This window comes from Pseudoalteromonas sp. Z9A4 (assembly GCF_011378845.1).
GTDB classification, from domain to species: domain Bacteria; phylum Pseudomonadota; class Gammaproteobacteria; order Enterobacterales; family Alteromonadaceae; genus Pseudoalteromonas; species Pseudoalteromonas arctica.
Genome location: NZ_WTLA01000006.1, coordinates 114,973 through 170,969 on the forward strand (window position 1 = coordinate 114,973; position 55,997 = coordinate 170,969).

A 55,997-nucleotide genomic window follows, 5' to 3' on the forward strand; every position below is an offset into this window, starting at 1 on the left:
GGGATTTTTACAAAAAAATGGCATTGAAAATGCAATTCGATAGCTTTCGTCCTTTAAATAATGATGGCCTTGCGACTGGTGGTTCAGGTTTTTTAAACCTTACTAACGAAACACTTTCAGCTACTGGTAAAAACATTATTGTATCAACTGTATCGTTAGATATTATTTTTTAAAGGAATAATCCATGAGAATCTTTAAATCAATTTTATTCTTATTAATATTATCGTCTATTATGACGAGTACAAGCAACGCAGCGTTGTCTGTTGTTGTAAATAAAAACAACACTACTGAGCTTTCTGAAGGGCAAGTGAAAAATATTTTCATGGGTAAACTAGGACAGTTTAGTGATGGTTCAGAAGCTGTACCAGTGCTGTTCGAAGCCGGAAAAGGTGCTAGAACTGTATTTGATGACACTGTTTTACAAAGAAACACGTCTCAAGTAGATGCGGTATGGTCAAAACTTATTTTTACAGGACGAAGAACTCCTCCTTTACAAGCTAAAGATGTTGGTGAAGTTTTGAAAGAGATTAGCTCTAATCCAAAGGCTATCGGTTATCTAGAGACAGCTGATGTTACAGATAGCGTAAGAGTAATAGCTACTTTCTAATTTTAAGTTAATTCAATTCAATATAGCAGAACTCTCGTAATACTCATTGCGAGAGTTTTTTATGTTAAAGTAACGTGGGTTTAGGTAGTGAGTAGCCTTTCCTGATTCCTCTTAATTTCAACCTGTGTAACCCCTTCCTAAATAAGAAACAATTAATACACTAAGCGCTGCATTAAATCAGTTGATACCAATCTGCAATAATACTCAACCAATTTGAGTGATTAAATCTGACGCTAACTGCGTTAAAAATCTCTGATATAGAACAAATAAATAACGAAATATTTGTATTGTTATAGACACGATTTTTTACCTCAAAATAGATCACTTAATTAAGCGAATAGGTATAACGAGCACCTTTTTCTCAAGCAAAAATCCTTTCACAACTATCTTCTACCTTTATGATATCTGTGCTCTGTTAATAAGTTCAATTTCTAAGGCTAGATTGCCTACTATTATATTTGAGTCATTATTTCGCCAAAATAAATTTCTCAACAAACTATCAATAGTAGGAAAAGTTATCCTCCATCATTAGTAGAGGTAAGTAAGTATTTAAGTCGCAATATTAAGCGAGAAATTTTGCAAGGTAAAAGAGCTAAATTACTTTTACCGCTTTTAGAGGGAAGTACTTGGACTCTATTGCTTATATAGGACGTTCAAAGCAGAGTAAATGAATTTTAAGTTAGTTAATTGAGCAGCTAAATATCTTTAACTGCTCACTTTTAAATAGATGGTGGTTCTATATCAGTTTTGAAAGATTAAAAAGTAGCAATTACTTTTATTTTATCACTGACTTTAGCGCTATCAATATAGCCAATAGCGTCGTTATTTGCAGCAACAAAATCAATAACAGCTTGGTCAGATGCAAGCTTTTCAGGAGGTGTCCCTTTACCTGTAAATATTAGTTTTGACCAATACGCATTTAACTGACTACTCGATTTTCCGACTACTTTGTCGTTAAATTCATCAGCTACAGACGTACCGTCTTGATCCACTGGATTAACTTTATCGCCATTGCTAAATGACTTACTTTTGCCTAAGTAAATCTTTTTGATTGTATCTGTATCTACAGTATTAATATTGCTTGGATTAATAATCACAGCAATGTCTGCAAATGCATTAATCGAGCACAATGAAAGTGCACTTACTAAAATTAATTTTTTCATCATAAGCTCCAATTAAAAGACAAGGTCTACACCAACAGCTACAACATCCGTCTCTGTGTCAGTTATGTCATCTTCAAAACGACTAAAGTCGATTTTGAAAGCAGCGGAAGGGTGAAAATCATAACGTGCACCAATTGTGTATACGTTACTTTGTGCACGAAGACCTTCAAGAGCACCATTTACAGCCGAGTTTAAGGTTGGTATTGACTCAATGGTATTAAAACGTGATGAGTCATGCTTGTCATCATTATCTTCATATGTAAAATGAACAATTACACTGTCAATACGATAACCAACGGATGCATAATACTGTGACTGTTTTGGTAGTATACTGTCTTCAACCTCAAATTGTGTATATTCGGCATCAAACAAAAAGTTTTCATAATCAATAGAAAAACCAACGCCAACGAAGGTTGTTTTATCTTCATCAGTGATAAGATCATTCGCCGTATCAGTTAAGCCATTATCTGATAATGCACCAGCAAGCCCTAAAAGGCCGCTATCCTCTGATGAGATACTCGTATCCGCAACCATATATGCTACACGAGCACTAAACCAGTCGTAAGATAGGTTCCAGTTTACGCCGCCAAAGTTATTTAATTCAGCCGGTAACTCTGTACCGAATACATCAATATCACCATCGAATGCACCGTAAAAACCTTGAAGCGTAGAATCCCAATCACCTAATTGTGAGCTGTAAACTAAACTAAGACCTTCGTAAGTTGAAAATGGGATACCGTATACTGATTTTGGCGGACGTACCCAACGATATGCATAGCCTACATCTAAAAAGTCAGAATATTTGTAAAATGGAGCACGCATTTTACCCGCGCTAAATTGCAGTTCATCGCTGTATTCATAAGTAACGTATGCCCATTCGAATGTAGCGTCAAAGTCATCCTCTCCACGCGCAATAATTTGAGCCGTAGCTGTTAGCTTTTCATGTAGGTCTGCAGATAATTGTAAAGCGAATTTACTCTCATTTTTAAAAGAGATATCGTCATCATAGCCATATATAGTAGGATTATCATCCGGATCATTTGGATCAGCTATGTGATCTAAGTTGTCCAGACTTTTACCACCGATAATTGATGCAAAACCATTAATTCTTACCTCAGCACTAGCATAGCTAGATGCTAAAACTGCACATACAGCCACTGCTACAGATAGCTTTTTCATATGTTGTTCCTATTTGTTATTTAAATGTTGATTTCATGAAGATTATAGAGTCGATTTCAATAATTATCTAATGGAATTAGCGTATTAATCAAAATAAATTTCAAACATTAGAATGATGTATGTTTACACTTGTAAAATTTTTTGTTTATTAGTGTGTTTTTTGAAATTTTATGCGGCGTTAAATTTGAAAGAGATTCATATAAAATACTACTGAAGAATTTTTAGATGATTATGACTGTATATATCTAGCTTATTTTATTGTTGTTTGTTTTTGTTTACTTATTTGCAATTGGTTTGTAAACACTAAGCGCTTTATTGATAGGCCTTGTGGCTCAGCTTTGGAGGAAAGGAGAGAGGTTGAAGCTGTGTATTTAGCTCGAACGTTTATATGTTCCTCGGCACGCGAATTTTTGCACTCACGCATGGTTACTATTTTATAAACAAATATCAACTGTATTATTTTTATATTTTGCTTAATATCTAGCTGTCTTAGCGAGTTACTCAAGGGAAATGAGACTGATGAAGAAGCTAACTTGGTTTTTATTATGTTGCTTTGCAATGAATGCATACAGTAACGATGAAGTAAGTTTAACTCTGGTAGGTCATATTTCACCAGTGTGCGGCTTTACTACTCAAAATAACAACCTTCAGTTTTCTTCAGATGGCCTTGCGAGTACAAAGCTAGTGATTAATTGCAATTCACCTATGCGAGTATCAATGCAATCTGAAAACGGTGGCCTGCGCCATCAGCAAAGTACTCAAATAAATGCTTATAACCTTAATTGGTCAATAGAGGGCGTTTCACGCGACGTTTCTGCAACGGCACTTGAGCTCAAATCTATGTACAATTTTGATGTTGATGAGATTCTATTTAACAGCGTAGCTAAATTACAACTAAAACTAGATGAGCCTTTAATTTATGCCGGAAGTTACCAGGATGTGCTTCGCATAGAAATGACACCATCGGTTGTATCTGGTGGAGTTTGGTAAAACACTAACTATTAAATATAAACAAATATGTCACATGGATAAGGAATATTAAAATGAAAAAGTTAATCGTGTTATCAGCAATCGCAACTCTAACATCTGGCGCAGCATTTGCTGAAAATCTAAATGTAGGTGGTGCAGTGTCATCGGTTTGTGGGGTGAGCAACATTAACACTACACAATTCTTTCAAACATTATCAAATGGTGCAACTAAGAATGTAGGCTTTGATTTGCAGTGTAATGATGTTGATGGTGCAACAATGTCATTAACGACATCTGAAGGGCACTTGCAAAATGCTGATCATGAAGATCGTGGTGTTGGCTATACAGCAAAATTAACGGCAGGGACATTTGATTTTACGCTTTCAGCTGAGAATGGCCAAAACGATCAGTCTGAGTCGCAAAGTCAGCCTGGTTCGCCAACGCTGGCAGCAGGTGGTGTTGCTGGAAATATTTTACTAACTGTAACACAAGCACCCGTTTATGCAGGTACTTACGCAGATACGCTTATGTTGGCAATTACAGCTAACTAATTAGTATATAAAAGGCAGTAGCTACTGCCTTTTAATTTATTAAGAGGGACTTTATATGCGTTATATATTTCTAATTACAGTATTATTAATTTCATATTCTACAGAAGCTTTCCAAGTTAAACCAATGGTCGCAGAGCTTGAATCATCAGGTAGCCAGTCACAGCAAACCATTCGCATATCAAACCCTTCCGATAGTCCTTTAACTATTGAGATATCTGCTTTCGATTTGTTAATAGATCCCAACGGTGATGAAACATTAAACGCGAACGAAGATGATTTTTTAATTATCCCTATGACTACGATTATTCCGTCCGGAAAAAGTCAATCGGTAATTGTTCGATATATTGGGGAACCAATATTAGAAAATTCGAAAGCGTACCGTGTAGCCATTGATCAGGTATCTGTTGATTTAGAGAAAGCGGGGCAATCAGGCGTTGGTATGTCAGTTAGCTTTAGAACTTTGTTTAATGTGGTGCCTAAAGGTGCTGAGGCAAAATTATTAATTAAAAATAAACACCAAGTAGATACAGAAACATGGAATGTGCTTCTGGAAAATACAGGTAATAAATATATTCGCTTATCGCAGGCACAGTGGCTTATTAAAGGCGATGATCAAGAGCTATTATTAGAAGGGGCTGAATTGAGTAAAGTATTGACTGGAAAAATTTTATTACCAAAATCTAGCCGTGAGGTTTCAATAAAAATCCCAGCAAGATTTAATGCAGCAAGCAGTGAGCTAGAGGTCAATTTTTAATGCTGCGGATATGCAGTTACTTTTTTATATATATAATTGTAATTGCACCTGTTTTTGCTGTAGAAGTAACGCCTATGGTGGTTACTTTCTCTCCTGATAGTCGTTCGAGTAACGCTTCTAGCTTGGTTCATAATCAATTACCAAGAGACATTGCTTTTGATATCCAAATTTACGAAATTGACTTTTCTCAAGGCACGCCTAAATTAATTTCTTTAGATGACTCTCCATTGTGGGTTTTTCCTCCATCGCTATTTTTGCAACCAGGGCAAAGCCAGCAGTTGCAATTTAGATGGTTAGATAAAAAACTTCCTAGTACAGATAAAAGCTATCAAGTTAGTTTGATTGAGCAGCCCATTGCAAACCAGTCTATAAATAAGCATTCACAACTTACGATGCTTTTAAACGTAAATTTAATTGTTCATTTGGATCAACTTAGATTAGTTCCTAAACTGACTATAAAAGAACCTCATGTTGAGGATGGCTTTATTGTCACTGAAGTATTAAATGAAGGAAAAGGGGCAGGACGATTAAGTGATTATGAAATAAAAATCACTAAAAATAAAACCCTGAGCGATCGAATTTTAAAAGATCAATTAAAAGCAAACGGATACGATGTTTTTTTTGCTCCTAATAGCACCAGTGTCATAAAAATTCCTATGCCACAATCTTTACAGGAAGGAAGTTTAAATCATTTACGTTTAGTGCTGGCTCGCTAGTTATGCGAGTTTTATTATGCATATTTTTATTGAGCTTTACTCAATTATGTTATTCAAAAATTAACCCGTCTAAAAGAACCATCGAACTCAGCGTTGAAGCAGAATTGAATAAAAATTCTATTGGTAAATTAACTCTTGCAGTTGACCCAAATGATAATTTATCACTTAAATGGAGTGAAATTAAAGTTTCATTCGAACGACTTTTATTTTCAGAAGATTTTGATTCTTTAGAGTTTAAAGTTAATAAGAATGTTATTGATACAAAAGCATTAGAGTCATTTGGATATAATATTTCATTCGATATGAGTGATTTTAGCTTAGAAATATCAGTACCTCTTACACTGACTCGCCCTCAACAGCTAAGTTTAAAATCTGATTCAAGGAATTTAACAGCATCGGAACCCGCTAAGCTAAGTGGATTTGTTAATGCTTATTCAAGTTATTTTTATCAGCAAGATAAAGGCGAGGACAAAATAGATGAGCTCTTAGCTATTCGCTCTGAAATGGTAGTGAGCTGGGAAGGGTGGGTTTTAGAAAACGAAGTGGAGTATTTATCTGAAGTAACTCCTACTTCATCAAATATTAGGCGCTTAGGTACTCGTATAATACATGACCTACCACTTAGTGGGTTACGTATATCAGTCGGTGATAATTATAGTTCAGGTAGTTATTTTCAATCAACAGCACGGGTACTAGGTTTGTCGCTTTCACATGATTTTTCGCTAGTTTCTGACAGACCTATCAGACCCAGTGCTTCTCGTAGCTTTACCTTAGAGAGTCCATCTTCTGTAGAGGTGTTAGTTGGCGAGCGGATAGTACAAAAACTTAATTTAGCCGCAGGTATATATTCTCTTGATGATATTCCCCTTAATGAAGGAAGCAATAATATTACTTTGAGGATCACTGATATAGCAGGAGTTGTGCGTTTTGTTGATTTTGACGTAACGACAGGTTTAGATCTTTTTGCTCAAGGGCAACTTGAATATGAGTTTCATTTAGGCGTTCCTTCACGCTTAGGTAGTGAGCTAGATTATGATTACGACGAGCCACTAGCCAGCTTTTATCTTGATTATGGCATTACACCTAGCTGGACAGCGGGTGCGGCAGTACAGGGTGATGAGTATTCTCAGCAGGTTGGTTTTAAAAATATTTATGCAGCTAAAATTGGACAGATTGCGTTTGAAAATGCGATAAGTTTCAATGAAAAAACAGGCCATGCTTATCGCATTGTTTATAGTAACTATAGAAATCATAGTGATAATAACACTGACATTACGGTGGGTTATGAATACTCATCAAGATATTTTACAGGCCTTGGTTATCGGCCTGATTCTCAATCTAGTTCTCGCTTAAGGGAGCATTATATTCAGGCTAATTATAGTTTTTTTTGGGGCGATAATACGCAAACATCTTTTTTTACAAGCTTATCAAGGTCATATGATGAAGCTCAATTTGATAAATCAATTGGGGTTAGTCTTTCTGGTGAGATCGATAATAGCCAATGGAGATATAGTTTAGGTGGGCAGTGGGAGGGTCTCGCTGAAGAAAGTCAATGGGATGTAAGGTTGTCTGTCACTTATAAGTTTTCTAATACTCGACGGGCTAAATTATCTCATCAATCTAGGCGTGACAAAACACGTTTAGAATTCTCTCAAGATAGTAATCAGCGCTATGTAGGAGCTTTGAACATAAGAGCTGGGCTTGAAAAAAATGATCAAAATGAAGCTGTTTTTGATTTAAATACTCAATATAACGCGAATCGTTTTGTTATGAACTTTGATCATGGGAGTTTTTACGAGCAATTTAATGAGGACTCAGCTTACCATCAGAGCCGATTAAGTTTGGCATCAAGTATAGCATTTGCAGATAAGAGTTGGGCTGTTGGGAAACCCATATACGATAGCTTCGCTTTAGTAAAACCTCACTCTAGCCTTAAAGGAAAAAAAGTTATATTGGGGCAATATGAAGATGAATATAGGGCAGATAATGAAGACTTCGAGACTATTTTATTGAACGATATAAGTTCATACGCCTCAACCAACGTTGCAGTCGATATTGATAACTTAGCGCCAGGGTATGATATAGGTTCTGGTATTATTACTCTTTATTCACCTTATCGAACGGGTCATGCAATTACAATAGGGACTGCCGCTAACATATCAGTCATTGCAACGCTGTACGACCAACAAAAAAAGCCACTATCTTTACAGGTTGGAACGGCTATTTGTTTAGATAATAGTAGTAAGAAAGAGCATACATTTTTTACGAATAAAAAAGGACGATTTGCATTAACAGGTTTAACCGCCTGTAATTATGAAATTACACTTAAGAATGCAGAAAAGTCACATTTTACGATTGAAGTATCTGAAGGTGAACAATTACAGCGCAAAGGAGCTATTTATGTACAATAAAAAAGTAAGTTTATTATTGGGTGGTTTAGCACTATTTATTTTTACGCCTTTAATTCATGCGCAATGTGCTGCTAGGTTCGATAAGGTTGAACATATTTATGATGATTTTGAAAGCTACCATGCCTTACAGCAAGTAGACTCTAAGAAAGAGCTACGTATAAGCGTTATTAATGATGAGAGTTGTCAATTACAGCTCTTGATTACAAGTGAGAACCAAGCTCAGTTAAAAGGGCAATTTCAAAGTGTTCCGTACCAAATGCAAAGTATACAGAGTCAGTTAGTTAGCACATCAACTTTAAAGTTGAGCTTTACTAATTCTTCGACGATATTGTCATTACTAATACCATCAGGAACGCCGATTAAAGCTGGTGTCTATACAGATAGACTCCAAATGAAATTATACGATCAGGGGAGCAAGTTGTTAGATGAACGAGAATATAGCATTCAAGAAAATATTATACCTAGAACAAGTCTTTCTGTACTTGGGTATAATACATTTTCAAATACTATTAATTTGGGAGAGCTAATACCGGGTAAGGAATACACTATGTTACCTAGTTTACAAGTTGTTACTAATTCAGATATTCAATTATCTGTAAGTTCAGATAATAATGGTAAATTAATACACAGTCTCTATAGAGATAAATATGCAATTAATTACAGTCTAGATCTGGCAGGAAGTTGGCTTGAACTAAATAACGTATCACAACATAAATTCTCATATTCAGGGCAAACCGTTTACTTATTACCTTTAAAAATTCAGCTAAATGATTTTGAAAGGCAAGCTGCCGGTGAATATTCTGACATAATAAGGTTTCAAATAAGCCCACTTAACTATTAATTCTATTTAAGTTTTTTTGACACCAAAGTAATGCTTGTTGCTTATTTTTCACAGCAATTTTTTGGTAAACCTTGTGTAGGTGAACGCGAACAGTAGCTTCACTTATAAATAAAGTGTCGGCAATTGCACTTGAATGTAAGCCAGAAAATAATAAGTTTAATACTTTCATTTCTTTGCAGGTTAAGTTGTTTGATTGCAGCGTAGTTTGTTGTTCACTCGCTAGCATTTGCCTCATCCAATCATCGGTTACTGCACGAGGGAACCATAACTTTCCTTGTTCAATGGCTTCTAATCCTTGTTGAAGTAGTACTTCGTCAGTGCCTTCGTAAAACAATCCTTTTAAATTTGGCCACTCTTTTAATGCTAGTACATCGCAGTCTTTTGGGACATCAAAAATTACCAGTCCTTGGTGACCATTTTTTAGCATGAATTGATTAATAAGTTCATAATTGGTAATGACGTTTAAAGCTTGATAATTAACAAGTAAAACGTTGAAGTCAGCTGCAACACAAAAAAGTGAAGTGTAATTTGGATTTGTGAAGCATTTGAGGCTTTTATCAGCTGTGTTTTCAATATTCATAATATTCTATCCATAGACTACATTTTAGTACTATATTCTTATTTTTAGTTAATTTCAATGATAGGAGAATGTGTTGTAGCTCTTTTTTTATACACTAAAGTACATGTGTAAAGTACGTTTTATGTGCTTTTTAAAATTGTATTTATGCGGTTTTTTGTTTTAAAACAGCTTTTTAGTGAGGTTGATATTAATGTTCTTTATTTATGATAATCCACCTAAAGCTAACAATGTCTAAATTGCTTTTATTCTTTATACATTTATTCAAATAATTTATACATTTCTTCACAATTCTGTCATATAATACCCATCCAGAGGAAAGATGCATTACGCATCTTTTTTTATGCCTGAAATTTATACTCTTAAGTATAAATGCATAACTAAATCACACGGTATCCTTTGGAGAATATTTTGAAATTACGTAACCTCTCACAGCTAAGTCTAGCAATTTTTGCTGCACTCACTACCTCTGTAAACGCCGAAGAAACTAAAAAAACAGCTAAACAAGACGCATTTGAAAAGATAGAAGTCACAGCTCGTAAACGTACAGAGAGCCTGTTTGAATCTCCAACCGCTATCACTTCAATTGGCGCTAACCTAATTGATAAAGCCAATATGAGTAACCTAGAAGATATTGGTAAATATGTTCCAAATTTAAATATTACCCGCTATGGCGTGGGCAATTCTGCGCATGCGTCTGTATTTATCCGCGGTATAGGTTTGCAAGATCACATAATAACTACCGATCCGGGTGTGGGTGTGTATCTTGATGGTGTGTACTTAGGTCGTCAAATGGGTTCTAACTTATCATTACCTAATGTTGAGCGTGTTGAAGTGCTTCGTGGCCCACAAGGTACTTTATATGGCCGTAATACATTAGGTGGCGCTGTAAATGTAATTACAAAGCAACCTGGTGATGAAGGTATTGTTACTACTACAGCTAAGCTGGGGAGTCGTGGACGTATTGCTGGCGATGTTTATTTTAATAACTCACTGACAGATGATGTAAGTATGTCTGCAAGTGCATCTTACAAAACACGTGATGGTGTGGGCGAAGCTGTTAATTTAGCAAACCCAGAAAAAGAAATTGGTGAAGAAGAGGAGTTTAGCGGCCGTGTTGCACTTAAATGGCAAGCAAATACCGACTTAGCATTCATTTTTTCTTTAGATGGGGTTGATAACGAGTCAGGCCAATCGCCTTATACAATTGAATTGACAGACCCACTAGACTCAAATGATGTTAATAATGGCGACTTCCCATTATTGACTCAAGATTTAATTCCATCAGACCCTGATGATTTAGGCACAACTGTTGCGGGTATTGAATCTACCTCTTACTCAGGTTGGGGCACATCGTTTTCAGCCGATTGGGCAATTAACGATACTTATACCACTAAGTTTATCTCAAGCTACCGTACATCTGAGTATGAAGGTGGCCTAGATGATGATGCATCACCTTTAAACTTGTCTGAGTTTCCAGAGGAGGGCGGTGCTGATCAGTACTCATTTGAAGTTCAGCTAAATGCAACATTCGATAATATGGACTTTGTATCTGGTCTTTACTTTTTTAATGAAGATGGCTTTACACGTTCAGGCCCGTTCGTATTTAGCCCATTTAATACACCTAATGGCTTGTTGAATGATGGTGTAACAGAATCATTTGGCGGTTACGGCGAATTTGAAATTAACCAAGAAACTAATTCGTATGCAGCATATATTAATGCTAGCTACGATTTAACTGACGATTTAACGGTAGGTGGTGGCCTTCGTTATTCAAAAGATGAAAAAGATGCAAATGCTATATTCCCATCATTTCCAACTCGTAAATATGTAAGTGCAGATTTTGATGCGGTTACGTGGGATGTAAATGCATCTTATCAGCTTAGCAATAATATGAATGTTTATGGCCAGATTCAAAAAGGCTATCAAACAGGTGGTTTTCCACCGCGTCCATTTGGTGGACCAGATCAATTTGTATCGTTTGACGAAACAAAAGCGATTAACTACGAAATGGGCTTAAAAGGCCAAGTACACGAAAATGTATCTATGATGCTTGCGGTATTTGTGACTGATTACACCGATTTAGCATTGCCGTTTTCAGATCCAACAGCGGGTGGTGGCTTTGTAACAATTGTAGAAAATGCAGGTCAATCTAAAGCGCAAGGTATTGAGCTTGAAACAACCGTTGCTATTACTGATGACTTTACTATTCGTAGTGCAGTTGGTTATTTAGATTCTGAAATAACAGAAGTGGCTGAGGGCGTACAAGGCATAGGTAAAGGCGATTCACCAGCACTGACGCCACGCTGGACTGTCATGGTTGCACCTTCTTACTTTATGGATTTAGAGAGTGGCGCAACACTTGCGTTTAATGCTAATTATTCGTATCGCAGTGAAATGCAAGGTCAATCAGTTTACAACCAAAGTGAGACCATTGATTCTCGTGAACTAGTTGGTTTTAATATTTCGTACACTAATCCATATGGCGATATGGAAGTTACACTGTATGGTGAAAACGTTCTAAACGAAGTTTACGATGTTGGTCGCCTACAACAATCAGGTTTTGTTGGTGTAATGCGCAGTAATGACCGCAGTGAATTTGGTTTGAAATTCAAAAAAGATTTTGAGCTATAAACTAAAATCAACTAAATAAAATTCAATGTAATTGAAGTTTATTTTTCATAACAAAGGCCGAATCATGCTGTGATTCGGCCTTTATATATTCAATAGTAAAATTATTATCCACATAATTTAAATCCCTAATTTAAATTGCTGATTTAAAACAATCAACATAACCATTTTTAAGTATTTGTATCAGCTAAAATACGCCTTTTTAGTTTGTGTAAAGGCTTGGTTGTTCGTTACAATGGCGCCACTTAATTGCCAAACGGACTCAGTGATGAAAATTCTTGCCGATCAAAATATGCCTTTAGTTGAGCAGTACTTTGCAGACTTTGGTGAGGTCGAGCGTTTTGATGGTCGTAAATTAACGCCTGAACAATTAATAAATGTAGATGTACTCCTTACTCGTTCAGTGACTAATGTTAATCATGAACTATTGGCACAAGCTAACAAGCTGAGCTTTGTGGGGACTGCCACAATTGGCATTGACCATATTGATACGCAATTACTGCATGATAGAAATATTGCTTTTACCAGTGCTCCTGGTTGTAATGCCGTTGCTGTAGCTGAATATGTAATTAGTAGTTTATTTGCATTAAGCCAAGAAAATGCGCGCCCATTGTGTGGTCAAACAATTGGTATTGTAGGAATGGGTAACATTGGCACGTGTTTGTCGCAAAAATTAAAAGCATTAAATGTCGACGTACTGTTATGCGATCCAATTAAGCACGAACAGGGCTTACTACAAGAGCATGTAGCGCTTGATGAGTTATTAGCGCAATCAGATGTTGTTACTTTTCATGTTCCACTTATTAAAAGTGGCGAGCACAAAACGCTGCACATGATGAATAAAGAGCGATTACAAGCACTTAAGCCAGGACTCACGCTAATTAATGCAAGCCGAGGCGACGTAATTGATAATCAAGCATTGCTTGAGGTAATGGAAGCTGGGGCTGATTTAGATATAGTACTTGATGTATGGGAAAAAGAGCCCAATATTCTAACTGAATTACTAGAGCATGTGCGTTATGCCAGTGTGCATATCGCAGGGCATACACTTGAGGGGAAAGCACGAGGTACACAAATGTTGTATCAAAAATTGTGTGACCTAAAAGGTGTAGAGGTGAGTAAATCGTTGGATGATTTTTTACCAATACCTGCTATTACAAATGCAACTGTTACGCAAAGCCTAAGCGAGCAAGATATTGCCCGTTTGGTGCATTTAATTTATGACGTACGCCGCGATGACGGAATTTTACTTCGTCATTTAGAAGGTGAGGGCTTTGATAGTTTACGTAAAAACTATCCGGTAAGGCGAGAATTTAGCACCTTATTCCTACAAGGTGATAGCCCACAACTAGCAGCACTTAGCCAACTTGGCTTTAGCATAGCTAAATAATTATTTAACTAACGATGTTGTTTTAATGTCGTTTATAGAGGAAGAAATATGTCGCAAAAATATAACGTTGCCGTACTTGGCGCTACTGGTTTAGTAGGCCGTCAAATCATTGAAACGCTAGCAGATCGTAAGTTTCCTGTAGATCAGCTTTTTTTACTTGCGAGCAGCCGCAGCGCAGGTGAAGACATAAAGTTTCGTGGTGAGACCATTGAAGTACTTGACGTTGAAGGCTTTGATTTTAGCCAAGCGCATATAGGTTTGTTTTCTGCTGGTGGTAGTGTATCTGAAAAATATGCTCCTATTGCTGCTGATGCCGGCTGTATTGTAATCGATAATACATCGCACTTTAGAAATGATTTTGAAATCCCACTAGTGGTTCCAGAAGTTAATGCTTCAAGCCTAGCTGATTTTAGGAATCGTAATATTATTGCTAACCCTAACTGTTCAACTATTCAGATGATGCTAGCACTTAAACCAATTTATGATGCTTACGGAATAGACCGTATCAACGTATCTACTTACCAAGCTGTATCGGGCGCAGGTAAAGAAGCGGTTGATGAACTTGCAAAGCAGACAGCTAATTTGATGAATGCACGCCCTATGGATAATAAAGTATTTCCAAAGCAAATTGCATTTAACGTTATTCCTCAAATTGATAGCTTTGAAGATAATGGCTATACACGCGAAGAAATGAAAATGGTAAACGAAACTCATAAAATTTTAGGTGATACCACCATTGCAGTAAATCCTACATGTGTACGTGTCCCCGTATTTTTTGGTCATTCAGAATCAATTAATATTGAAACGCGCATGCCTTATGACTTTGAACACGTCAAGCAACTTTTAAAAGATGCGCCTGGTGTTGAGCTAATTGATGATGAAGGTGATTACCCTACCGCAGTGTCTGATGCAAGTGGTAACGATACTGTATATATAGGGCGTTTACGTGCTGACATTTCTCATCCACATGGGTTAAATATGTGGGTTGTAAGTGATAATACTCGTAAAGGTGCTGCAACCAACAGCATTCAAATTGCAGAAGAGCTCATTGCTAACTACATGTAATAGTTAATAGCGCTGAACACATTTTAGAAGCGGTAAACATTATTTGTTTGCCGCTTTTTGTTTATAGAGCTTGTCAATTTTTTGCCGTTTAATTTTAAAAGTATAAAAACTGATTGATAACACTCAATAAATTAATATTAGTAAAGATGTTTTAAGGCATTTATTTTCAAGGTGTTGCGATGGATATTAAGCCTTAACTGGTTTATAGTTTATAATTGGAATAGAGCTTGCAATAAAAACAGATTGTAATAATAAATGCGAGTCAGTCATTTGGCTGATAGCAGCAATAATAAACACTATTTACGCACTTAAGTTTTGGGTGCATTGTTAATATTTAAATACTAAAGGATCAGCATGCGCGGTTTAGTTACACTTATTATATTAGCGTCTGCATTGATAGTAACGCCAGTTTACTCTCAAGACAGTACCCAATTAAAGGGACCTAAAGGCGTTGACTATGGTGCGCAAGGGCGATCTATTGGGCCAATTAAACCAACTGATACACTTTGGCGTATAGCGGCTAAAGTGCGCCCAGATAACTCCGTTAGCATTTATCAAGTTATGCAGGCTTTGTATAACAAAAATCCCGGCTCATTCTTAGAACAAAACATTAACCATATTCAAAATGGTGCCTATTTAAAAATCCCTACCCTAGCCGAAATAAAAGGTGTAAATACGCAGCTAGCAAAGCAACGTTCTGAGCAAGATGATGCATTATGGGAAAAGAAAAAAAATGGCACGCTTGCGCAAAGCGAAATTACCTCAGCACAAACAAAAGTAACTCAAGCACGTAAAGTCGACGTAGATGATGCTAAAAAAGAGATACAGAAAGAATTAAATGAAATAAAAGCAGAGCAAGGTACTAAGCTGGTTGAGTTACAACAACAATTTAAAAATTCTGTAAGTAGTGTTGAAGAAATTTTAGTCGAAAATAATAATCTTAAAAAACAATTATCAGGAATTTCAAAAGATCTCGAAAACTTACGTTTACAGTTAGGACAAGATAGTGAAATTCAAAATCAGTTAAAAGAACTCATTGCTAAACAAAACGAGATTATTGCTCAGCAAAAAAAACAAGAGATAATACCAAAAGAGTCGTTTGATTTAAGCTCATTATTTTCAAATCCCATAGCGCTAGGTTTATTAATGTTTATTCCTGGACTACTGATTATTTTCGCAATTATTATGTTTTTACGCAAACGAGCAAGTAATCAAGAAAAGCCTCAAAACGATGATGAATTTTCGCCGCAAACCCCAACTTACACTGGAGATGACGATTTAGATTCAAGCTTAAATGATGATCCAATTGTGCCCGATCCCTTAGATGACTTGAGTGTTCAACTTGATGATAGTCTCGAAAATGATATTTTGCCTGATGATGATTTAAACGATGATTTTTCTGATGGTGAAAATTTACTCGATCAGGATGAGCTTGAAAGCCTGCTAAGTGATGACATTGTTTTTGATGATGAAAATTCCGATGACAATGATGAGCTCGATATTTTTATGCAGCAAGGGTTTGATCAACCTTCAGATGAAAACGCTGAAGATATAGATTTAGATTTATCTGATGACTCAATAAACAATGATGAAATTCTAACTAATGACGATTTAGATAGCTTGTTTGATGAAGACGATAGTCTACCTGAGTTTGATGCACCGCAAACAAGCGAAGCTTTAGAGGATGATAGCTTAGAGTCTCATGATGAAATGGCGGCTTTAAGTGAGGAGCTTGCAGATGATGATAATTTTGATATAGATGAATTATTAGATCAAACATCAACAGAATTAGATACCTCAAATAACACTTCAGCTGGACTTGATACAAGCGACGACTTTGATTTAGACGATATAGATAGCTTAATTGATGAAGCAAATGACCTAAAAAGTGATGTGGTAGATAACTCAATTGATGCAGAGTTACTCGACAAAGATGAACTTCTAGAAGAAAGCGACGATTTTGATTTAGATGACATAGATAGCTTAATTGATGAAGCAGCGGTTGACACTGCAGATGATTCATTAGCTGAGGAAAGCGACGACTTTGATTTAGACGACATAGATAGCTTAATTGATGAGGCAGCGGTTGATACTGCAGATGATTCATTAGTTGAGGAAAGTGACGACTTTGATTTAGACGACATAGATAGCTTAATTGATGAAGCAGCGGTTGATACTGCAGATGATTCATTAGTTGAGGAAAGCGACGACTTTGATTTAGACGACATAGATAGCTTAATTGATGAGGCAGCAGTTGATACTGCAAATGATTCATTAGTTGAGGAAAGTGATGACTTTGATTTAGACGACATAGATAACCTAATTGATGAGGCAGCAGTTGATACTGCAAATGATTCATTAGTTGAGGAAAGTAACGACTTTGATTTAGACGACATAGATAGCTTAATTGGTGAGGCAGCGGTTGATACTGCAAGTGACTCTTTAGTTGAGGAAAGTGACGACTTTAATTTAGACGCCATAGATAACCTAATTGATGATGAATTAAAAATTTCAGATGTAAGAGATTCAGAAATTGATAATGCATTGGCAGACTCAGTTGAGGATTTGGCAGATGCTCAAGGAGAATTAAATGTTGATGATATTGAGTCGCTTGCTTCATCATTAAATGAAGAGCCAGAGCTTGAAGAAGAGCCTGAACTTGCAGAAGAGCCAGAGCTTGAAAAAGAGCCAGAGCTTGAAAAAGAGCCAGAGCTTGAAGAAGAGCCGGAGCTTGAAGAAGAGCCGGAGCTTGAAGAAGAGCCTGAACTTGCAGAAGAGCCAGAGCTTGAAGAAGAGCCTGAACTTGAAGAAGAGCCAGAGCTTGAAAAAGAGCCAGAGCTTGAAGAAGAGCCAGAGCTTGAAGAAGAGCCAGAGCTTGAAGAAGAGCCAGAGCTTGAAGAAGAGCCAGAGCTTGAAGAAGAGCCAGAGCTTTACGATGAGCCAGAGCTTGCAGAAGAGCCTAAGCTTGAAGAAGAACCAGAACTTGCACAAGAGCCAGAGCTTGAAGAAGAGCCAGAACTTATAGACGTAACGGTTGATGATTTTTCAGACACATCAGAGTCGCTTCTTGATCCTGAAGATGCACTTGAAGAATATACAGATGATACTTTAAAGAGCGTTGATGAGCTTTTAAATGAGCTACAGCAAACTACAGATGATGACTATTTAGAAACACCTGATTGGTCTTTAGACGAGCTTGATGATGATCTTGAAGAAATAGAAGTAGACCTTGGTGACGATCCGCTAGCGGGCGACGATGATTCAGATCTTACTGAAATTGAAGAGCAGCTTGATAGCGAGCTTGTAACGCCAAGTGAAGAGTTGGATGAATATCCTGAACTCGAATTAGACGACGCTCAACCATTATTAGAAAGTGAGCCCTCGTTTGAGTCGCAAGAACCCAAAGAAGAAGCATTAGATGATGAAAATGCAGTAGCACTTAGTCAAACAGAGAAAGATCTCGCAAATGCGCTTATGGCAGATGGTGATTTAGATAGTTTAGAAGATGATTTTGATGATGAACTATTAATTGATAATGACTTCTCTGAATTAGAAACTGAGATTGAAGATGAGTCGCTTGATGATGATTTACTTAAAAAAATTAATGATGAGGTTGATTCTGTTGAACCACCAAGTATTGAAGATAACATCAAACCTCTTAACCTTGATGAAGTTCAAGAAACATTAGAAAGTGAGTTGCCATTTACCCCTGAAGAATTACAAGGGGATGATTTAGATGGTGAGGCACCGGGAGTCGCTTCCAGCCAGGCTGAACAAGATTTAGCAAACGCACTTATGGCAGATACTGATTTAGATAGTTTAGAAGATGATTTTGATGATGAGATTTTAATTGAAAATGATTTTTCTGAATTAGATGCTGAATTTGACGAAGATAGTTTAGAGCAAGCGCTAACTGATGAGTTATCAGACGAATCGCAAGAGCAAACAAATGCAGAGCGCGAAGCACAGTTAACAAGCTTAGATGAAGTGGGTGGCACTGATATTAGCTCTGACGACGAACTTGATGAAGAGTTTATGTCGAATTTGACGCAAACTGATTTTGATTCATTACTTAGTGAGTTAGCAGAGCCTGAAGAGTTAAGTGTTGATGACAGCAGTGAATTTGATGTTGACTTTGACAGCTTGCTAAAAGAAGACTTAGAGACAGATGATTCATTAACTACAAAAGAGTCACTTGTTGAAAGTAGTGATGTTGAGCAACTTGATAATGATGAATTTGTAGATATTGATTCATTATTAGAAGAAAGTGACGACGCTGAACTTGAACACGAACCTTACACCGACGTTAATATGGATGTCGGTTTGAGTGAGTTTGATGCATTACTTGCAGGTGATAACCCAACGGATGTTGATGCTGAAAGTGGTGGCTACTCAGCTAAACTTGATTTAGCGCGTGCTTATATTGAAATTGATGATTTTGATTCTGCGCTTAAAGTCATTGAGGATGTTATTAACAAAGGTCCTGAAGAAGTTCAAGAGGAAGCACTTAGCTTAAAAGCTAAACTAAAATAATTAAAATGTTTATAAGAACCCGTATCTAGCTTAGCTAAATACGGGTTTTTTTATGTGTATTGGTTTGATTACGACAGGTCTCCTTTTATTGCATCGTTAGATAGCATAAAATGCCTCGTTCATTAGCACAGTAGGTAAAACGGTAATTATGCGAGTAGCACTTGGAGTTGAATACAACGGCGCACGTTATAGTGGTTGGCAGCGTCAATCACATGTAAATAGCGTACAGCAAGAAGTAGAAAGAGCGTTGTCGCGTATTTGTAATCATCCTGTTGAAGTTATATGTGCAGGGCGTACAGATGCTGGTGTGCACGGTACAGGCCAAGTAATACACTTTGAAACGCAAGCCGATCGCGATATGGTCGCATTTACACTAGGTATGAATACTTTAATGCCTAAAGATATTGCTATTCGCTTTGCCCAACCGGTTGCTGATGACTTTCATGCCCGTTTTAGTGCTACAGCTCGTCGTTATCGCTATGTTATTTATAACTCCCCCCTACGAGGTGCGGTATTAAACGAGGGTGTTACGCATTTTCATCATCATCTTGATGAAACAAAGATGCAAGAGGCGTGTCAGTACTTAATAGGTAAACACGATTTCACCTCTTTTAGAGCGATACATTGCCAAGCGAATACACCGACAAGAACAATTCATCATCTGTCGGTACAGCGCCAAGGTACTTACGTTATTATTGATATTAAAGCGAATGCATTTTTACATCACATGGTACGTAATATCACAGGCAGCTTAATGGATGTTGGTTTACATAAACAACAACCTATATGGATAAAAGAGTTACTTGATTGTAAAGAACGCGCAAAGGCCAGTGCTACCGCTAAGGCTGCTGGTTTGTATTTAGTGGATGTTGACTACCCTGAGCAATTTAATATTCCTCAAACACCTTTAGGCCCTTTATTTTTGCCTGATATAGATGTGGTATAAGTACTTTTTATGAGCACTTTTAACTACTAAGACCAGTTTTTTATACCGCGTTAGTGTAATTCATGTTTTAATTGAAAAAATTTGTCTGCTAATTGCTATTAGCAGGCTCGCGACACAGAACAGTATTAAGAGAGTTGCAAATGAGTTGGCTAGAAAAAATCTTACCTAAAACGACAAAATCATCAGGTCGTAAAGAAATCCCAGAAGGTGTTTGGGCTAAGTGTACATCGTGTGATTCAATTTTATATAAAGCTGAATTAGAAAAGTCATTAAACGTATGTCCTAAGTGTGACCATCACATGCGTGTTAGTGGCCGTAAGCGCCTAGAGCACTTTTTAGATGAAGGTGATCGTCAAGAGCTTGGTACACAACATGAGCCTAAAGACATTCTTAAGTTTAAAGATTCTAAAAAGTACTCTGACCGTATCAGTGCAGCCCAAAAAGCAAGTGGTGAAAAAGATGCACTTGTAGCTATGAAAGGCCGATTAAAAGGTATTCCAGTGGCAGCGGTAGCATTTGAGTTCTCATTTATGGGTGGTTCAATGGCTTCTGTTGTTGGCGCTCGCTTTGTTGATGCTGTTGATCAATGTTTAGAGCATAACATGCCGCTTATTTGTTTTTCTGCATCAGGCGGAGCACGTATGCAAGAAGCGCTTATGTCGCTTATGCAAATGGCTAAAACAAGTGCTGCACTTGCAAAAATGACGGAAAAAGGTCTTCCATTTATTTCAGTAATGACCGACCCGACAATGGGTGGTGTATCTGCATCACTTGCTATGCTGGGGGATATTAACGTTGCTGAACCTAAAGCGTTAATTGGTTTTGCAGGTCCTCGTGTTATTGAGCAGACTGTTCGCGAAACATTACCTGAAGGTTTTCAGCGTAGTGAATTTTTGCTAGAACATGGTGCAATTGACATGATTATTGACCGCCGTGAAATGCGCGATACCCTTGCACGCATTTTAGCTAAATTTATGAACTTGCCTTCTACGGAACAAGAGCATAGAGTAGCGTAAATTTCAGCTTTACTGATTACACGCTATGACAAAAACAATTCCTAGCCAATCATCAAGCCTTGATGATTGGCTTTTTTATTTAGAAAGTGTTCACCCAGCTAACATTGCAATGGGCTTAGAACGAGTTGCTAATGTTGCCAACAATATTGGCCTTTTAAACACTCCAAGTAAAATTATTCTTATTGCCGGTACAAACGGTAAGGGCACCACTGCACGTTGTTTAGAGTCGCTACTACTAGCGCAAGGTTTTAGCGTGGGTACTTACGCATCACCTCATTTAATTCGTTATAACGAGCGTGTACGAGTTAATGGCGAAGAACTGGCAGACCAATTTCATATAGATGCTTTTCACCAGCTTGAGCAAGGCCGTAAAGGCACTCCTCTGACTTATTTTGAATATGGAACTTTGGGTGCGTTGGCAATTTTTAAACGCTGTAAGGTCGATTATGTATTACTAGAGGTTGGTCTAGGCGGGCGCTTTGATGCTACAAATATAGTAACTCCCTTTGCAAGTGTGATCACCACTATCGATTTAGATCATAAAGAGTACCTAGGTGATACGCGAGAGTTAGTGGCTTATGACAAAGCCGGTATTTTTCGTGAAAACACGCCTGCTATTATAGGGGATTTAAATATTCCTCACACAATGACTGATTATGGCAAAGAAATTAATGCCAATATGACGTTGTCGGGCAGTGACTTTATTTTCAAAGAAAATGCTGAGAGCTTTAATTGGCAATATAAAGAACATAATCTTGAAATAGATAAGCCAGCAATACCGTGTCAAAATGCAGCAACGGCGTTAACTGCGCTAAGTGTTTTAAGCTTATTACCTAGTGAGCAAGTCATACGAAGTTGCCTCGCTAACTTAGTGGTAGAAGGGCGGTTTCAGCAGTTAAGCGCTGAGCCTTTAGTCTTTACCGATGTAGCACATAACCCTGAGTCGGCGCGTTATTTAGCCAATAAGTTATCAAGCTTTAAAGATAAAGGCTTTAAAATTCATGCATTAGCCGCTATGCTTGCTGATAAAGATAAAGTGGGTGTACTTAAAGAAGTATGTCACTTGGTCGATGAGTGGTCATTAGCGAGCTTAAGTGGTCCGCGAGGCGACACTGCAAGCAATTTACAAAATGCGCTGCAGGGTATATCTCATCATCATAATACTATCAATAGCTATGATAGTGTGGCACAGGCACTGAGTGTAATTTTACCAAAACAACAAAGTGATACTATGTTGATTGTATTTGGTTCATTTTTTACAGTGGCCGGCGCTATTAATTACTTTAAAAAATAGAGAGGATGTCGGTGAACTCAAGTTTTATTAATCGCTTAGTCGGAACAAGTATAGTAGTGATCGCAGCAATTGTGTTTATCCCTAATATACTCGATGGCGAAAAAGTGCATTATAAAGAAGGCTTTAAAGCGATTCCTGATCGCCCTGAGTTCAAAACAATCGATCTTCAAGAGTCAATTGATGAAAACATGGCTAATGCTGAGCCACTAAAGCAAGATGAAATTGAAGACATTCAAGCTGACGATGAAGCTTTTGAGCAGCAAAGCGCGATGGATGAGAGTGACTACGCTGTAGAGGAGAAAGTTGTTGAAGCGACTATTAAACCCAAAGCTAAACCAAAACCTATTGCGCCCCGTAAAAGTGATGAAAACCTAACAAGTATGGCTTACGTTATTCAATTAGGTAGTTTTTCACATGCTGCAAATGTAAAAGCATTACAGGCTAAATTAAAAGTTAAAGGGTTTAAAACGTTTACTAAACCGATTAAAACCCCAAATGGGACGTTAACTAAGGTGTTTGTTGGTCCTTCGCTTGATAAAAATGAATTACAAAAGCAGCTTCCTCAGCTGAAAGTGCTTACTAAATTAAATGGTAAAGTTACGCAATACACAGTAACGAAATAATTATAAAAAGGCTTGTATCACAAGCCTTTCTTTATTTATTTATATTTGTTTTTATCATTATCTTTATCTCACAATACCCATTCTATAATGTTAATTTTTTGTATTAACTACAACCCAGTAATCTCCCGTTTAAACTTGCATACTAACGATGTTTGGGTATAGAATGCGCCCCAAATTAGCGACTAATTGGTTCTTATGATCTGGGTTGATTACGCCATTATTGGCATCATTGCATTGTCTACCATCATCGGTTTAATACGCGGCTTTGTAAAAGAAGCAATGTCATTAGCGGTATGGGCTGGCGCCTTTATCATCTCTAGCTTATTTTACCAATATTTAGCTTCCTTCCTAACAACCATTTCTGAACCCCTTTTAAGAAATGCTGCGGCCATAGCCATATTATTCTTTGCGACGCTACTGTTAGGCGGTTTACTAAACTATATTTTAGGTGAGCTTGTACATCGTACTGGTTTATCGGGTACCGACCGTGTTTTTGGCATAGTGTTTGGTGCTCTACGAGGCGTGTTGGTCGTGAGCGCGTTACTCTTCTTTCTTGATGCTTTTACTGGTGCACCCAATACGCACTGGTGGGGCAATTCTATTTTGATTCCAGAATTTGGCTTTGTAGTTGAATGGTTCTTTTCGTACCTAGAAAACAACTCGAGCTTTTTAAATTCAGTAAACCGTTAATCGGCGAGGATAAATTACATGTGTGGTATCGTTGGAATAGTCGGAACATCCCCTGTGAATCAGGCGATTTATGATGGCTTAACTGTTTTGCAGCACCGTGGTCAAGATGCCGCGGGTATCATTACCATTGAGAATAATACGTTTAGCTTACGCAAAGCAAATGGCTTAGTGAAAGATGCCTTTCACACTCGTCATATGAAACGACTACAAGGTACAATTGGTCTTGGCCATGTGCGCTATCCTACAGCAGGATCTTCAAGCTCATCTGAAGCACAGCCTTTTTATGTTAACTCACCGTTTGGTATAGCACTTGCCCATAATGGCAACCTTACTAATGCAGAAGCTTTAAAAGAGCAGTTATTCTCAGAAGCACGTCGTCACGTTAATACAACGTCAGACTCTGAAATTTTACTTAATGTCATGGCACATGAATTAAGCAAATCTGATAAGTTGCATTTAGACCCTGAAGATATTTTTACTGCGGTAACCGAAGTAAACAATAAAGTAAGCGGTGGTTATGCAACTATTGCTATGATTATCGGCCACGGCATTGTTGCTTTTCGCGACCCTAATGGTATTCGCCCACTTGTATTTGGTAAACGCGAAACCGAAAAAGGTACTGAGTACATGTTTGCCTCAGAAAGCGTTGCGTTGAAACCGGACGGTTTTGAGTTTGTACGTGATGTAGCCCCTGGTGAAGCTATATATGTTACAGAAGAAGGTGAATTCCATTCACTTAGTTGTGCTGATAAGGCATCTTACTCGCCGTGTATTTTTGAATTTGTTTATTTTGCTCGACCTGACTCAACAATAGACCGTATGTCTGTGTACGCAACACGCGTAAACATGGGGACTAAACTAGGCGAAAAAATTGCACGTGAATGGGCTGACAAAGATATTGATGTAGTTATCCCAATCCCAGAAACTTCATGTGATGTAGCACTGGAAATCGCACGTGTACTTGATTTACCGTATCGCCAAGGTTTTGTTAAAAACCGTTATATTGGTCGTACATTTATCATGCCAGGCCAAGAGATGCGTAAAAAATCAGTGCGCCAAAAGCTAAACGCAATTGATCGCGAGTTTAAAGGTAAAAACGTATTATTGGTTGATGACTCAATTGTTCGTGGTACAACATCAGCACAAATTGTTGAAATGGCCCGAGAGTCTGGTGCTAAAAACGTTTACTTTGCATCAGCGGCACCTGAAATACGCTTCCCTAATGTGTACGGTATTGATATGCCTTCAGCAGCTGAGCTTATTGCTCACGGACGTGAAGTTGAAGATATTAATGCAAGTATTGGTTCTGACGGTTTAATCTTTCAATCGTTAAAAGATTTAATTGCTGCGGTTAGCCAAGAAAACCCTGAAATTACTAAGTTTGAAACTTCAGTATTTGATGGCCAATATATTACTGGCGATATTGATCAAAACTATTTAAATCGTATTGATAAGCTACGTAACGATTCTGCAAAAAGCACCCGCGAAAGTGCGATGTCTTCAGGTTTAGAGATACACAACCAAGACGAAAATGAAGCTGATTAATAGTTAGTTAATAAAAAGTCGTTACACAAAAAAAGGGAGCTAATTAGCTCCTTTTTTGCGAAGGAAAGAAAGGGAACATTTCTATCAAACACGACTCATTATTAGGTAAACTTTATTAAGTAAACATTGGGCTAACAATCCCATTTGTCCAAAGCATAGCTGTTATAGCTAAAATAATAACCAGTAATATTAATCCACACGTTACTACCGAGCTGGCGTAAATAAAGCCACGCTCTTCTGGGATATGCATAAGTATTGGTACGCCGGTATATAGTAAATAGACCGAGTAAGCCAGTGCAATAATTCCAATACACACTACAAACCAAAGTACAGGCCAAAAAGCGGCGAGTGCCGACATAAACACTGGTGTTGCAGTATATGCTGCAAGTTCAAGTGTTTGTGTAAATGTAGGTTTAGACCCAAATGTAACCGCCATCCAATGGGCTAAATATGCCAATGCAAAAACACCCGCTATTAAAGCAAAATACATTGCACCTGCAATTAGCAGTGCACTATCGTGCGTTAAAAATACGGGATTGCCTGCACCTATACTCCATCCTAAATAAACAGATGAGTAGTAGCCCATTATTGAAGGAAATAAAGCAATCAGTAAAATATGCGACAAACTATAGGTTAAACTTTCATGGCGATTATCTATTGTTTGCCATTCTTCAAGTGGGTGAGCATAAATGCCCCAGAGGTGATTTAGTATCATAGTACTTACTCCATAAAAGGAACGTATTATTGTTTTGATTGGTTTATTTTTATACAGTCTATGTACAGTTATGGTTCACTTATTTTGCAAAGTCAAGTTAACTCGCTATTAACATTTAGACGCAAAACAGGGCTTTGATTTATCCCAAGCAAAATTTCGTGTTAAAATAACGGTCTATCAAATTTATTTAGTAATGAGCAGTCAACGTGCCACATAGCCAACTTTTAGAGCCGATTAATAACTTTTTATTGTGTACCACCCCAGAGCAATGGGTGGAGCAAGCAATTAAAAAAGAAAACTTATCAGTCATTTTAATAGATCACTTAATTTGTGAATTAAAAGCAGCTCAAAGTGCGATGTTTTTAATACGTAAATACGCGGTAGATAAAGAGGGTAGTGATGCATTACTCGAGTGGCTAAAGCCATTTGAAACGCTTATTTACAAACGAGAAGGGAATTGGCGCGATCTGGCTGCTAAAAATAAGCTCACTAAATCAATAATTCCTAAATCGAGTTCTCCATACGGGCAAGGTCTAATCGATAAAATGGTTTTGCTGATAAAAGAAGAGCTGCATCATTTTTATCAAGTGCTCGAAATTATGGACGAGTACGGTGTTGAGTATCAAAGTATTACACCATGTCGTTACGCAAAAGGCATGCTCCGTCATGTTAAAACGTTCGAGCCCGATGCATTAGTCGATAAGCTAATAGTAGGCGCTTATATTGAGGCGCGTTCGTGTGAGCGTTTTGCAAAGCTTGCACCGCATGTTGACAAACGTTTAGGTGATTTTTATATTTCGTTGTTACGTTCAGAAGCGCGTCATTACCAAGATTATTTAACTTTAGCGCAAGAAATTGCTGATTTTGATATTACCGAACGCGTAAACTTTTTTGGTGAAAAAGAAAAAGAGCTAATTTCGACAACCGATACTGATTTTAAATTTCACAGCGGTGTTCCAATAGCGCAAAGCTAATTTTCTTTTAAAAAATTAATATATTTTGTTATTTTCTGATTGCTGAAATTATGTTTTTTCATAATTTTAGCAATGCGTCCATTTTTAGTTATTATATCAATTCCTCTATCAAATTTTTGTAAGTATTCTTTGGCTCTATAATTTGATTTAGAGACAACTAAATATAGTTTATGAGAAGCAAGATCTGGCGATAAGTACTCAATATTATTATCATCTGAATCTTCGGTTTTAGTGTGTTCAAGCCAATAATTTCCAACCTCTTTAGTACCCGCGACTAAATCAATACGCCCTTGTTGTAGTAAATATAAGCTTGTAGGAAGGCTTTTAGTGGACGTTATTGCCAGCTCAGTATTTCTAGCAAACTCTTGGCTTACAACGGCATTGTCTTCTATACCAATACTATAAGGTGTTAATGATTGAACTGTACCATCGAAATTAATAACACTCTCTTTTCGTTTGAAAACTCCTGAGTGAGCCACTGCAAGTGGACGAGAGTAGTAAAAAATTTCATTTCTTTTTAATGAATAAAAAGCACCTAAAATAGCGGTTTTTCTGTTTTTTTCTAATAGCTTTAAAGCGCGGTCCCAGGTCGTAAACTCGGCTTCGCTATTAATACCTTGCGTTTTAAGAGCTGATTCGGCTATTTCATATAGCCAGCCATTACTAGGTAGGTTTTCGCTAAAATAGGGAGGGTAGTTTTCTGTAACAATTTGCCATGTTTGCTTGCTAAATACTTGTGTAGGAATGGCAATTACTACGATGAAAATTAACAGCTTAATCATTCAACCTCTCACTATTATTCATATATATAGATAAATAATAGTCAGAATTTTAAATTATGCGAAAGGCGTGCTAATTAATTCTTGTGATTGAGGGGTAACGACTAAATAAGAGCCTTGGGTATACCAGTCACCTAGCACTGTGCGAGTAAGTGTTTGTTCATTAACTTTATACGTATGAACATTAGGGCGGTGAGTATGACCATGAATCATATTCGTAACATTATGTTTGGCAAAGGTGGCAAGTACTGCCTCATCGACAACGTCTAAAATTTCGATAGGTTTATCAGCTTGGCTTAACTTACTTTTTTCGCGGGCATTACGCGCTATTTTTTTACGATACCAAAGCGGCATTGCAAGCATCAATTTTGGCCACCACCAACCACGGCTCTTTCTACGAAAATTTTGATATTCAGTGTCTTGAGTGCACATTTCGTCGCCATGTAAAATAACGGTAGGCGTGCCATATAAATCAATGACTGTTTGTTCATCGAGTAATGTCATTGCGGCCATGTCGGCATATTGCTTGCGCATAATGAAATCACGATTGCCATGTATAAAATAAACAGGTGTGCCATCATCATTAACGGCGTTTAAATGTTTTGCTACATCGGCACTCAGTGCAGTAATGTAGTCATCTCCAACCCATACTTCAAAAAAATCACCCAAAATATAAAGTGCATCTACATCTTTATTTAATATATGTGTATTTAAAAAGTCAAAAAATGCAGCGCTAATGTCGGGGCGGTTTTCGCTTAGGTGTAAATCTGCAATAAAGTAAGTTTGGCGAGTCATAGGTCAGTCTATTCTAGTTTTAAAAAAACGGGCATATACTAATAGTATACACCCGCTTATATACTCACATAATATGAGTAAACGTTACTAGTTAACAGTAACGCTTTCGATAATCACATCTTCAAGAGGTACGTCTTGGTGAAAACCAGTACTACCTGTTGCAACTGCTTTAATCTTATTTACTACGTCCATGCCTTCTACTACTTCAGCAAAAACACAATAACCCCAACCTTGCGATGTTTCGCTGCTGTGGTTTAAAAAGTCGTTGTTGTTCACGTTAATGAAAAACTGTGCTGTAGCTGAATGAGGATCAGGTGTACGTGCCATAGCTAAAGTGCCTACTTTATTAGACAGGCCATTATTAGCTTCATTCTGAATTGGGTCGTTTACTTCTTTTTGTTCCATACCTGGAACAAAACCACCGCCTTGAACCATAAAACCATCGATTACACGATGAAAGATAGTGCCGTTGAAAAAATCAGCATTTGCATACTCTAAAAAGTTTTTAACTGTGTTTGGAGCTTCTTGCTCAAACATTTTAATGGTGATGTCACCAAAATTAGTGTGTAGAACAACCATGTGTTTTCCTATATCCGGTTTAAATATTGGCGCTATTTTATCGTAGTTGGCTAAGATTAACAAAGTAGATGTTTGGTTTGTTATAAAGCGCTAGAGCAGGGGCTTTTCAAGTGGTAACATAACTGTTCAAGTAAATAGTCAAGGACTCAAAGTAAATGGTAAATATATACAACACACTCACGCGACAAAAAGAGCAATTTAAACCTATGGTCGAAGGAAAAATCGACATGTACGTGTGTGGTATCACCATTTATGATTACTGCCATATTGGACACGCTCGTACTTTTGTAGGTTTTGACGTTATTGTGCGCTACTTACGCCATATTGGTTACGATTTGAAATATGTACGTAACATTACAGATATCGACGATAAAATAATTAAACGTGCGAACGAAAATGGTGAGTCAATAAACGACTTAACTGTGCGCATGACTAAAGCGATGCATGAAGATTTTGATAGCCTAAATATGCTACGCCCAGATATTGAACCAACAGTTACAAGCCATATGGATGAAATTATCGTTATGGTTAAGCGTTTGATTGAAAAGGGCCATGCCTATGTTGCAGCCGACGGCGATGTTTTGTTTGATGTATCAACGTTTGAGCAATACGGTGCGCTTTCTCAGCAAGATTTGACTATGTTGCAATCAGGCTCTCGCGTTGAGGTGGCGCAAGATAAAGACGATCCACTTGATTTTGTGTTATGGAAAAAAGCAAAAGCAGGTGAACCATCATGGTCATCACCGTGGGGTGAAGGGCGTCCGGGTTGGCATATTGAATGTTCGGCAATGAGCTCAAAGCACTTAGGTGAGCATTTTGATATTCACGGTGGGGGGTCTGATTTACAGTTTCCACATCATGAAAACGAAATTGCCCAATCGTGCTGTGCAAATAACGGCAAGTATGTAAATACATGGATACATACTGGCATGGTTCAAGTAAACAAAGAAAAAATGTCTAAGTCGTTAGATAACTTCTTTACAGTGCGTGAAGTTTTAAAAGCATACGATCCTGAATCTGTTCGTTACTTTTTAATTTCAGGTCATTACCGCAGCCAACTAAATTACTCACAAGAAAATTTAGACCAAGCGCGTTCATCACTTGAGCGCATTTATACAGCGCTTCGTGATGTCGAACCGGTAGAGTGCGATTTAGAAGGTAATGAGTTTGTTGCTAAATTTAGAAAAGCAATGAATGACGACTTTAATACACCAGAAGCACTACCTGTGTTGTTCGAACTTGCTAAAGAGTTAAACCGCGTAAAAGAAAGTGACGCAGTTCAAGCTGGGCAACTTGCGTTTATATTACGCAGTATTGGTAACGTTTTAGGTGTTGCTCAACAAGCACCGGAAGCCTTTTTACAAGGCGGGCAAGATGACGACGAAGTTGCGACAATTGAAGCATTAATTGTAAAACGTAATGAAGCACGTGCGAGTAAAAACTGGGCTGCTGCTGATGAAGCACGTGATGCGCTTAATGCGTTAGGTGTAATACTTGAAGATTCAGCCGGTAAAACAACGTGGCGTAAAGCGTAAGCGTTTAAAGTAATTCACGTTCAACTAAAAAAGGGTTGCCAAATGGCAACCCTTTTTTGATTTTTTAACAGCTTAGCTGTGATATTTCTCACACGCTTCAAGTGTGTTTTCAATTAAGCTCGCGACCGTCATCGGGCCAACGCCACCTGGTACAGGTGTAATAAAATGCGCTTTTTGTTCAGCCACACTGTATTGAACATCACCAACTAATTTACCCGTGTCTAAACGGTTAATGCCTACATCGATGACTATAGCGCCTTCTTTTATCCAATCTCCAGGTATAAATTCAGGTTTACCTACAGCCACAACTAATAAGTCAGCGCGGCGAACATGCGTTTCTAAGTCTTGAGTAAACTTATGGCATACTGTGGTAGTACAACCCGCTAATAAAAGCTCTAGCGACATTGGACGACCAACAATATTCGACGCGCCAACGACAACTGCATGCATCCCTTTATAACGTACACCCGTTGAATCAAGTAATGTAATAATACCTTTAGGGGTACATGGGCGAAGGGCAGGCATACGCTGTGCTAATCGACCAATGTTATATGGATGAAATCCATCAACATCTTTATGTGGGGTAATGCGTTCTAAAATCTTTTCAGCATCAAGACCTTTTGGCAGTGGTAACTGCACTAAAATTCCATCAACTTCGGCATCATTATTTAGCTCGTCAATTAAATCTAAAAGAGTTTGCTCTTGCGTGTCTGCTGGTAAATCAAATGATTTGGAGATAAAACCTACTTCTTCACAGGCTTTACGTTTTGAACCAACATAAACTTGGCTTGCTGGATCAAGTCCAACAAGTACTACTGCAAGTCCTGGTGCACGTAAACCATTTGCTACACGTTCACTTACGCGTTCTGCTACAGCGCTACGTACTTGTTTTGCGATTGCCTTACCATCAATGATGTTTGCCGTCATGGGTGACCTTTAATTGGGATTAATTAACTAGATACCGATACTCTAAAAACGAATGCATAATAAAATAGGGGTAAAAATGCTAATAAAGAAAACATACTCTTTATTTAACTCGTTTTATAATGTGCCTACTATTTTCGCAGAAAAGCATAGCAGCGCCAAGTTGCTTTTAATGTATATAACATTTGAGTTATTAAATAGTTTAAATTTCAGCCTACTATTGTAATATTTAACCATTGTGCACTAAAAATGAGCACTTGATTGGTTTTATTAAAAAAACGTTTGACCTAACCCCGTCAAATCACTATTATGCACCCCGTTGTCAACGAGGTCACTCGCTAACAATAATAAGTTTCGGCGATTAGCGCAGTTTGGTAGCGCACTTGGTTTGGGTCCAAGGGGTCGCAGGTTCAAATCCTGCATCGCCGACCATTTTTTATAATTTATTATAATCGAATAGCTTATTGGTAAACTATGAAGTTTTCGATGCGCCCATAGCTCAGCTGGATAGAGCAACGCCCTTCTAAGGCGTGGGTCGAAGGTTCGAATCCTTCTGGGTGCACCATTTGAAAACATGTAAATATAGCGGTGATTGTAGCTCAGTTGGTAGAGCCCCGGATTGTGATTCCGGTTGTCGTGGGTTCGAGCCCCATCAGTCACCCCATTTACAACGAATATCGGCGATTAGCGCAGTTTGGTAGCGCACTTGGTTTGGGTCCAAGGGGTCGCAGGTTCAAATCCTGCATCGCCGACCATTTTCTTAAAATGGTCTTAAACTCTCAGTTTAAGTGTTCAGTATGAAAAAAGAAGTTAACTCTTCAATGTCGGCGATTAGCGCAGTTTGGTAGCGCACTTGGTTTGGGTCCAAGGGGTCGCAGGTTCAAATCCTGCATCGCCGACCATTTTCTTATCTAATAATAATAAGAAGTAAATTCCTCTAAGTTATAAATCTGTATACGTTAGCCTATAATTCTATTAAATAATTTCTACTTTAATTCATTCAATGCCTAGTTAGCCTGTTTTTTATTCAGTTAGTCTCTATAGTCCCTTATCTAGTCCAAATAATTGCCCCCTATACTCGACTATCATAAATATTAGGTTATAATGCCGCGTCTATTGTTTAACATAGTGCCCGAAGGGCAAAGCAGCAATGGTATCTCATGGTAGCGACGGATGCTTTTAAGTGTGAAAAACCGCTTAAACTTTATCAAGACTCATGCAGATCACTTTGTTTGTAAAGGAAGGCGAACAGTCGCCAAAATTGAATATTGAGGTAAATCATGCAAGTTTCTGTTGAGACGACCCAAGGCCTTGAGCGCCGTATAACTATCACCGTTCCTTCAGAGAACGTTGAGACCGAAGTAAAAAAACGCCTACAACAACTGTCAAAAACACAGCGTATAGATGGTTTCCGTGCTGGTAAAGTTCCAGTATCTGTAATTAACAAGCGTTTTGGCCCTGCAGTTCGTCAAGAAGTTGCTGGCGAAGTAATGCAACGTAATTACATTGAAGCAATCGTTTCTGAAAAAATCAATCCAGCTGGCGCGCCTACATTCGCACCTAAATCACTTGAAGCAGGTAAAGATTTAGAATTCTCAGCAACGTTTGAAGTTTACCCTGAAGTTGAAGTTCAAGGTTTAGATAAAATTACTGTTGAGAAACCAGCGGTAACAGTGACTGACGAAGATTTAGCTAACATGCTAGAAACACTTCGTAAGCAACACGCAGCGTGGGCTGATGTTGATGCAGCTGCCGGCGAAAACGACCGTGTAACAGTTGATTTCGTGGGTACTATCGACGGTGAAGTATTTGAAGGCGGCAAAGCTGAAGACTTCCCATTAGAACTTGGCCAAGGTCGTATGATCCCAGGTTTTGAAGATAACATCGTAGGTAAAAAAGCAGGCGAAGAAGTAGTTGCTGATGTAACTTTCCCTGATGATTACCACGCTGAAAACTTAAAAGGTAAAGCGGCTCAATTCACTATCACAGTGAAAAAAGTTGAAGCGCAAGAATTACCAGAATTAAGCGAAGAGTTTGCAACTAAATTCGGTGTTACCGAAGGCGGCGTAGACGCGCTTAAAGAAGAAGTTAAAAAGAACATGACACGTGAGCTAGACCAAGCGGTTAAAGCAAGCGTTAAAGACCAAGCAATCAAAGGTCTTTTAGCTAACAACGAAATCGAAGTGCCTAAAGCACTTGTTGATCAAGAAGTTGATGCTCTACGTCAGCAAGCAGCTCAACGTTTTGGCGGCGACGCTCAAAACATGCCAGAGCTTCCAGCTGAATTGTTCCACGAGCAAGCTGTAACACGTGTTAAAACTGGCCTTCTATTAGGTGAAGTGATTAAAGCTAACGAGATTAAAGTTGATGACGCTAAAGTTGAAGCATTAATCGCAACGGTAGCTTCTGCATACGAAGATCCAACTGAAGTAGTAGAATACTACAAAGGTAATGATCAACTTATGCAGCAAATGCGTAATGTAGCAATGGAAGAGCAAGCTGTTGAAGCTATTTTAGCTAAAGCAGTTGTTACTGATGTTGAAAAAGCATTTGATGACATCATGAATCCACAGCAAGGTGCTTAATAAGTCATTGACTTAAGCTCTCGCTAACGATTAAATGGCTCGTGCTACTCTGTTTATACAGCGTGCCCGGGCCATTTTAGTTTTTGGCTCTAAATTTGCGAAAAACGATAACTATGCTTCCTTATAATAAGGATAAGTATAAGCGCATAAGGAATTAAATAAGTATGAATACTGGTATTACAGATCCCCTAAATGCATTGGTCCCAATGGTTGTTGAACAAACACCGAAAGGCGAGCGCTCGTATGATATTTATTCGAGATTATTAAAAGAGCGTATTATCTTTTTAACAGGTCAAGTTGAAGACAACATGGCAAATCTGATTTTAGCGCAAATGCTATTTTTAGAATCAGAAAATCCTGATAAAGATATCTTTTTATACATCAACTCACCAGGTGGTTCAGTAACTGCGGGTATGGCTATTTACGACACAATGAACTTCATCAAACCAGATGTAAGTACAATATGTGTAGGTCAAGCTGCAAGCATGGGTGCTTTTTTACTTACTGCTGGCGCTAAAGGTAAGCGTTTTTGCCTACCAAACTCACGTGTGATGATTCACCAACCATTAGGTGGTTTCCAAGGTCAAGCATCTGACTTTGAAATACATGCTAAAGAAATTCTGTCTATTAAAGCTAAGCTTAACCGCTTAATGGCTGAGCATACTGGCCAACCATTAGATATTATCTCTAAAGACACAGATCGTGATAACTTTATGAGTGCCACGCAAGCTGTAGATTACGGCTTGGTAGACTCTGTGTTTACAAATCGCGATAAAAAGTAAGCGCTTGGCGAGCAGGATTGCCTGTTTGCCACTTTGAGTTACTATGCGAAAACCAATAAATTTTGGTATAGTTAAAGCGTATTGAAATAGCCGCCAACAGTTTTGGTGGCCAACGTAATAAAATGAGGTAGCTGAATGTCTGACACTCCTACAGACGGCGACAAAAGTAATAAATTGTTATACTGCTCTTTTTGTGGCAAAAGCCAACATGAAGTGCGTAAATTAATTGCAGGCCCTTCAGTATACGTTTGTGATGAATGTGTAGAGTTGTGTAACGATATTATCAGGGAAGAGATCAAAGACATTGCTCCTAAGCATGATACGTCTGACAAACTACCTGTACCAAAAGAAATTCGTAAACACTTAGACGATTATGTTATTGGTCAAGATCATGCTAAAAAAGTATTGTCTGTTGCCGTTTATAACCATTATAAACGCCTACGTAACCAATCGACTAAGCAAGACATTGAATTAAGTAAAAGTAATATTTTGCTTATCGGCCCAACAGGTAGTGGTAAAACATTACTTGCAGAAACATTAGCGCGTCTACTTGATGTGCCGTTTACTATGGCCGATGCCACTACATTAACCGAAGCAGGTTATGTAGGTGAAGATGTTGAAAACATCATTCAAAAGCTTTTACAAAAATGCGATTACGATGTTGAAAAAGCGCAACGTGGCATTGTTTACATTGATGAAATTGACAAGATTTCTCGTAAATCAGATAACCCGTCAATTACACGTGATGTATCGGGTGAGGGCGTTCAACAGGCGCTACTTAAACTGATTGAAGGCACCGTTGCTTCTGTTCCACCGCAAGGTGGTCGTAAACATCCACAACAAGAGTTTTTACAAGTAGATACGTCTAAAATCTTGTTTATTTGTGGTGGTGCATTTTCAGGCCTAGATAAAGTAATTGAGCAACGTAGCCATAAAAATACCGGTATCGGTTTTGGCGTTAGCGTAAAAGAATCTGCGGCGAGTCGTTCTTTAAGTGAAACTTTTAAAGACGTAGAACCAGAAGATTTAGTTAAATACGGCTTAATTCCTGAGTTTATAGGTCGTTTGCCAGTAGTTGCTACGTTAACAGAACTTGACGAAGCTGCTCTTGTGCAAATATTGAGTGAACCTAAAAACGCGATTACTAAACAGTTCTCAGTATTGTTTGGTATGGAAGACGTTGAACTTGAGTTTCGCGATGATGCCTTAGCTGCAATTGCCCACAAAGCAATGGAGCGTAAAACAGGTGCACGTGGTCTTCGTTCAATCGTTGAAGGTGTGTTACTTGATACTATGTACGAACTTCCTTCAATGGATGACGTAAGCAAAGTGGTTATTGATGAAACCGTTATTAAAGGTGAGTCAGACCCAATCTTGATTTATGAAAATAATAAACAAGATAAAGCTGCATCAGAATAGTTTTTAAGCTATTTGAATGAAAAAAGGAGCCTTAGGCTCCTTTTTTTATAATTAATTTAATCGAGTATGGGAAAATTGTTGAACTTTAATTAGGTTATCCCCATATACTTGAGTAATCTTTAAAATAAATGAAGTGCGAAGAGAAACTATAATGACGCTTGAGAGAACCGACCGAGTCGAAATCCCAGTCCTTGCACTGCGCGATGTTGTGGTATACCCGCACATGGTGATCCCGCTTTTTGTTGGCCGTGAAAAATCAATAAAATGCCTAGAAGCGGCAATGGACAAAGACAAACAAATTTTCTTGGTTGCACAAAAAGATGCAACTGTAGATGAACCAGAGCAAGATGATATTTATCGTATCGGTACTATTGCCACTGTACTTCAGTTATTAAAATTACCAGACGGTACAGTTAAAGTTTTAGTTGAAGGTACACAGCGCGCACAAATTGAAGAATTTGTAGATAACGATGACTTTTTTGTTGCTAATGCTCAATTTATTGAATCTGATTCGGTAGACGAGAAAGAACAAGATATTTTTATTCGTAGCGCAATTAGCCAGTTTGAAGGCTATGTAAAGCTAAACAAAAAAATTCCACCTGAAGTACTAACTTCAGTTTCAGGTATTGATGAGCCAGCACGCCTTGCTGATACAATGGCAGCCCATATGCCGCTTAAAGTACCTGAAAAGCAAAAGGTGCTAGAAATTTCAAGCGTTACAGAACGTCTTGAATATTTAATGGCATTAATGGAAGGCGAAATAGACTTACTGCAAGTTGAGAAGAAAATTCGTACTCGCGTTAAAAAGCAGATGGAAAAGTCTCAGCGCGAGTATTACCTCAATGAGCAAATGAAAGCTATTCAAAAAGAGCTGGGTGAGCTTGACGATGTACCTGATGAATTTGAAGCACTTAAAAAACGCATCGAAGAATCGGGTATGCCAAGCGAGGCACAAGACAAAGCAACGACAGAGCTTAATAAGCTTAAGATGATGTCGCCAATGTCTGCAGAAGCGACTGTAGTGCGTTCATACATTGACACATTAATTAATGTGCCATGGAAAAAACGCTCTAAAGTGAAAAAAGACTTAGCGGGCGCGCAAAAAATTCTTGATAGCGATCACCACGGCTTAGATAAAGTAAAAGAACGCATTATTGAGTACCTCGCGGTACAACAGCGTACTAATAAGCTTAAAGGACCAATTTTATGTTTAGTTGGGCCTCCAGGTGTTGGTAAAACATCACTTGGTCAATCTATTGCACGTTCAACTGGTCGTAAGTATGTGCGTATGGCGCTTGGCGGCGTACGTGATGAAGCTGAGATCCGTGGTCATCGTCGTACATACATTGGTTCAATGCCAGGTAAGCTAATTCAAAACATGACAAAAGTGGGCGTTAAAAATCCATTATTTTTGTTAGATGAAATCGATAAAATGTCATCAGACATGCGTGGCGACCCAGCATCAGCACTATTAGAAGTGCTTGATCCTGAGCAAAACAGCCACTTTGCCGATCATTACCTTGAAGTAGATTACGATTTATCTGATGTTATGTTTGTAGCAACATCAAACAGCTTTAACATTCCTGGCCCATTATTGGACCGTATGGAAGTTATTCGTTTATCGGGTTACACCGAAGATGAAAAGCTAAACATTGCAAAAGAGCACTTAATTACTAAACAAGTAAAACGTAACGGCTTAAAAGAGTCTGAAATAGTTATCGAAGATAGTGCAATTATTGGCATTATTCGTTACTACACACGTGAAGCGGGCGTACGTAACCTAGAGCGCGAAATTTCAAAACTATGCCGTAAAGCAGTTAAAAATATCTTACTTGAAAAAGACACTAAAACAGTGACTATCAATCAAGATAACCTAGAAGACTTTTTAGGTGTGCAACGCTTTGATTATGGTAAAGCTGAAGATGGCGATCGTATTGGTCAAGTTACAGGTTTAGCATGGACAGAAGTTGGCGGTGATTTGCTAACAATCGAATGTGCGGCTGTACCAGGTAAAGGTAAACTTACTTATACCGGTTCACTGGGTGATGTAATGCAAGAGTCGATTCAAGCGGCAATGACGGTAGTACGTAATCGCGCAGATACATTTCGTATTAATAGCGATTTTTACGAAAAACGTGATATTCACGTTCACGTACCAGAGGGCGCAACACCGAAAGATGGTCCTAGCGCGGGCGCAGCAATGGTAACCGGTCTTGTATCTAGCTTAACGGGTAACCCTGTACGAGCAGATGTTGCAATGACCGGTGAAATTACGCTACGTGGTGAAGTACTTCCTATTGGTGGCTTAAAAGAGAAATTATTGGCGGCGCATCGTGGTGGAATTAAAACAGTAATCATTCCAAAAATTAACGAACGTGACTTAAAAGAGATTCCAGAGAATGTGCTGGCAGGTCTTGATATTCACCCAGTTACTTGGATTGACGAGGTGTTAAAGCTTGCTTTAGTGCATCCTGTTGAGAGTTTTTCGGTCGAAACACCTAAAAACCAAGAAAAAAGCTAAAAAAAGTGCTTTTTAGGGCTTTTCAAATCTAAACGGTATGATAAGTTAAGCACTGGTTTTCAAGCCTAGCCCTTATGGGGCGTAGGCTTAAGAAAAATATAATCATGTGAGCATTAAATGTTTGCTCTACAATTTTCAAAAAAGTGATGTTAGTTTAAAAAACCATCGCTCTTGATAATAACAATGAAAGAGGATGATATTGTGAATAAATCTCAATTAATCGATCAAATCGCAGCTGATGCTGACATTTCTAAAGCGGCTGCAGGTCGTGCACTAGATTCATTCATCGAATCTGTATCTGGCGCGCTAAAAGAAGGCGACTCAGTTGCACTTGTTGGTTTTGGTACTTTCTCAGTACGTGACCGTGCTGCACGTTCAGGCCGTAACCCGCAAACTGGTGAAACAATCCAAATTGCTGCTGCAACTATTCCAGCTTTTAAAGCCGGTAAAGCGCTTAAAGACGCAGTAAACTAATCACTGTTTTAAACACATTAGTTATGGCGAGTGTAAAGTTACTGATTCACCACAACAGATGAATTAAGTAACTTTACCGCCAGTTACTTCAAGTGAAAAAGCGTATCTGGTAAGATACGCTTTTTTTACATGTGACAAGGTAAAATACCTTGATCAAAAAGAGATAAACAAATGCTTGAGAAAATCAGAGAAGGTTCGCAAGGACCTGTAGCCAAAATAATTTTAGGCGCGGTGATTTTATCTTTTGCCTTAGCAGGGATCGGTAGTTACTTAGGTCAAACCACAGAACAACCCGTTGCTGAAGTAAATGGAATTAAAATTAGTCAAACCGATTTTAACCGTGCTTACCAAAATGAACGTAGCCGTTTAGAGCAACAATTTGGTGAATATTTTACACAAATTGTCGCTGATCCAAATTACATGGCGCAAATTCGCCAAGGTGTAGTTGACCGCTTAGTACAACAAGAATTGCAATCACAGCTAGCGGCTGATTTAGGCCTTCGCGTAAGCGACGAAAGTGTACGTAAAACAATTTTAGAACTACCGTACTTTCAAATTGGTGAAAAGTTTAATAATGATCGTTACTTACAAGTAATTCGTCAAATGAACTTTCAACCAGATGCTTTTCGTGAATACTTACGTAAAGATATGACACGTAGTCAGGTAGTATCTGCTGTTGCAGGTACAGACTTTGCCCTAGAGAGCGAGCTTAAAAGCGCAATTGCTCTGCAGCAGCAAACTCGTAGTATTGACTACTTAGTCATTAATAAAGAAGCGCTTGCCGCGGACGTAGAAGTATCAGAGCAAGAAGTGTCTGATTACTATGAGCTAAACGCATCACAATTTTTATCTCCAGAGCTTATTTCAGTAAGTTATATTGAGCTTAAAGCAGCAGATATTAATGTTGAATCGGTAACCGAGGATGACGTTAAAGCGTATTACGAGCAAAACAAATCGCAGTACATAGAACCTGAAAAACGTCGCGTATCACATATCTTAATTGATAACAGTGAAGACGATGATGCAGCAAAAGAAAAAGCCAATGCACTTCATGCACAACTAGAGCAAGGTGCAGACTTTGCTGAGTTAGCAGAATCATCATCTGACGATATCGTTAGTGGCGAAATGGGCGGCGACCTTGAATGGATTGAACGTGACGTAATGGACCCTGCATTTGAAGACGCGACTTTCGCACTGCAAAACAAAGGTGACATTTCTGAGGTTGTTGCTTCTGAGTTTGGTTATCACATAATTAAACTTACAGACATTCAACCACAACAAGTTAAAGCGTATGACGATGTTAAAGCTGACTTACGTGCTGAATTAGAACAAGCTGAAAAAGTAGATGCGTTTTACGAAAAGCAAACAGAAATGGGCGCACTTGCATTTGAAATTTCAGACCGCTTAGACGACGCTGCAGAAGCTGCTGAAGTGGAAGTTAAATCTACACCTCTTTTAGCACTTAATGCTCTACCAGAGCCTTTAAACAGCCCTGCAGTTGTAACAGCACTAACATCAGTTGATTTACTTGAAGATAAAGTAAACTCTGAAGTTATTGAGCTTGGTGAGGAGCATGCAATTATTGTTCGTATTAACGAGCACAAACCTGCTGCTACTAAAGCGCTGGATGAAGTAAGCGAGCAAATTAAAGCGCGTTTAGTTAATGAAAAATCATCTGAGCTTGCTAAAGAAAAAGCGCGTAGCTTATTTGCAGAAGTACAAGCAGGTAAGAGCTTAAACGATTTAGCAAACGAGCAAAGCTTGACGGTTCGTCAAGAAGCGCAGTTAACACGTCAAAGCTACACTGTTTCACCTGCTATTGTGACTCAAGCATTTAAAATGGCTCACCCAGCAGGTTCTGCGGTAGTTGAGCTTGTTAATTTAAATAATGGTGATGCAGCAATTGTTGCGCTTAAGTCGGTAACAGATGCACAAGTTGCAGCTAATATTGACCCACAAGCAAAACAAAGCATTACTATGGCGCAAGCTAATAAAAACTACATGGTATTTATTGAAGCGCTTAAAGCAAATGCTGAACTTAACTTACCAACGGCTACACAAACTGTTGAATAATTAATTTTAGCTCATAAAGAAAGGCGCTTTTAAAGCGCCTTTTTTATTGTCTTAAATAAAGTTGGTACATTACCAATTCGCTTAATTAAGTATTATTGCGGATTGGTATTAATTACCTCTGGCAATAAACTCAATTCGATTGCCGCTAGGCTCTCTTATCATCATATGTTGGGTTGGACCTTTACCTAAGTTTTCTGGTGCAAACTCTATAATAATATTATTTTGCATTTTTAAGTGTGTATGTAGCTCGCTTAACTTTTTGATACTTTCTACACTGAGTGCTAGATGGTGTAAGCCCACATTTTCTGCCCGATTAAACTCCACACGTTTTTCATCATTTTTTACGCGCCATAATGTAATGGTTATTTTATTGTTTGATAAAAAATAAGCGGGGTAGGTTGGATCACTTCCTAGCGTTTTAAAACCAAGTACATCAGTAAAAAACACTTTAGATGAGTCTAAATTAGAAACTGTTAAACCGAGGTGATCAACGCCGCCTACCCAGCTTTTAACTTCTTGTGATGTATTTGAAATAGCTGAAGCAGATAGTAGCAGTAGGGGAGAAAGACTAAGTAGTAACGTTTTTTTAAGCATAAGATTTCTTGTTAATTAAATGTAGTTAACAACAAGACCCACCTAAATGCGGTTACCTTACAAAAAAGGTATAAATTTATAAGCTGCTTTTAGCAGCTCAGTAATCGCTGCGTTACTTTTGATTGGGGGTTTTGAAAAACATCTTCAGTAGGGCCGTATTCAACTACTTCGCCTTTATCGAGTACAACCACATAATCACTGATGTGGCGCACTAGACTTAAATGATGGGTGATCATCACATACGTAAGGCCTGTGTCGCGCTGCAGCTTAAGTAATAAATTCACTATTTGCGCGCGTATAGAAGGGTCTAAAGACGAAACGGCTTCATCAAGCACAATCACCTTAGGATCTAAAATTAATGCACGAGAAAACGCAACACGCTGTAGTTGCCCCACACTAAACATATGCGGGTAGTAGTATTTATGATCGATTAACAAACCCACCTTTGAAAGCGTTGCATCGATCTTTTCAGTCCGTTCACTAGCATCAAGCTCAGTATTATATTGCAGGCAATCATCAAGCATTTCGCCAATGGTTAACCCCGGGTTGAGCGATGCAGCTGAATCTTGAAAAATCATACGAATATGGCGACATTGATTATCGCGTACGCCATTATCTTCGATAATATTATTCTCGAGCAAAATTTGCCCGCTATCAGCAGTATCAGCTCCTGAAAGTAGTTTTGCTAATGTACTTTTACCTGCACCTGTTTCACCAATTATGGCAATACTTTCGCCTTTACCGACACAAAACGAAATATTTTTAAGTACTTCAAACTTTTTACGTGAAAAAAGCCCAGCTCGCACATTGAATGTTTTTGATAGTGCTTGTACTTTTAGTAGCGGCTGCATTATTTCATGTCCTTAATTAACGGAAAATGGCACGCATAACTATGACCATGATGCTTAGTAAGGGTGGGAGTTACCACGCAGGCTTTTTGTGCTTGCGGACAACGCGGCCCGAGGCGGCAGCCAATAGGCAAGTGTTGCAGGGTAGGGATAGTCCCTTTAAGTGCATAAAAAGGTTCTTTATGCGCTAAACCTTGTTCGTAGTCTGGCAAGCTTTTTAGTAATGCTTGCGTGTATGGATGGCGAGGCTGTTTAAATATTTCATGGGTTGGGCCTGCTTCAACCATTTGCCCGCAATATAAAACATGAATGCCATGCGACCAATGTGCAATCTCTTCAAGTTCATGAGAGATCATCAAAATAGACATGTTTTTAAGTTGGTTTAAGCTTTTTAGTAATCTAAATACTTGTGCGCGAGTTGTACTATCAAGCGCTGTAGTTGGCTCATCAGCTATTAATAATTTAGGGGTGCGGGCAATGGCCATCGCAATCATTACTTTTTGACATACGCCTTCTGAGAGCTCATGAGGGTAACTACTTAGTACCGCTTCGTGGTTTTTAATACCCACCTTATGAATAAGCGCTTTTACTCTGTCTTTTCTCTCGCGGTTGCGTTTTAGAAAGAAACCTTTAGTTGCGACCTTTGGGAGTGTTTCGGCAATTTGGTCAAATATTTTAGCGGTTGGGTCAAGGCACCGACTTGGGTCTTGATAAATCATCGCTATATCTTGGCTTACTATTTTACGGCGTTTCTCTGGGCTTAAACGCATTAGGTCTACGCCGCGCCAATGAATACGATCGGCAGTAATGTCCCAGCGTTCGTTCAATACACCAATAATCGCTTTTGCTATTAGGCTTTTACCAGAGCCAGACTCGCCCACAAGCGCATGTACTTCGCCTTCTTTTAAGCTAAAGCTCACTCTGTCTACGGCTCTAATTACAGTTTCAGAGGTACGTAGTTCAATTGTTAAGTTACGAACATCGAGTAATTGCATTTAATCAGCCTTACGTGCTTTTAGCACTTGTCGCAGGCCATCGCCTACTAAATTAGTAGATAACACGGCTAAAAATAACAGTACACCAGGTAGCGCTACAGTCCACGGCGCTAAATAAATAAGGCCTAGGTTTTCGGCTAATATTGCGCCCCATTCGGTCGTTGGTGGCTGAGCCCCTAATTTTAAAAATCCCAGTGCTGAAATATCTAATATAGCGGTAGAAAGCGCCATCGTGAATATAACCACAATATGCTCATAAATATTAGGGAAAATACCGCGCGATATAATATGCCAATTAGACGCACCATCGAGTCTAAACGCAGTAATGTAATCTTTACTTAATTCATCAACAATCAGGTTACGCACTGAGTGAATAAACTGCGGCAGTAACGCTAAAATAATTGCCCATACGGTATTCATTAAACCCGGGCCGAGTATGGCGATTATTATTATTGCCAATAACAAAGAAGGGATAGAAAGCGTTATATCAAGCAAGTGATTTAAAAAGCTTGAACGCAGCCCTTTACTAATCCCTGCAAAAGTACCCACTAATACACCAAAAATAGTCGTGATCAGGGCAGCTACGACAGAAAGACCAAATGTATACGTAGCACCATTCATTAAGCGCGAGAGTACATCACGGCCTAAATCATCGGTACCTAAAAGAAAGCGTACATCGCCCATTTCTCGCCACGATGGCGGAATAAGTAGTGCATCACTGTGTTGTTGGTTTACACCATACGGGGCTAAAAAAGGAGCGGTGGCGGCTAATAGTGCAAACGCCATAAATATCCATAAACCAACCAAAGCAGGGTGGTTATTTTTAAACTTTCGCCAAAATCGCGCTAATGGCGATTTATTCGACTCTTCAGAAAATAAATTAAACTTTGCCATGGGCCTGATTCCGCGAGAGTGGATCGAATAAAGTGTAAGTAAGCTCAGCTGTAATAGAGGCTAAAATAACAAATAAAGATACTGCCATTAATCCGCCTTGAATTGCAGGAAAGTCACGCTGATAGATACTATCGATTAACCACCGGCCAATACCCGGCCACGAAAAAATGACTTCGGTAATCATCGCAAGCGTTATTAGCGTACTAAATTGCAAACCAATTTGCTTAATTACCGGCAGTAATGCATTACGCAGTGCATGGTGCATGATAAGTTGACGGCGGTTAAGGCCTTTTGCCCTAGCTGTTTTAATAAAGTTTTGATCCATAACCTTAAGCATAGACTCGCGAGTAAAGCGCACTAATACAGTGGTTGGATACATGGCCAGAACAATAGTAGGAAGTGTTAAATGGCGCAGCGCATCAACGAAAGCCATTCCTTTATATGGAAAGCCAGCCAGTGCAATATCAATTAAAATAAAACCAGTACTGGCGGGTATTTCGTAAAGCAGCCCCATTCTTCCTGACATAGGAAACCAGCCAAGCTTTAATGAAAAAACCATTATTAATAACAATGCGAGCCAAAATACAGGCATTGAATAACCCACCATAGTGGTAGAGTTTATAAGCTTGTCGGGCCAACGTTTATGATAGCCAGAGCCTAAAATGCCAGTCGGTACACCAATAACAACCGATACAATTAATGCGTATACGCTTAGCTCTAAAGTAGCCGGTAGCAAATCAACAATATGGCTAAACACACTATTACCAGAGGCAAACGAAAGCCCCCAATCACCCTGAAATATTCGCCCTAAAAAGGCAATGTATTGCATAAAGTAATTGCTGTTATATAAATATTTGTCTTCAAGCTCACTATGCTGTGCAAAGTTACTACTTGGTATGCCGCTTAAATTACTTAGCGGATCACCGGGAAATAAATACGCCAGTGAAAACGTAAATACGCTGAGCATCAGTATCATAAAAAAGAACAAACCAAGACGACGTAAAATATAATCTAAGATCATTATTTCTTCCTCGCATTGGCAAGCGAAATAGCGCCAAATGGGCCAAGTGTTATGCCTTCCACGTCGGCGCTACTCGCTTGAAAGCGCAGGCCATGAGCAATCGGTAATAGCGGCAGCTCTTGAATAATTAAGCTTTGTGCGTCTTCGTAGTATTTTTTACGTTTGTTTAAATCAGTGGTGTCTAGTGCTTGAGTAAGCAATAAGTCAAATTGGGGATTACACCAGTTTGCTGGGTTTTTACCACTAAAAGTAGCGGTACAACTCAGCAGTGGGCTAAAAAAGTTATCAGGATCGGGTGTATCTGCGGCCCAACCAAGTAATACACTGTCGTGCCTATGCTCGCCGATACGTTGAATAAACGTGTTCCATTCATATTCTACAATGCTTACATTAACGCCTACTTTGCGTAAATCACTTTGCATAAGCTCAGCCATTTTTCGCGCGTTAGGGTTATAAATACGACTCACAGGCATAGCCCATATCGTCATATCAAAGCCATCAGGTAAGCCAGCTTCAATTAGTAACTTTTTAGCAAGTTCTGGGTCAAACGTAGGTATATCTTCTTGTGGCTCAAATGCCCAAGAGGTTGGCGGCAAAATAGATTGTGCGCGAGTACCATTACCGTAATAAACCGCCTGCATTATTTTATCTACATCTATTGCATGCGCAAGTGCTTGGCGTACGCGCAAGTCGTCAAACGGGGCACGTTCTGTATTAAACGCCCAATAACCTATATTTAAGTTCGTTTCTTTTTCAACTTTTATATCATCACGTTGCGCTAAAATACTCAATTGCGCACTACTAGGATGAGCCGTTACATCGCACTCTTTAGTCAACATTTTTGCTATACGCGTAGTGCCGTTAGGGGTTATGTCGTAAACCAATTGTTCAAGTGCAACGTCGTGCTTCCAATAAAGTGGATTACGGTAAAAGCGTACAAGGTGATCTCGGCGGTATTCTTTATAAATATATGGGCCGGTGCCAATAGGGTACTGATCAAATAAGTTTTCTTCGTTTTTTTTCTTAAGTTCCATGGCGTATTCTTCTGAAAGCACCACGGCAAAGTCGGTCGCCATATTAGCTAAAAAGCTGCTTTCAGGATTAAACAGTTCAAAACGCACTTGGTAATCAGACACACGCACAATTTTACGAATAAGTTGATCAATTCCCACACTTTGAAAATACGGGTAATTAGCATCGCCCACAAAGTGATATGGATTGTATACATCGAATAGTCGGCTAAAGGTGAATATAACGTCGTCGGCGTTAAAATCCCGCGATGGGGTAAAATAAGAAGTTGTATGAAACTTTACATCTTTACGCAAGGTAAAGGTAACAGATTTACCATCTTTACTAATTTTCCAATCGGTTGCTAACTCACTTTGAAATTCTGCCGTAACAGGGTCAATGCTAATTAAACGGTCGTATAATTGGTTAGCAATTATATCAATAGTTGAACCGGTGGTCGTGACTTGCGGATTAAACGACACAGGGTTAGCTTCAGCGCAATAAACTAAGCCTTGGTTTTTTTCTTCTATGACTTCTTCTTTGCTATCAAGGCAACCAACTAAAGTGGTGGCAAGCAAAACAAGTAATAATTTATGCACCCGCATAACCTCTGACTATTGTTGATCCAACAAGTTGTATTTTTTAAGATAACCACGTAATTGATGATACGTTAAACCAAGTACTTCTGCAGTTTTCTTTTGATTAAATTGGCTATGTTCGAGCGCTTTATTAATCATGTTTATTTCAAAGTCGTTAGAACGCTCTTTTAAGCTGCACGGAAATTGAATATCAACGGATGAATCATTGCTTGTTTGAGTAATCGGCGGCGCAACAACAATAGGCTCGGCATTAACAGTTTGAGCCGCTATAGATGCTTTAATGCGCGCTTTTGGTCTAAATGGGCTATCGAATGGGTCTAAAATAATCTGGTGAACGGGGATATGTTCACTACCGTGGCGATATAAACTGCGTTCAACCACATTTTTAAGTTCACGAATATTACCAGGCCAATCATAACTAAGCAGTGTTTCTGTTGCGCTTCGGGTAAAACCGCTAAACAGTTCCCACTCTAAATCGCGTGCCATATTCATCGCAAACTGCTCAGCAAGAAGCATAATATCGTCTTGACGCTCGCGCAGTGGTGGCAGGGTAATTACATCAAAGGCAAGGCGATCGAGTAAGTCACTTCTAAATTCACCTTGCTCAGCTAAATAAGGAAGATCTTCGTTTGTAGCACACACTAAGCGTGTATCTACTTTTACAGTTTGTTTGCCGCCAACACGTTCAAACTCACCGTATTCTATAACGCGCAGTAGTTTTTCTTGTACCATAGCTGAGGTATTAGCTAATTCATCTAAAAACAGTGTGCCGCTGTTAGCGCGCTCAAAACGACCTTCGTGGCGTTTGCTTGCTCCCGTAAAAGCACCGCTTTCGTGGCCAAACAATTCACTTTCGAGTAAGTTTTCGTTAAGCGCTGCACAGTTGAGTTTTACGTAGTTTTGATCCCAACGCTTTGATAGAAAGTGTAAGCGTGCTGCTATTAGCTCTTTACCTGTGCCGCGTTCACCAATAATAAGTACCGGTTTATCTAAATTAGCCAGTTGCGATACCTGATCTAATACAGACAGAAAGCTATCTGATTGGCCGAGTAAATTATCCTGTTGGCGATATTGGCTCATATTTCCTAACTCTTGGTCATTTTTACTAACAGTTAGTGTATTTCATAATTAGGGATAACTAAAGAAATTTGTATATTTAGTTTAACGTAATGAAAATAAAGTGTATTTTAACTTTTAAAAAGTTGGCAAGCATATTGATACTAGTTATAGCAGACTAACTAAGTTTTAATTACAGAGGTAAATGTTATGGGAATTTTTTCACGTTTTGCAGATATTGTTAATTCTAATATCAACGCCATTTTAGATAAAGCAGAAGACCCAGAAAAAATGGTTCGTCTGATTATTCAAGAAATGGAAGATACGCTTGTTGAAGTACGTTCTACATCAGCTAAAACATTGGCTGAGAAAAAAGAAATAGTACGCCGCTTAGATACGCTTAAAGCACAGGTAAGCGATTGGCAAGATAAAGCCGAACTGGCTTTAAGTAAAGACCGCGACGATTTAGCGCGTTCAGCCTTACTTGAAAAGCAAAAGTCGGCAGATGCAGTTGCTTCAGTCGCTAGTGAACTTGAACATGTAGAGTCTCATATCGAGAAATTACAGCAAGAAGTAACGACGCTACAAGAAAAGCTAGCAGATGCGAAATCTCGTCAAAAGGCAATTATACTTCGCCAACGTTCGGCTGAGTCGCGCCTTGAAGTGAAAAAGACACTTGATAGCTCAAAAGTAGAAGACGCACTTAACCGCTTTGAACGTTACGAAACTAAAATTGATGGACTAGAATCTCAAATTGAGTCTTACGATTTAGGTAAAAAGACGTTAGCGGACGAAATTGCTAATCTACAAAAAAATGAAAAGATAGATGATGAGCTAGCCGAACTTAAAAAGAAGCTAGCTGATAAATAATTACATATAAAAATATATGGGGCCCATGTGCCCCACTGCTAAAAACGGATTGTCAGGAGAGGATTATGTTTGATCCAGAGATATTAGTTGCACCATTTATCTTGTTTATGATTTTTGTTGCTCCGCTGTGGCTAATTTTGCACTACCGTAGCAAAAAACAAGTAAGCCAAGGTTTAAGTGAACACGAACATCGCCAGTTACTTGAGCTTGCACATAAAGCCGAAAAAATGGCAGACAGGGTTGAAACACTTGAAGCATTGCTTGATCAAGAGTCACCACAATGGAGACGCAAAGTATGAGTGCCAAACGCGAATTATTAAGAGACCCACAACGCGGTAAAATAGCCGGAGTGTGTGCGGGATTAAGTGACTACTTTAATATGGAGTTATGGTTAGTTCGCATTATATTTGTTAGTGCGGTACTGCTAACGGGTGGCCCATTATTTGTGGTAGCGTATATTGCAGCCTGGTTCATTTTAGATAAAAAAGAGCCCGCAACAGCGCAAACTAAAAGCTCAACTAAGCATGACGATCCGCTAGAAGTAAAATTTAAAGTATGGCAAAAAGGCGAGCCGCCGCGCCGCGCATTGCAAGACTTAAAAGAGCGTTTAACGCGTGTAGATACTCGCCTTCAAGATATGGAGCGCCATGTAACTTCAAGCGAGTTTACGGTGAGCCGTGAAATTAACAAACTTTAAAGGATTTAATAGCACCTTATTTGCAGCGTGATAAATTACGGCAAATTAGGTGCAAGACACTTTATGAGCCAATCATTTGCAAAAAAGACCTTTAAAAGCATTAAAGGCAAAGCACAAAAAGCCCTTCATCGCAGTTTAGACCAACACGTAAAGCTTGCCGTAACTGGCCTAAGTGGTAGTGGTAAAACAGCCTTTATTACCGCGCTTGTTAAACACTTAACAACCCAAGCGGACGATAAAAACTTACCTTTTTTTGATGTAATGCGCGAGCACCGCCATGTGGCCACTAAAGTTGTGCCGCAAGAGGCGTTAAAAGTTCCTACGTTTAATTATACGCGCGCGCTAAATTCATTATTACCAAGCGATGGGATGCCTACATGGCCTGCATCAACCGAGCGTATTAATACTCTGCGCTTAGCAATAAAGTATCAAAGTAATGCAGGGCTGCGCGGCCACTTTTCCCCGCAATCAACGCTTTATTTAGATATTATTGACTACCCGGGTGAATGGCTCCTTGATTTACCTATGCTTGAGCAAAGCTATGCTCAATGGTGCGAGCAGCAATATCCGTTATTAACTCAGCCTTCGCGCGTAAACACATCAAGTGATTTTTTAATGGCCGTTGAGCAACTTGACTTAAACGCTCCCGTTGATGAAAACGCACTTGCCCATATTGCTCAGCTTTATCAAAACATGTTAGTCGGGCTTAAAAAAGACACCAAACTTGCCATGTTGCAACCTGGGCGCATGCTTATGCCTGGCGACTTACAAGGCGCGCCATTGTTATTGTTTTTTCCGGTATCGGGTAAAGTAAATAGTGACGATGTTGTTGCGGGTTCTAATTTAGCGCATTTAATTAAGCGCTTTAACGCTTATATAAAAGAAGTTGTAAAACCATTTTATAATGAGCATTTTAGACACTTCGATCGCCAAATTGTACTTGTAGATGTACTTAGTGCGCTAAACGAAGGGCACGAAACACTCCAAGAGCAAAGCAGTGTAATAAACCAATTACTCGCACACTTTAACTATGGCGAGTCGGGCTTTTTTAAACGTTTATTTAAGCCCAACATAGACAAAATATTATTTGCAGCTAATAAGTCAGATCATATAAGTTCTAAGCACCATAAAGATTTAGCACTGCTACTTGATTCGCTCGTGCATGAGCAAAGTAATCATTTAAAGTTTGATGGTGTGCAAATAGAAACCATGGCAATGTCGTCAATTACAGCAACGCAACCGCGCCAAATTGCCGACAAAGGCCAAACGCTTGACTGTATTTACGGTAAACCATTACACGAGCCTGATTGGCTTACGTATTTACCGCCGCAACCTCCCACGCGGATGCTTAATAAAAATGAGTGGCCAGCACAGGGATTTGAGTTTTTATCGTTCTCTCCAATGCCGAGCCCCGATAAACAACTAAAACATATTCGATTAGATCATGTCATGCAGTACCTGCTAGGAGACAAATTAACATGAGTGAGTCAAACCAACCATTTCAAGCAGGGCGTCGTATAGATACGCAAAGCATAGAGCAAAACGAACCCGTTTTAGCACCTGCAAAAATTATTCAGCACGGACAAAGTGATTACGAAGAACTTGAAGATGAAGCACTAGAGCCAGAAATAGATCTAGAACCTGTATACAAAAAGTCAAAGTGGCAAACGCTCAAAGGTGTTTTTGCTATTAGTTTTATAGTGCTGGTGCTTTTAGAGTTTGCATACTCGTTATTATTTGCTTTCGAGCAATCAATTATTTTAGGCAGTGTTTATTTAACCGCGGTTGTAAGTGGCGTACTGCTAATAGGGCGCTTATTGTGGCGAGAGTACCGAATGCTGCGCAGTTTAAAGCGTAACCAATTGCACCGAGTTGAAGCCGACAGACTTTTAAACAGCGAGCAAGTAGGCGGTGCATTACCTTGGCTTGAAAAGCTTAATAAACACCAGGAGCTTGATAACTTTGAAACCTTCAAAAACCAAGTGGCGACGCATCACAGCGACAAAGAAATAATGACGCTGTACGCCAATAGTTTATTAATAACCCAAGACACCAAAGCTAAAAAGCTTATAAATCGGTTTGCGACTGAATCCGCACTGCTAGTTGCCCTAAGCCCACTTGCGCTGGTGGATATGATGGCTGTGCTTTGGCGCGGTACTAAGTTAATTGAACAAATTGGTAAAATTTATGGCATTGGTTTTGGCTACGCGAGCCGTATAAAGCTGTACCGTATGCTGATAAAACAAGTAATGTTTGTAGGCAGTGCTGAGCTTGTATCTGACCTTGCTGCAACTGCACTGAGTGCTGAGCTTTTAGGTAAGCTTTCGGGGCGGGCAGCGCAAGGGGTCAGCGCCGGTATTTTTACAGCGCGTATTGGTTACAAAGCAATGGAGCTTAGTCGCCCATTACCACGGCTTGAAAACAAACGCAGCTTACTAAAAGGCACTGTGCAAAGCATCGCAGGTAAAATTATGAGCCGTAAAAAAGCGGAACCAACACAATAAAATACGAGGGCGTGTTGATCTTTGATGGTTGAATTTGCAGCAGTGTGTTTGGTATTTAGGCAAGGCAGAGCCTATGTAGTGTGGTTATTCCCCATAAATGGGTGATAACGTAGCATTAATGCCAAACAGGCGCTGCCCAAAGGTTCTTCCTAGGGGCTATTTACTCTTTGTTGCCTATATGGATGTAGGTAAGGGGCGTGAGCAGGACGCGGAAGCTTTGCTCGGTTTTTACTTAGCCCACTAGGTTACAAACCTCGCGCCGCGATTTAATCGCCCCTAGATTGAACAAATTTCAATCCGCAAAGGTCAACACGCCCTGGTGGCAATATTTGTGTACAAACGTGCGCTGCACGGTTTTTACACAAATAGCCATCTGAGCATCCGGCATGCTTGCTGTTTGTAAGCGCATACGTTTTGATTGTTGAATCGCAAAAACATAATAATCAAAAAATGAGCCTACAATGAGCAAGCATCATATAAACACCCAGTGTATTCACGGACCACAAAAAGCAAACGACCCGCACGGCGCACTCACTTCTCCTTTGTATCAAACCTCTACCTTTCATTTTGAAAATGCCGCACAAGGTGCTGCGCGTTTTGCAGGCGACGAACCTGGCTATATTTATACGCGTTTAGGAAACCCCACAACCACAGAGCTTGAGCAAAAAGTTGCTCAACTAGAGAGTTGTGAAGCAGCTGCTGCAACCGCAACAGGTATGGGGGCCGTATCTGCCTCAGTACTGAGCTTTTTATCGCAGGGAGATCATCTTGTTGCCTCAAGTGCTTTGTATGGTTGTACCTTTGCGTTTTTCTCGCATATGTTGCCGCGCTGGGGAATCGAAGTCACTTTTGTTGATATGACCAACGAGGACGAACTACGCGCTGCTATCAAACCTAATTCAAAAATGATATTTGTAGAAACGCCAATTAATCCCACTATGGCGGTTATTGATTTAGCACTTATTGGCGCAGTTGCTAAAGAGCACAATTTAATTAGTGTGGTCGACAACACCTTTTTAACGCCGTTACTACAATCACCCAAGAAATACGGTATCGACATTATAATGCACAGTGCGACCAAGTATTTAAATGGTCACGGAGACGTGGTCGCCGGTATTGTATGTGGATCGCTTGAGCACATAACACACATTAAAATGACCGTACTAAAAGATATTGGTGCAACCATAAGCCCGCACGATGCATGGCTAATTAATCGAGGCCTAAAAACACTCGCTATTAGAATAGAGCGCCATTGTCAAAGCGCACAAACAATAGCCGAATATCTAGAAGCGCACCCACAAGTAAGCACCGTATATTACCCGGGGCTTAAATCGCACCCAGGTTATAAGTTCATTGGTAACCAAATGAAAGCCGCTGGTGGTGTTATTGCGTTTGAAATAAAAGGTACGCTACAAGATGGCGCACAATTTATTGATAGTATGAAACTTTGTACACTTGCAGTAAGCCTTGGCGACGCTGAAACACTGATTCAGCATCCTGCATCTATGACTCACTCGCCTTATACGCCAGAGGAGCGAGCTGCCGCTGGAATAAGTGATGGGCTGATCAGGCTCTCGGTTGGGCTTGAAGATGTTAACGACATTATTAGTGATTTAGACCAAGCTTTTACTAAAATCGGTTAGGTGTATTTAATTGTGTACACATTAAAATAAGCTGCAGGCCTTTATTTAAAGGTCTGTATTTTTAATGTTCCACAGGTGTAATTTTAACTTTACGATTAAGGTGATCGCGCCAAATACTGATGTTAGCCTGTCTATTAAACTTTTCTTCACTTTTGCATAGTATGGAGTCATTCGATATTCAATAGGTTTGAGTATCACACTGACACCGATTTAGGGCTCACACCCAAGAAGGTACTTATGGCTAAAGCAAGTAAATACACATCCAAAACACCAGACGAAAATGGTGTTATACACTGGAGTGATGAAGAAAATAAAATTTGGTCTGAGCTTGTAGCGCGCCAACTTGCATGCATTGAAGGCAAAGCCTGCGATGAGTACATGCAAGGGTTAAAAAAGATTAACCTGCCGCACGATCGTATTCCGCAGTTAAGCGAACTAAATGAAGTGTTACTAGCCACTACCGGTTGGCAAGTTGCACCAGTACCTGCGCTTATCGACTTTGATGAGTTTTTTAGATTACTGGCAAACAAGCAGTTTCCGGTAGCTACATTTATTCGTAGCCGCGAAGAATTTGACTACCTACAAGAGCCAGATATTTTTCATGAAATATTTGGCCATTGTGCCATGCTAACTAATCCTGACTTTGCTGAGTTTACGCACAAGTACGGGCAATTAGGTTACGCAGCGCAGAAAAAGGACCGTGTATACCTTGCGCGTATATACTGGTTTACGGTTGAATTTGGTTTAATGCAAACCGAAGACGGCCTGCGTATTTACGGCGGTGGTATTTTATCAAGTCCAGGTGAAACTCAGTACGTATACTCAAACACGCCAGAAATCAGCCCGATGAATGTGCTTGATGTACTGCGTACTCCGTACCGTATTGATATTATGCAACCACAGTATTACACCATAAATTCGATTCATGATCTGTTTGATATATCGCAAATGGATATTATGACTTTGGTTGAGCGAGCTAAAGAGCTTGGTTTGCACGACCCAAAATTTCCACCAAAAGAAAAATTAGCCAGTTAAACATTAATGCTAAAAAAGCTAAAAGTAAGGATTTAGAATGTCTTCATTAAGTGCACAAAAATGCGAAGCCTGTCATGTAGATGCGCCAAAAGTATCTGACGAAGAGTTAGCACAATTAATTACTAAAATCCCAGACTGGGTACCAGAAGTACGCGACGGCATTATGCAGCTTGAGCGTGTTTATAAATTTAAAAACTTTAAACAGGCTATCGCATTTACTAACAAAGTAGGCGATATGGCAGAAGACGAAGGCCATCACCCAGGTTTATTAACCGAGTGGGGCAAAGTAACGGTTACATGGTGGAGCCATTCAATTAAAGGCCTACACAAAAACGATTTTATTTGCGCAGCTAAAACAGACGACGTATTTAACGCGCTGTAAACCACACTATTGAGCGAACCAACAAAAGCACTTATTTTATAAGTGCTTTTTTAGTTTTGGGAGGTCATTGCTAACAATGAGCAGCAGCTCGGTATTGTTTTTATCGGCGTAGATACCATCTCTTCTAACCAGCCTCAAGCTTTCTTTAAATAGCTTGGGGCTGATATTCAGTTTGATTCTTCACAACACCAAAAC

General features: G+C 38.9%; 49 protein-coding genes and 5 tRNA genes (1 of these 54 running past the window's edge). 39 read left to right on the forward strand and 15 right to left on the reverse strand.

Translation table 11 applies throughout. The features are described 5' to 3' along the window. Both GQR54_RS06955 and GQR54_RS06960 read left to right on the forward strand, forming a co-directional pair. Positions 1-173 carry the final stretch of a hypothetical protein gene (locus tag GQR54_RS06955; protein ID WP_166376962.1) on the forward strand. Its footprint begins 1,156 nt before the window's first position, so the window shows 173 of its 1,329 coding nt (coding positions 1,157-1,329); its start codon lies beyond the left edge, outside the window; it ends in the stop codon at positions 171-173. Between the two features lie 11 nt (positions 174-184). Beyond that, a complete protein-coding gene (locus GQR54_RS06960; RefSeq protein ID WP_166376963.1) occupies positions 185-607 on the forward strand; it encodes a phosphate ABC transporter substrate-binding protein in 423 nt (140 codons plus the stop codon). A 755-nt stretch (positions 608-1,362) separates the two neighbouring features. Here GQR54_RS06960 and GQR54_RS06965 read toward each other — a convergent pair. Next, positions 1,363-1,770, reverse strand: coding sequence for a phosphate ABC transporter substrate-binding protein (locus GQR54_RS06965; RefSeq protein WP_166376964.1), 408 nt, complete (start codon positions 1,768-1,770; stop codon positions 1,363-1,365). A 12-nt stretch (positions 1,771-1,782) separates the two neighbouring features. Beyond that, positions 1,783-2,949, reverse strand: coding sequence for a porin (locus tag GQR54_RS06970; RefSeq protein ID WP_166376965.1), 1,167 nt, complete (start codon positions 2,947-2,949; stop codon positions 1,783-1,785). A 519-nt stretch (positions 2,950-3,468) separates the two neighbouring features. Here GQR54_RS06970 and GQR54_RS06975 point away from each other — a divergent pair. The 6 genes from GQR54_RS06975 to GQR54_RS07000 all read left to right on the forward strand — a co-directional run bounded on the left by GQR54_RS06975 (position 3,469) and on the right by GQR54_RS07000 (position 9,191). Continuing rightward, on the forward strand, positions 3,469-3,939 hold the full coding sequence (locus GQR54_RS06975) for a hypothetical protein (RefSeq protein WP_166376966.1): 471 nt from the start codon (positions 3,469-3,471) through the stop codon (positions 3,937-3,939). A 53-nt stretch (positions 3,940-3,992) separates the two neighbouring features. After that, positions 3,993-4,469: a hypothetical protein gene (locus GQR54_RS06980; RefSeq protein ID WP_024597953.1), complete on the forward strand. Its 477-nt coding sequence runs from the start codon at positions 3,993-3,995 to the stop codon at positions 4,467-4,469. 55 nt (positions 4,470-4,524) lie between these two features. Continuing rightward, on the forward strand, positions 4,525-5,223 hold the full coding sequence (locus tag GQR54_RS06985) for a molecular chaperone (protein WP_166376967.1): 699 nt from the start codon (positions 4,525-4,527) through the stop codon (positions 5,221-5,223). Positions 5,224-5,297: 74 nt separating this feature from the next. After that, positions 5,298-5,939: a hypothetical protein gene (locus GQR54_RS06990; protein WP_240918903.1), complete on the forward strand. Its 642-nt coding sequence runs from the start codon at positions 5,298-5,300 to the stop codon at positions 5,937-5,939. A gap of 2 nt (positions 5,940-5,941) precedes the next feature. Continuing rightward, positions 5,942-8,350: a fimbria/pilus outer membrane usher protein gene (locus GQR54_RS06995; RefSeq protein WP_166376969.1), complete on the forward strand. Its 2,409-nt coding sequence runs from the start codon at positions 5,942-5,944 to the stop codon at positions 8,348-8,350. Then, complete coding sequence (locus GQR54_RS07000) at positions 8,340-9,191, forward strand: hypothetical protein (RefSeq protein ID WP_166376970.1); 852 nt, start codon at positions 8,340-8,342, stop codon at positions 9,189-9,191. The genes GQR54_RS06995 and GQR54_RS07000 overlap by 11 nt, the downstream gene beginning before the upstream one ends. On the opposite strand, the gene GQR54_RS07005 is transcribed toward GQR54_RS07000, so the two are convergent. After that, positions 9,181-9,771 (reverse strand): LuxR C-terminal-related transcriptional regulator, encoded by a 591-nt coding sequence (locus tag GQR54_RS07005; RefSeq protein WP_010553852.1) that lies wholly within the window; start codon positions 9,769-9,771, stop codon positions 9,181-9,183. The genes GQR54_RS07000 and GQR54_RS07005 overlap by 11 nt on opposite strands. A 408-nt stretch (positions 9,772-10,179) precedes the next feature. Here GQR54_RS07005 and GQR54_RS07010 point away from each other — a divergent pair, with 408 nt between their 5' ends. The 10 genes from GQR54_RS07010 to purF all read left to right on the forward strand — a co-directional run bounded on the left by GQR54_RS07010 (position 10,180) and on the right by purF (position 25,501). Then, positions 10,180-12,402, forward strand: a complete 2,223-nt coding sequence (locus GQR54_RS07010; protein ID WP_166376971.1) for a TonB-dependent receptor — start codon at positions 10,180-10,182, stop codon at positions 12,400-12,402. A gap of 265 nt (positions 12,403-12,667) precedes the next feature. Beyond that, the gene (locus GQR54_RS07015; protein ID WP_166376972.1) at positions 12,668-13,789 is read left to right on the forward strand and encodes a 4-phosphoerythronate dehydrogenase; all 1,122 of its coding nucleotides are present in this window, start codon (positions 12,668-12,670) and stop codon (positions 13,787-13,789) included. A 48-nt stretch (positions 13,790-13,837) separates the two neighbouring features. Continuing rightward, complete coding sequence (locus GQR54_RS07020; RefSeq protein WP_007586655.1) at positions 13,838-14,854, forward strand: aspartate-semialdehyde dehydrogenase; 1,017 nt, start codon at positions 13,838-13,840, stop codon at positions 14,852-14,854. A 354-nt stretch (positions 14,855-15,208) separates the two neighbouring features. Then, positions 15,209-19,387, forward strand: coding sequence for a FimV/HubP family polar landmark protein (locus GQR54_RS07025; RefSeq protein ID WP_166376973.1), 4,179 nt, complete (start codon positions 15,209-15,211; stop codon positions 19,385-19,387). 148 nt (positions 19,388-19,535) lie between these two features. After that, entirely contained in the window at positions 19,536-20,333 is a 798-nt protein-coding gene (gene truA, locus GQR54_RS07030) for a tRNA pseudouridine(38-40) synthase TruA (RefSeq protein ID WP_166376974.1), read from the forward strand. Positions 20,334-20,473: 140 nt separating this feature from the next. Beyond that, entirely contained in the window at positions 20,474-21,349 is an 876-nt protein-coding gene (gene accD / locus GQR54_RS07035) for an acetyl-CoA carboxylase, carboxyltransferase subunit beta (protein ID WP_007376856.1), read from the forward strand. A gap of 25 nt (positions 21,350-21,374) precedes the next feature. Further along, on the forward strand, positions 21,375-22,643 hold the full coding sequence (gene folC, locus GQR54_RS07040) for a bifunctional tetrahydrofolate synthase/dihydrofolate synthase (protein WP_166376975.1): 1,269 nt from the start codon (positions 21,375-21,377) through the stop codon (positions 22,641-22,643). Between the two features lie 11 nt (positions 22,644-22,654). After that, positions 22,655-23,266 (forward strand): SPOR domain-containing protein, encoded by a 612-nt coding sequence (locus GQR54_RS07045; RefSeq protein WP_166376976.1) that lies wholly within the window; start codon positions 22,655-22,657, stop codon positions 23,264-23,266. A gap of 195 nt (positions 23,267-23,461) precedes the next feature. After that, a complete protein-coding gene (locus GQR54_RS07050; protein WP_007376853.1) occupies positions 23,462-23,956 on the forward strand; it encodes a CvpA family protein in 495 nt (164 codons plus the stop codon). A gap of 18 nt (positions 23,957-23,974) precedes the next feature. Continuing rightward, positions 23,975-25,501, forward strand: a complete 1,527-nt coding sequence (gene purF / locus GQR54_RS07055; protein WP_166376977.1) for an amidophosphoribosyltransferase — start codon at positions 23,975-23,977, stop codon at positions 25,499-25,501. A gap of 115 nt (positions 25,502-25,616) precedes the next feature. Here the strand turns inward: purF and GQR54_RS07060 are convergent, their stop codons facing one another. Next, positions 25,617-26,216: a Yip1 family protein gene (locus GQR54_RS07060; RefSeq protein ID WP_166376978.1), complete on the reverse strand. Its 600-nt coding sequence runs from the start codon at positions 26,214-26,216 to the stop codon at positions 25,617-25,619. A gap of 206 nt (positions 26,217-26,422) precedes the next feature. On the opposite strand from GQR54_RS07060, the gene miaE reads away from it, so the two are divergent. Beyond that, positions 26,423-27,190: a tRNA isopentenyl-2-thiomethyl-A-37 hydroxylase MiaE gene (miaE, locus tag GQR54_RS07065; RefSeq protein WP_024608612.1), complete on the forward strand. Its 768-nt coding sequence runs from the start codon at positions 26,423-26,425 to the stop codon at positions 27,188-27,190. Here miaE and GQR54_RS07070 read toward each other — a convergent pair. The 3 genes from GQR54_RS07070 to GQR54_RS07080 form a co-directional block, all read right to left on the reverse strand. Continuing rightward, complete coding sequence (locus tag GQR54_RS07070; RefSeq protein WP_166376979.1) at positions 27,187-27,972, reverse strand: transporter substrate-binding domain-containing protein; 786 nt, start codon at positions 27,970-27,972, stop codon at positions 27,187-27,189. The two genes, miaE and GQR54_RS07070, sit on opposite strands and share 4 nt — an antisense overlap. A 54-nt stretch (positions 27,973-28,026) precedes the next feature. Then, positions 28,027-28,764 (reverse strand): UDP-2,3-diacylglucosamine diphosphatase, encoded by a 738-nt coding sequence (locus GQR54_RS07075; RefSeq protein WP_166376980.1) that lies wholly within the window; start codon positions 28,762-28,764, stop codon positions 28,027-28,029. 87 nt (positions 28,765-28,851) lie between these two features. Next, a complete protein-coding gene (locus GQR54_RS07080; protein WP_007580931.1) occupies positions 28,852-29,343 on the reverse strand; it encodes a peptidylprolyl isomerase in 492 nt (163 codons plus the stop codon). A 155-nt stretch (positions 29,344-29,498) separates the two neighbouring features. Between GQR54_RS07080 and cysS the strand changes: the two genes are divergently transcribed. Continuing rightward, entirely contained in the window at positions 29,499-30,878 is a 1,380-nt protein-coding gene (cysS, locus tag GQR54_RS07085) for a cysteine--tRNA ligase (protein ID WP_007580933.1), read from the forward strand. Between the two features lie 72 nt (positions 30,879-30,950). Here the strand turns inward: cysS and folD are convergent, their stop codons facing one another. Then, positions 30,951-31,805, reverse strand: a complete 855-nt coding sequence (folD, locus tag GQR54_RS07090) for a bifunctional methylenetetrahydrofolate dehydrogenase/methenyltetrahydrofolate cyclohydrolase FolD (protein ID WP_002958348.1) — start codon at positions 31,803-31,805, stop codon at positions 30,951-30,953. 352 nt (positions 31,806-32,157) lie between these two features. Here folD and GQR54_RS07095 point away from each other — a divergent pair. The 11 genes from GQR54_RS07095 to GQR54_RS07145 all read left to right on the forward strand — a co-directional run bounded on the left by GQR54_RS07095 (position 32,158) and on the right by GQR54_RS07145 (position 41,656). Beyond that, positions 32,158-32,234: transfer RNA gene (locus tag GQR54_RS07095), tRNA-Pro, on the forward strand. Positions 32,235-32,290: 56 nt separating this feature from the next. Further along, positions 32,291-32,367 (forward strand) — tRNA-Arg (locus GQR54_RS07100). Between the two features lie 23 nt (positions 32,368-32,390). Beyond that, positions 32,391-32,466 (forward strand) — tRNA-His (locus tag GQR54_RS07105). 14 nt (positions 32,467-32,480) lie between these two features. After that, positions 32,481-32,557, forward strand: a tRNA-Pro gene (locus GQR54_RS07110). 70 nt (positions 32,558-32,627) lie between these two features. Next, a tRNA-Pro gene (locus tag GQR54_RS07115) sits at positions 32,628-32,704 on the forward strand. 378 nt (positions 32,705-33,082) lie between these two features. Beyond that, positions 33,083-34,387 carry a trigger factor gene (gene tig / locus GQR54_RS07120; protein WP_007580935.1) on the forward strand — a complete coding sequence of 435 codons (1,305 nt, stop codon included), beginning with the start codon at positions 33,083-33,085 and terminating at the stop codon, positions 34,385-34,387. A gap of 164 nt (positions 34,388-34,551) precedes the next feature. Further along, entirely contained in the window at positions 34,552-35,169 is a 618-nt protein-coding gene (gene clpP, locus GQR54_RS07125; protein WP_024590978.1) for an ATP-dependent Clp endopeptidase proteolytic subunit ClpP, read from the forward strand. Between the two features lie 135 nt (positions 35,170-35,304). Next, complete coding sequence (gene clpX / locus GQR54_RS07130; RefSeq protein WP_002958344.1) at positions 35,305-36,588, forward strand: ATP-dependent protease ATP-binding subunit ClpX; 1,284 nt, start codon at positions 35,305-35,307, stop codon at positions 36,586-36,588. Between the two features lie 151 nt (positions 36,589-36,739). Beyond that, positions 36,740-39,109, forward strand: a complete 2,370-nt coding sequence (gene lon, locus GQR54_RS07135; protein WP_010553844.1) for an endopeptidase La — start codon at positions 36,740-36,742, stop codon at positions 39,107-39,109. 183 nt (positions 39,110-39,292) lie between these two features. Further along, positions 39,293-39,583, forward strand: a complete 291-nt coding sequence (locus GQR54_RS07140; RefSeq protein ID WP_157823336.1) for an HU family DNA-binding protein — start codon at positions 39,293-39,295, stop codon at positions 39,581-39,583. Between the two features lie 171 nt (positions 39,584-39,754). Continuing rightward, the gene (locus GQR54_RS07145) at positions 39,755-41,656 is read left to right on the forward strand and encodes a SurA N-terminal domain-containing protein (RefSeq protein WP_166376981.1); all 1,902 of its coding nucleotides are present in this window, start codon (positions 39,755-39,757) and stop codon (positions 41,654-41,656) included. 108 nt (positions 41,657-41,764) lie between these two features. On the opposite strand, the gene GQR54_RS07150 is transcribed toward GQR54_RS07145, so the two are convergent. From GQR54_RS07150 to pspF, 7 genes are all read right to left on the reverse strand, one after another. Further along, the gene (locus GQR54_RS07150; RefSeq protein ID WP_165725405.1) at positions 41,765-42,250 is read right to left on the reverse strand and encodes a VOC family protein; all 486 of its coding nucleotides are present in this window, start codon (positions 42,248-42,250) and stop codon (positions 41,765-41,767) included. An 89-nt stretch (positions 42,251-42,339) separates the two neighbouring features. Next, positions 42,340-43,101 (reverse strand): ATP-binding cassette domain-containing protein, encoded by a 762-nt coding sequence (locus GQR54_RS07155; RefSeq protein WP_166376982.1) that lies wholly within the window; start codon positions 43,099-43,101, stop codon positions 42,340-42,342. Next, positions 43,101-44,093, reverse strand: a complete 993-nt coding sequence (locus GQR54_RS07160) for an oligopeptide/dipeptide ABC transporter ATP-binding protein (RefSeq protein ID WP_166376983.1) — start codon at positions 44,091-44,093, stop codon at positions 43,101-43,103. The genes GQR54_RS07155 and GQR54_RS07160 overlap by 1 nt, the downstream gene beginning before the upstream one ends. Further along, a complete protein-coding gene (locus GQR54_RS07165) occupies positions 44,094-44,987 on the reverse strand; it encodes an ABC transporter permease subunit (RefSeq protein ID WP_024592757.1) in 894 nt (297 codons plus the stop codon). Continuing rightward, a complete protein-coding gene (locus tag GQR54_RS07170; RefSeq protein ID WP_007580956.1) occupies positions 44,974-46,008 on the reverse strand; it encodes an ABC transporter permease in 1,035 nt (344 codons plus the stop codon). Before GQR54_RS07170 ends, GQR54_RS07165 begins: the two co-directional genes overlap by 14 nt. Next, a complete protein-coding gene (locus tag GQR54_RS07175) occupies positions 46,008-47,615 on the reverse strand; it encodes an ABC transporter substrate-binding protein (protein WP_166376984.1) in 1,608 nt (535 codons plus the stop codon). Before GQR54_RS07175 ends, GQR54_RS07170 begins: the two co-directional genes overlap by 1 nt. Positions 47,616-47,630: 15 nt before the next feature. Then, positions 47,631-48,695, reverse strand: a complete 1,065-nt coding sequence (gene pspF / locus GQR54_RS07180; protein WP_166376985.1) for a phage shock protein operon transcriptional activator — start codon at positions 48,693-48,695, stop codon at positions 47,631-47,633. A gap of 186 nt (positions 48,696-48,881) precedes the next feature. Here pspF and pspA point away from each other — a divergent pair, with 186 nt between their 5' ends. The 8 genes from pspA to GQR54_RS07220 all read left to right on the forward strand — a co-directional run bounded on the left by pspA (position 48,882) and on the right by GQR54_RS07220 (position 55,802). After that, positions 48,882-49,541: a phage shock protein PspA gene (pspA, locus tag GQR54_RS07185; protein WP_002958333.1), complete on the forward strand. Its 660-nt coding sequence runs from the start codon at positions 48,882-48,884 to the stop codon at positions 49,539-49,541. Positions 49,542-49,606: 65 nt separating this feature from the next. After that, positions 49,607-49,840 carry an envelope stress response membrane protein PspB gene (gene pspB, locus GQR54_RS07190; protein WP_024612319.1) on the forward strand — a complete coding sequence of 78 codons (234 nt, stop codon included), beginning with the start codon at positions 49,607-49,609 and terminating at the stop codon, positions 49,838-49,840. Beyond that, a complete protein-coding gene (pspC, locus tag GQR54_RS07195) occupies positions 49,837-50,238 on the forward strand; it encodes an envelope stress response membrane protein PspC (RefSeq protein WP_024590986.1) in 402 nt (133 codons plus the stop codon). The genes pspB and pspC overlap by 4 nt, the downstream gene beginning before the upstream one ends. A gap of 63 nt (positions 50,239-50,301) precedes the next feature. Beyond that, positions 50,302-51,720: a YcjX family protein gene (locus tag GQR54_RS07200; RefSeq protein WP_166376986.1), complete on the forward strand. Its 1,419-nt coding sequence runs from the start codon at positions 50,302-50,304 to the stop codon at positions 51,718-51,720. After that, positions 51,717-52,742: a TIGR01620 family protein gene (locus GQR54_RS07205; RefSeq protein WP_165725408.1), complete on the forward strand. Its 1,026-nt coding sequence runs from the start codon at positions 51,717-51,719 to the stop codon at positions 52,740-52,742. Before GQR54_RS07200 ends, GQR54_RS07205 begins: the two co-directional genes overlap by 4 nt. A gap of 461 nt (positions 52,743-53,203) precedes the next feature. Next, complete coding sequence (megL, locus tag GQR54_RS07210; RefSeq protein WP_166376987.1) at positions 53,204-54,385, forward strand: methionine gamma-lyase; 1,182 nt, start codon at positions 53,204-53,206, stop codon at positions 54,383-54,385. 237 nt (positions 54,386-54,622) lie between these two features. Beyond that, the gene (gene phhA / locus GQR54_RS07215; RefSeq protein WP_010553750.1) at positions 54,623-55,420 is read left to right on the forward strand and encodes a phenylalanine 4-monooxygenase; all 798 of its coding nucleotides are present in this window, start codon (positions 54,623-54,625) and stop codon (positions 55,418-55,420) included. Between the two features lie 37 nt (positions 55,421-55,457). Continuing rightward, positions 55,458-55,802: a 4a-hydroxytetrahydrobiopterin dehydratase gene (locus GQR54_RS07220; protein ID WP_002958326.1), complete on the forward strand. Its 345-nt coding sequence runs from the start codon at positions 55,458-55,460 to the stop codon at positions 55,800-55,802. Positions 55,803-55,997: the final 195 nt, after the last annotated feature.

Excerpts from the sequence above, each read along its gene's own strand:
- GQR54_RS06960 (WP_166376963.1), top strand. The coding sequence starts at position 185 with ATGAGAATCTTTAAATCAATTTTATTCTTATTAATATTATCGTCTATT.
- GQR54_RS06965 (WP_166376964.1), bottom strand. The coding sequence starts at position 1,770 with ATGAAAAAATTAATTTTAGTAAGTGCACTTTCATTGTGCTCGATTAAT.
- GQR54_RS06970 (WP_166376965.1), bottom strand. The coding sequence starts at position 2,949 with ATGAAAAAGCTATCTGTAGCAGTGGCTGTATGTGCAGTTTTAGCATCT.
- GQR54_RS06975 (WP_166376966.1), top strand. The coding sequence starts at position 3,469 with ATGAAGAAGCTAACTTGGTTTTTATTATGTTGCTTTGCAATGAATGCA.
- GQR54_RS06980 (WP_024597953.1), top strand. The coding sequence starts at position 3,993 with ATGAAAAAGTTAATCGTGTTATCAGCAATCGCAACTCTAACATCTGGC.
- GQR54_RS06985 (WP_166376967.1), top strand. The coding sequence starts at position 4,525 with ATGCGTTATATATTTCTAATTACAGTATTATTAATTTCATATTCTACA.
- GQR54_RS06990 (WP_240918903.1), top strand. The coding sequence starts at position 5,298 with ATGGTGGTTACTTTCTCTCCTGATAGTCGTTCGAGTAACGCTTCTAGC.
- GQR54_RS06995 (WP_166376969.1), top strand. The coding sequence starts at position 5,942 with ATGCGAGTTTTATTATGCATATTTTTATTGAGCTTTACTCAATTATGT.
- GQR54_RS07000 (WP_166376970.1), top strand. The coding sequence starts at position 8,340 with ATGTACAATAAAAAAGTAAGTTTATTATTGGGTGGTTTAGCACTATTT.
- GQR54_RS07005 (WP_010553852.1), bottom strand. The coding sequence starts at position 9,771 with ATGAATATTGAAAACACAGCTGATAAAAGCCTCAAATGCTTCACAAAT.
- GQR54_RS07015 (WP_166376972.1), top strand. The coding sequence starts at position 12,668 with ATGAAAATTCTTGCCGATCAAAATATGCCTTTAGTTGAGCAGTACTTT.
- GQR54_RS07020 (WP_007586655.1), top strand. The coding sequence starts at position 13,838 with ATGTCGCAAAAATATAACGTTGCCGTACTTGGCGCTACTGGTTTAGTA.
- GQR54_RS07025 (WP_166376973.1), top strand. The coding sequence starts at position 15,209 with ATGCGCGGTTTAGTTACACTTATTATATTAGCGTCTGCATTGATAGTA.
- truA (WP_166376974.1), top strand. The coding sequence starts at position 19,536 with ATGCGAGTAGCACTTGGAGTTGAATACAACGGCGCACGTTATAGTGGT.
- accD (WP_007376856.1), top strand. The coding sequence starts at position 20,474 with ATGAGTTGGCTAGAAAAAATCTTACCTAAAACGACAAAATCATCAGGT.
- folC (WP_166376975.1), top strand. The coding sequence starts at position 21,375 with ATGACAAAAACAATTCCTAGCCAATCATCAAGCCTTGATGATTGGCTT.
- GQR54_RS07050 (WP_007376853.1), top strand. The coding sequence starts at position 23,462 with ATGATCTGGGTTGATTACGCCATTATTGGCATCATTGCATTGTCTACC.
- purF (WP_166376977.1), top strand. The coding sequence starts at position 23,975 with ATGTGTGGTATCGTTGGAATAGTCGGAACATCCCCTGTGAATCAGGCG.
- GQR54_RS07060 (WP_166376978.1), bottom strand. The coding sequence starts at position 26,216 with ATGATACTAAATCACCTCTGGGGCATTTATGCTCACCCACTTGAAGAA.
- GQR54_RS07070 (WP_166376979.1), bottom strand. The coding sequence starts at position 27,972 with ATGATTAAGCTGTTAATTTTCATCGTAGTAATTGCCATTCCTACACAA.
- GQR54_RS07075 (WP_166376980.1), bottom strand. The coding sequence starts at position 28,764 with ATGACTCGCCAAACTTACTTTATTGCAGATTTACACCTAAGCGAAAAC.
- GQR54_RS07080 (WP_007580931.1), bottom strand. The coding sequence starts at position 29,343 with ATGGTTGTTCTACACACTAATTTTGGTGACATCACCATTAAAATGTTT.
- cysS (WP_007580933.1), top strand. The coding sequence starts at position 29,499 with ATGGTAAATATATACAACACACTCACGCGACAAAAAGAGCAATTTAAA.
- folD (WP_002958348.1), bottom strand. The coding sequence starts at position 31,805 with ATGACGGCAAACATCATTGATGGTAAGGCAATCGCAAAACAAGTACGT.
- tig (WP_007580935.1), top strand. The coding sequence starts at position 33,083 with ATGCAAGTTTCTGTTGAGACGACCCAAGGCCTTGAGCGCCGTATAACT.
- clpP (WP_024590978.1), top strand. The coding sequence starts at position 34,552 with ATGAATACTGGTATTACAGATCCCCTAAATGCATTGGTCCCAATGGTT.
- clpX (WP_002958344.1), top strand. The coding sequence starts at position 35,305 with ATGTCTGACACTCCTACAGACGGCGACAAAAGTAATAAATTGTTATAC.
- lon (WP_010553844.1), top strand. The coding sequence starts at position 36,740 with ATGACGCTTGAGAGAACCGACCGAGTCGAAATCCCAGTCCTTGCACTG.
- GQR54_RS07140 (WP_157823336.1), top strand. The coding sequence starts at position 39,293 with ATGAAAGAGGATGATATTGTGAATAAATCTCAATTAATCGATCAAATC.
- GQR54_RS07145 (WP_166376981.1), top strand. The coding sequence starts at position 39,755 with ATGCTTGAGAAAATCAGAGAAGGTTCGCAAGGACCTGTAGCCAAAATA.
- GQR54_RS07150 (WP_165725405.1), bottom strand. The coding sequence starts at position 42,250 with ATGCTTAAAAAAACGTTACTACTTAGTCTTTCTCCCCTACTGCTACTA.
- GQR54_RS07155 (WP_166376982.1), bottom strand. The coding sequence starts at position 43,101 with ATGCAGCCGCTACTAAAAGTACAAGCACTATCAAAAACATTCAATGTG.
- GQR54_RS07160 (WP_166376983.1), bottom strand. The coding sequence starts at position 44,093 with ATGCAATTACTCGATGTTCGTAACTTAACAATTGAACTACGTACCTCT.
- GQR54_RS07165 (WP_024592757.1), bottom strand. The coding sequence starts at position 44,987 with ATGGCAAAGTTTAATTTATTTTCTGAAGAGTCGAATAAATCGCCATTA.
- GQR54_RS07170 (WP_007580956.1), bottom strand. The coding sequence starts at position 46,008 with ATGATCTTAGATTATATTTTACGTCGTCTTGGTTTGTTCTTTTTTATG.
- pspF (WP_166376985.1), bottom strand. The coding sequence starts at position 48,695 with ATGAGCCAATATCGCCAACAGGATAATTTACTCGGCCAATCAGATAGC.
- pspA (WP_002958333.1), top strand. The coding sequence starts at position 48,882 with ATGGGAATTTTTTCACGTTTTGCAGATATTGTTAATTCTAATATCAAC.
- pspB (WP_024612319.1), top strand. The coding sequence starts at position 49,607 with ATGTTTGATCCAGAGATATTAGTTGCACCATTTATCTTGTTTATGATT.
- pspC (WP_024590986.1), top strand. The coding sequence starts at position 49,837 with ATGAGTGCCAAACGCGAATTATTAAGAGACCCACAACGCGGTAAAATA.
- GQR54_RS07200 (WP_166376986.1), top strand. The coding sequence starts at position 50,302 with ATGAGCCAATCATTTGCAAAAAAGACCTTTAAAAGCATTAAAGGCAAA.
- GQR54_RS07205 (WP_165725408.1), top strand. The coding sequence starts at position 51,717 with ATGAGTGAGTCAAACCAACCATTTCAAGCAGGGCGTCGTATAGATACG.
- megL (WP_166376987.1), top strand. The coding sequence starts at position 53,204 with ATGAGCAAGCATCATATAAACACCCAGTGTATTCACGGACCACAAAAA.
- phhA (WP_010553750.1), top strand. The coding sequence starts at position 54,623 with ATGGCTAAAGCAAGTAAATACACATCCAAAACACCAGACGAAAATGGT.
- GQR54_RS07220 (WP_002958326.1), top strand. The coding sequence starts at position 55,458 with ATGTCTTCATTAAGTGCACAAAAATGCGAAGCCTGTCATGTAGATGCG.